A 57,671-nucleotide genomic window follows, 5' to 3' on the forward strand; every position below is an offset into this window, starting at 1 on the left:
ATCACCTAATGAGTATGAAAAGAAATATTGGATAAAATTAAGACACTTGGAAATAAATGCGGCATAAGACAGAATATTGAGGTGAAAAGTTCACGTTTAACTTGTACTTTTTCTTGACATAGGACCACATACTCGGTATCTGTGATCCGCCCACTTTTATCGCGTCTCTGATGGCGCACGATATATCCGGCTCCTTCCAGTTCACGCAGGGCAGCACCTATGGCATCCACGCCCTCCTTACAGATCTTTGCAAGGCCACGGGTGGTGTAATTCCAATCCTCCGGCAGCGACAGCATCATGGAAAGCAGCCCCTTGGCTTTTAACGACAGGTTTGCATTTCGTAAATGATGATTGCTCATCACGGTATAATCACGGGTCCGTTCAATGCGAAAAACGGCCATCGACCTCACTCCTTCCGAATTTTGGGTACAAAAAACCGCAATCCTCATTTCAAAGAATTGCGGTGTTCAACGCTTTTCAAATTTTCTTGCATAGAACCAAAACAGCGGCTTTTGGGGACGCGCCTCTGTAAATGGCTCCTCCTGGGCGAAAGGAAGTGTTTGCATCACGCGGTCAATATCCGTTGAATCCATGTCATGCTGAGATTTGCAATCTTCCCGGATTGCTTCTTGAATTTCCTTTACCGTACACATAGTCATTCCTTTCCTTTCGTTGTATGGGTTTATGAGCGGCGGCGTTTTCCCGGTTTGAAATCGAGGATATGTCCCTCAATCACACGAGCGTAACGCTTGATCTTGATCTCCCGGCGCTGCTGGCTTTGCAGGGCGGCCTGATACCCGTCCTCAGTCAAAAACAACCGCATTTCATCTCCGGGGCTGCCGTAAGCAGTGCTGGGACGCAGGACGGAAAACTCGATCATCCAGCGGGTATTATCCCAAAACCTCCCTACGGCGAGAATGTTGTGTCCTTTCAGCTCACGGGCTGAAATATCCCTCATAGGCGGCTCCTTTCATCGTTCCTGGTCTCTCTGACGCTTTTTCTGCCATGCCTCCAGTAGCTTGATGATGGTTTCCTGCATCCGCTGGGGCGTATAGCTTTTGGGGAAATACTTCCGCAAGGTGTCAGAGGTAAATGTCACTCGATCCAGATCGCTTTTCTTTTCCTCACCCATGATGACGCGCATCATATCGAGGGTCAGATGCCCCTCCTGACTGTATTTCTTGAGCCGCTGGGCTTGGGAAAGGGAAGGGGTAGCCTGTTCGCTGTCCATCGCGTCCAGCAGGTCTACCTGTTCCTCTTTTTTAAGAAAGGACAGCTCATAGGCAGGGTTCAGGGCGATCTTCTTTTCATCCACCATATCCATCAATTCAGGAATCAGCTCTGTCAGACGGATAAATCTCTTAATCTGTGATTTGCTATCTGGACTGTTCTCCGCGATTTTTTCTGCCGCAGTCAACTTCGGCCCAACTTGGGCCGAAGTTAAATCCGTCCTGGCTCCTTGGTGCTTAATGGCATCTAGCTTCATTTTATAAGCAAATGCTCTTTCGCTTGGAAGAAGGCTTTCTCGCTGCAAGTTGCTGTCAACCATAATAATCGTGGCGGCATCATCATCCAAATCCCGAACAATGACCGGCATAGTCTCCTTTTCTGCCAGCTCACTGGCTCTGTGCCGCCTGTGTCCGGCTACCAGCTCATAGCCACCCTCCGGGTCCGGTCGGGCAATGGCCGGAACCAGAACGCCATACTGCTTGATACTGTCAGCGGTCTCCATCATTGCTTCGTCATCCTTGACTTTGAATGGGTGGTTCTTGAACGGATGCAGTTCAGACAACGGAATTTCCTGAATCTTTTCCAGCTTTGCATCCTGGCGGTCTTCTTCGGTGGAGAACAGATCATCTACCGAGGCCAGCTCTATTTTTTTCGCGCTGCTTTTCAAGTTTCAACACCTCCTTCGTCAGATTTTTGTAGCCCTCTGCCACCTTGCCGCCGGGGTCATGGGCAAAAATGCTTTTTCCCTCTGCGCTGATTTCCTTTGCCCGGACAGAATGGGGAATCTCTGTGCCGAATACTTTGATCTTGCTGCCATAGGTCTCTCGCAAAAGTGCGGAGATCTCTTTGGCAAAGTTGGTTCGGCTGTCAACCATCGTCAGCAGGATACCGTCTATCTGGAGCTTGGGGTTGATCTGCCGCTTTACCTTGTTTACCGTGGAGAGCAGCTGTTCCAGCCCTTTGGCGGACAGATACTCCGCCTGAACGGGAATTATGATCCTGTTCGCAGCGGCCAGCGCATTGACTGTGAGCATCCCCAGGGAGGGCTGGCAGTCGATGAGAATATGGGAGTATTGCCCCTTCAGCGTGTCCAGATATTGCCGCAAGATAGTCTCACGGCTCATGGCATTTACCAGGGATACCTCCATACCGGATAACTGGATGTCCGCAGGCATCAGGTCTACACCCTCTGGGTGGTGCAGGATACCCTCGCCGGGACGAAGCGGCTCATCCATCAAGATACGCCCCATAGCGTCCGACAGCGTAAAGGGCAGCTTGTCCGGCTGAGGATTGCCCAGGCTGATCGTCAGGCTACCTTGCGGGTCTCCGTCGATCAGCAGGACTTTCTTTCCAGCCTGCGCCAAACCGATTCCAAGATTGGCACAGGTAGTGGTTTTGCCAACGCCGCCCTTCTGGTTGGCAATGGCAATGATTTGCGTGTTCATTGACTTCACCTCATTTCTAATTGTTGCTGTTGCTTCTGGAAATAGAAAAAGCCGCCACTCCAAAATAAAAAGTGAAGTGACGGCTCTTTCTATCGCCGGAATACGAGTTCCTGAAATGAAAAAAGCACCCAGTCATTTTATACTGAGTGCTATATCAAATTCATATTCAATTATTCAAATTAGGTCAAACTATGTCAAACTGCCACAGCCCAAAACGAGGGAAAGGAGGGACGAAAAACACCCCCAAAATCGGCTCTCGGTTGTCCTATAATTTAACCACTAACCCCTTTTTTTACCCCCATTTTTGCCGGTTGTCCTATATTTAACCACTAAAAATTGGGTGAAAACGGCTCTTGATTTGCCAAATTTGGTCAAACCATATCAGCCCGTTTAGATACAGTAAAACCCCGGAAAACCTTGATTTTCCGGGGTTTTTGAACCATTTTGATACGGTTTGAACAGCAGATTATCTCTTGCTGAACTGAGGTGCACGACGTGCTGCCTTGAGACCGTACTTCTTACGCTCTTTCATACGAGGATCTCTTGTTAAGAAACCTGCTTTTTTAAGCGCTGGACGGTAATCAGCATCAGCTTGTAATAAAGCTCTGGAGATACCGTGTCTGATAGCACCTGCCTGACCTGTGAATCCACCACCGTGTACATTTACTAAAACATCAAATTTATCTGTTGTTTCTGTTAATTCAAGTGGTTGACGAACGATTAATTTTAATGTATCAAGACCAAAATATTCGTCCATATCTCTTTTATTGATTACAATTTTACCTGTACCAGGTACTAAATATACTCTGGCAATACTGCTTTTTCTTCTTCCTGTTCCGTAATACTTTGCGTTAGCCATTTCTTTTTCCTCCTTTCAGCACCTTTAATTAATATCTTTCTTTGATTTCTAATACTTCTGGTTTCTGTGCTTCATGATTATGCTCTGCACCAGCGTATACATGTAATTTTTTGATCATAGATCTTCCTAAAGGTCCCTTTGGAAGCATGCCTTTTACTGCAAGTGTAATAACATTTTCAGGTTTTTTATTCATCATTTCTTTTAATGTAGTTTCTTTCATACCACCTACATAATCAGAGTGACGATAATAAATCTTCTGATCCATTTTCTTACCTGTAACTTTAATCTTATCAGCATTGATAACGATTACATAATCACCTGTATCAATGTGTGGTGTATAAGTAGGTTTATTTTTACCTCTTAAGATTGATGCGATTTCTGAACAAAGACGTCCTAATGTATGTCCTGTAGCGTCAACTACATACCATTTTCTCTCAATTGTTGCTGGACTAGCCATATAACTTTTCATTGGTTTACCTCCTTGAAAACTTTCGAATAAATAGATAAATCTGATTTCAATATTAATATGTTAAAAAATACTCTTACCGGGGCTTTGGCTTAGTATTTTTCGCACTCAAATATCAAACGTGCATAGCACGTCACATTTAGATATTATACAATAGCTCTTTTAGACTGTCAAGCACTTTTCTTCTCTTACACCGCTAAAATCCTTTCTATATTGTATCAGACGGTACATCATAGGAAAGTCGTTTTTTTGCAATTTCCAAAAATTCCAGCGGTGACTGATTTCCGTTTTCGTAAACCGCAGTTCCAAACCGCATATCAATTTGAATATTATCACCACTTTTATTTTTTTGTTCTTCTTCCAAATTCTTTTTCAATCGGTCAATTACAATTGCTTCGCCACCTGGATTAGTAAACATAATTGTTCCCCAAAGATAAGGTGTGTCTCTTAATAAAAACAAGGAATCTTCTTTTCGCAAACTTTTTTGTGCAACACCGGATATGTCTTTAATCTGCTCTGCAAATTTTTGTTTTCCCATTAATCTGCTAATCTCGTTTTCATAGCGAAGCTCCCAGACTAACAGTATTAATGACATTTTATATCGTTCAGCAATCCTCATATAAATTACACATTCATTTTCAAAACTGTAAAGATTTTCAAGTCCGGTAGCCTCATCATATAAAGCAAGTTCTTCCACACGTTGTTTCAGTTCACGATTCTCTTCCTGAAGCTGATTCATATTTTTTGTAAAGAAATGAAATGCAATTGTAGTAAGCGGAATCCATATCATCCAAAAATATAACTGCATATCTATTGGGTCACCTGTATGAATTACCCCATATAATATATAGCTGACATATACAAACAATATTAAAAGGTCAACAATTAAACCTGCTGTTATTGAAATGAAATATGTAACAAGAAATGCCATACTTGCCACACAAAACATCGCAATATTAATTGCCCATTGCTCTGCACTATTTCCAGTAAAAACCAGACAGACCAATATTAAAAGCAAAATCGCTAAAAAGGAAAAATCCCCTTCGATTCTATACCTGCTTTTTTTCATTCTGGTTTCCCTCCTTTTTTACCGAAGTTTTTTCTTGTATTTTTCCCTCCCCTGACATACTTTACAATGATCAATACAAGACCTACAACCAATACGCCGGCAATGGAAATACTAACAATTAAAAATCTAAGCACATCTTCTCTTTTTAACAATTCTTTTGTTGTTGTAATCTGGCTCTTTCTATTATCCTTAAACTGATAAGCATATATTTTTCCTTCCTCTACAACACAGCCATCCCCGGTTACTTTCCATAACTTTTCTGTATCGGACAGATATTTCGCTGCGGATAACATTCCCTGTTCTGTAGCACCGGTAATAAACATCATTCCCCGATTTTCTTCTCCAAATGGTGAATCAACTAACTGTATTGTTCCCATTGTTGATCCGGCTTCCTTTGTAATCTGTTTCTTCTCATTTGTTAAAAGACTCGTTCCAGCTTCATTAAATTTAAAATATAAGTTTTTATTGCTTTCACGAACTATTAAGTTATTTGCAAAACTTCCAATAACAATCGTATTTTTTCCACGACAGTCCTGCATCTTAGCACCCTGTGTTACCATAATACTTCCTGTATTATCTTCCACAAATCTTCCCAATGTAAGACAGACTCCCCGTAATACTGTTAAATCTGCAAATGACGGATTCTCTGGCAATGCAACAAAAACATCGTTTAGACTTTTATTTTTTATAAATGGTGCCGGATAATGTTCAAATAGAAGAGGAACATCCTCTGCCAAAACAATTTTAATCATGCTCTCAGGACTTACATATGCCCATGGTGTCTCTCCCTGTCTAAGGGTACACCATACATCCTCTAATTCTAAATCAAATGCCATTTTAACTGTAAAATTACCACTTACTTTTAAATCGCTTGGAATATACAATTCAATCTCATCACCATTTGCCTTTTCTTTTGAAAGCTTATGGCTTCCAATTGGTACATCATTGATATAAACAGTCAAAAGAGAACGCTCAAAATCAAGATTTTGCGAATACCGCACTTTTAAATAAATTGCACTTGATGGTGACAATGTCTTATTTCCATAAGAAGCTTCTTGAAAAGAAACTGTCTGTCGAAATGCCCCCTTTACATAGGCACCCTCTTCTGTCAAATTAGAATATTCCAACTGCTCCCTTTTCTCCATTTGCGGATTTTCATCCTCGGTCACTACATGGATTCGTCCGGTCATCTGTTTCATATAGTCGTCATTCCCAAACATCGTTCCGCCCTTCAAAAGAAGCTCCTGATTCGTTCCTGTCAATACAAGCAAATTCATATGTTCAAGGGAAACAATTGATAACACAGCTCCATTTTTTGCCTCTTTTTTTGCTTCTTCTGAAAGTCCGTCAAAGACTACTGCCGGAAGTGATGCCAGTTCCCCGACATATATGCCATAATCAAAATCCGATAAATTGTTTCCCTTAAACACGTCACTTTCTCTCAATAACATAAGATTTTGATAATCCACACTGGAATTCTTAGATATTCCCGTAAGTATATTCGCTGCGATTGTCATGTCTGTGTCTGAGACATTGTCCGGCACAATCAATGCGGACTTTCCGTTTTCCATTCCATAAATCGACGTTATATGATGATAGAGATCGGCGACGCTCTTTATATTCACATCAGGAGTATACAAGATACTTATAGCTGAATCTTTACTTATGTTCATCCAGTTCGCTTTCGATACATCATCCACGCACGGAAGTGACTCACTTGTACGAATATAACTCTCTATTTTCAACTCATTAATTCCCTTTTTTATTAACCTTACCGGAAGCTTAATTTTTAATGTTTTTGTTTCTCCTGCTTTGTCTGTTAAACGTCTTGAATAAAATGGTTCTCCATTTAAAGAAATGGTAAAATCTGAAATCTTTTCATCTCTTAACTGCGTTACATTATAGACCATATTAAATTCTGCTTTGTTTATATTCCATGTACCAACAGAAAAATATTCCGTACATTGAGAAAATAAACCCGTCATAGAATGATCTTCAATAAATGATTCCGTATGCACATATTGCCTGTTCCCTTTGCTCGCAGATGCGGCTAATCCCAACTTCGGGCACATAACAACTCCAATCACAACTGCTAAAATCAGAATTTTAATTCTTTTGCTCCACAAAGCTCATTACTCCTTTCGTTTTTTATTGAAAACGTTCTGTTTTATACCATTTTGTTTCTTTATGTCCTATTACGTCTAAAACATACATAATCAAACCATAGATTGCAACAATCATCCACAGCTTTGTATAAGTAAAATACATCAAAATGATAAGAATTATATTTTTAAAATTCATTTCTCCTTTTTCCGTCGATATCGTAACAAATGTTCCCAGCACAAACATCAGAATAGCCAGAGCCCAAAGAATGTTACTTAGTCCTGCCAGGGACAAATGAATCACGCCCGCCATTCCAAAAAGAAACATGCAGTCTGAAATAAGCAGTGAAAATAGTAAAAAGAAATACGTTGAAAAAAAATAGAGTAAGTCAAACCGAATCTGACGTGCTTCTTTTTTCCAAAGTAGCGGAAAGTTTTTCATCAAAACATAAATATTTCCTTTTACCCACCGGGTTCTCTGACGGAACCATACCGGAAGTGTCTGTGGCTCCTGCTCCCATGTTACCGCTTCCGGTGCAAATTTAATTTTCTTTTTCATCATATAGATTCTAAAACTAATCTCAGTATCTTCTGCAATCGCTTTCTCATCCCATCCGCCAATTGCATCAATAATTGACCTTCGAATTATAAAATTCGTTCCCGGAATTGTACAAAGCTTTAATAAATTCCATCTCCCAGCCTGTGCCATCCACTGAAAACATAATGTTTCTATGTTGATAAACCGGGTTAGTAACGATGCGTCTTTATTTCTCGTCCGAAACTTACCGATAACTGCACCAAGGGAATCATCATTTTCAATCTCCCATACTAACGTTTTTAATGCCTTTGGTTCCGGCGTATTATCTGCATCATAAATTACAATGTATTCGCCTTTTGCAATTTTATATCCATTATTCAATGCACCTGATTTTCCTCTTCCACCTGTTTTTGCATCGGTATTAATTACATGTAGCTGTCTTCCTCTATACTCCATTTGAAGTGCCTCTAAAATCTCGGCACTGTTATCCGACGAATTATCGTTAATTACAATAATTTCATATCGGTCACTCGGATAATCAAATGCTAACAATGACCTTACAGTATCTCCAATTACAATCCCTTCATTATGAGCCGGAACCATAACCGATACCATCGGATACCGTTTAAAACTTTTCGGAACCGCCGCCCAGCGTTCGGATTTGACATAATAAAAATACCCGCTAATAATTAATACAATATTTAAAAGTAAAAGTGACCAAATACATATGACTGCTACTAATGTAATGTCATCTAATATTGTCATTTTCTATACTCACCTTCTGCATAATAGTTAAGCTGACTGCTTTTGTTATCTGCTGCCATTTCATTTTAACGCTTTCGGAACTTATTTTTATAAATTCTTCTGCTATTAATTAAAATTATTATAAATATTGCAACGGCAATGCCTACAAGGAATAGAAGTATTTTATTGCTCCTGTCAAAGAAACCTTTCATACTTACTTCTGCTTTTTCCCTGTATACATATTCCTTTTGTTTCTCTTCTTGATAAACCGGAGCTTCCTTTTTATAATTGTAACGATAATCTGCTACTGTAAGCCATTTATCTCTTAAAAACTCCAGACTTTTTTCCCATTCTTCCGCATTATCATATACAGGAAGGACAAGAACCGTATCTACTGGAAAAGATTCAAAATTTCTCGTTTTTCCTTTTACCCGCTTTAGAAAATCCAAATCAATACGAAGCGGAGTCGTTTCCATCGGGTATAATAAAACACCTCCATTTTTTAATGAATTTTCCGCACGCATAAGCTTTGATTCCAAACTTATCTCTTCCAAATCCGTTTCTTTTGTATCAACCGGTTCATGGAGAACAATGGTACCATTCTTTGTCTGAAGATAAGACAGTCTTTTTGTCCATTCTTTAAATTCCGGATATCCCAGATTGTCATACACCGGCATTACTCTAAGAATATAAGGAATTCCATTTTCATACAATTCTTCGCCCATTTTGACGAGCATCTTTGCATTGTTAAACGGATATACTTCATCAATCATGACGTAAAATTTACCTTCTATTTCCGGTATTTCAAGGAAATCACGCAAAGCACAACATAGTGCAATTGTGCTTAAATCCTTATCTTTCACATAAGACGCATACCCGAAATTGCCACTTACAATACTATAAGGAACTCCTTTGTCTGTCATCAATTCCATTGTTCCATAACAATGACCTTTTACTGAATGGTCTACATAAAAAAGCTGTTCCCGTTTTTCTTCTGTCTGTGTAAAATCATGAAACGCAAACGACACATATGCCATCTTATGGTAATTGAGTTGATCTGCAATCCCAATCGCTTTCGAGGTTCCAATACAAAATAATTTGTTCCCGGAAGGAACCTTTTCACCTACCGTTTCAGATGTTGTAATAACATACTTATAACTTGAAACCATTTCTCTCGTTATCTCATTTTCACTTCTATAATCCGACCTTTTCCCGCAATTTTTTATAAGTGGCTCCAATAAGTTGCGTTCTTTTTTACTACAGATTAAAATTGTATCTGCCATTTTACTTTCCTTTGTCATCTGTTCCTTTTCAACTGCTGTCGTCCGAAGTGCAAGCAGTGCCATTAAATTGTCAAATGAATGTACACTTAATGTCGCAGAATCTGCAAATGCTCCGTAGACCTCACTCTCTTTTTCCATTACCTGGAAGGATTTAAGTCTTTCACTTGCATTCTGTACGATTTCTTTATTTCCCGTCTGCTGACCAATTAAAACACAAATTGCATAAATTGCCGTAGACTCTACCTTATCAACCGGCTCTCCGGTTATTGTATACTTTCCATATACTTCGCCATTATTTAATGTCTGCTCTAACCAATCAATTGTTGCCTGCGGACACTTTCCTGCTTCCGCAAGATGATAAGCAGTCAAAAGCGCTTCCACCATAAAAATAGTATCACTTTTATATTCTTTTTTCTTTACTTGATACCGTGTCTGAAAAAACGGAAAAGAATCACCTAAATAACCGCCTAACATAACTTCTTCTGTTTTTTTCTGAATTTCTTTCCATTCCTCGTTTTGTCCGGCCAGATAATCCATTGCAATTAAATCGCCATAACATAATGTCATTTCATCACTGCTTTTTTTATTATCAGCAGTATAATAGTCAACTAAAAGACCCTTTTTCAGATTTGTGCTTTTAAGCTGTTTTGCATACTGAAGTGCCAGTTCCTGGTCACCGCCCTCGAACAGACCACGGATAATTCTTAAATCATCGACACAGGCATTAACTGCCATTGGCGTTCCCTCTTGGTCTACGCGGTAAGACAGATAGTTTTCCTGCTGCAACGTGCTTGCAATGTACTCTTTTATTTCTCTGTAAAGCTCTTTATCATCTGCCTGTACTGCATAACGGAGCATTAACCCTTCCGATTCTCCCAGCACTTCATGCCCGCCTGCCAGTTCCCTACTACCATCCGTTTTTAAATATCCTGTATAAATCCCTCCATTCTTCATCATCTGATTTCGAATAAACTGATAACAAATTGTTTCTCTCTCGTCTTTCTCTCCATTTACTGAGTATTCCTTTACAGGTGCATATTTCACAATCTTTTGCACCCTAATATCCTGCTTACAACCTGTCATTAATATGCTGAAACCCAACAGCTCAATGATCTGTTTTTTATGGTTTTTCCTTTTCCATCGCTCACAAAGCCATTCTAAAAGTTGTGAAAACAGAAAGAATATCAATAAGTCAAAAATAATATTATAAAAAAATAAATGTCTTGCTGCCCCGGCTACTCCTGTTCTCACTATAACATCCAGCATAACACAAAGCCCCGCAATCACCAGATATAAAAAAACAACTCTGCTCCACCAGTCTTTTCGATTGCTAATCCAAAATAGAACAATTAAAATAAGTAAAAACCCTAGTGCCCTAGGTGTATATTTTTCCTTTAAGTTACTATAAACTTTAAAAAAATCTGTTTTTGTTCCAGGTTCTTTTCCTGCTTCCCTATCATAATTTCCACCAGTATCTGAATGAATGGTATATGCCTGATTAACAATCAGCTGTATCATCTTACTAAATGCATCCGGATGACTGAAATAATAAAATAGTATCTTGCCGGTTCCATATTTTGAGTAAAAATCTTTTTCTAAAATTTTATCTTGAATATCAATTGCCGGATATCTCTCATACGCACTACTTCCGTCAAGCAGACTATAGGAACGGTTAATACCAAAAAAATCCATTGTTTCTTCCGGATTCTGAGATGCCATCATCATCCCTTTTGTCATGGAATGGTATTGTTCCGTTCTTTCAATCTGACCATTTAATACTTGAAATATTAAACCTGTACCAATCGACAAAACTGCCAAAACCGCCAGAATTATCCCACAAGATTTCTCTTTTTCCTTTGAAAACAGCTTCAGATACTTCTTCTTTTTCCATCCATACAAAAGCAATAAAAAAAATCCTCCAACTACGCTTCCCCATAACATAGTTTTCGGACTTATTATTACCAGAATACCCCCACTCATTATCAAAAGAACAAATAAAATACTATGTCTATGATAATCCGTTGACAATTGTAAAATACATGCAATTGTCATTAAAAGAGAGGGATATATAACACCTTCCGGATAAAAAGATAAAAACCATGTCAGATAAGCGGTATCACAAAAAATCAAAATAGAACTTACTGCAATCAGATACTTCCCTTTCGGAAATTTCCCCGCCATATATTCCACTATTAAATATAATGCCCCTAACAGATACAAGCCCAACAGGCATCCATAAAATCGTATATCAAACGTAGTTTTATCTTTTGCAAATATCCAATTGAGTCCTTTTGCAACTTGGATAAAAAGATTTTGCGATGAAAAGTTTGTTTTTTGTTCTGTATAATATTGATTTACACCATACTTTACAGACGCATAACTAAAATATTCGTCTTTCTTCCCTCTGTCTAATTTATATAATCCATTTCCTTCTATAATCGAAGCATACTCTCCATTATCTGCACTTCCCAAAACAGGTGGCACAAACAATGTAATTCCCATAATTAAAATTCCAATCAGCACAGCAAATAGTGCTGCCCTTTGACTTGGTTTCTTTGTCTTACACACCGAACTTCCTCCTGGCTATATCTCATTACACAAAATATCTGCAATTCTTTGGCAGGCATATCCATCTCCATAAGGATTAACTGCACGTGCCATCCTTTGATATGCTTTTGTATCTTTTAAAAGCTCACAAGCTGAATTATAAATTGCTGTTTCTTCCGTCCCTGTAAGCTTTAATGTTCCCGCTTTCACTCCCTCCGGACGCTCTGTTGTATCTCTCATGACAAGGACGGGTTTTCCAAGAGATGGTGCTTCCTCCTGAATTCCTCCACTGTCCGTCAATATTAGATAGGATCTCGCCATTATATTTTGAAAATCGTATGGATTCATCGGTTCCATTAATTTTATCTGGCTTGATTCACCTAAAATTTCTATTGCCAGTTTCCTTATCTTTGGATTCCTATGCATCGGATAAATGATTTTAACATCAGGAAATGTCTGTGTTAAATGAAGTACTGCCTGAAAAATTCTTTTAAAAGGTTCCCCGCTATTTTCTCTTCGATGTGCTGTCAGAAGAATCAACCTGCTATTTCCTACCCACGTTAAAACAGGGTGGCAATAATCATCCGACACAGTTAATCTTAATGCATCTAACCCCGTATTTCCTGTAACATAAATCCTATCCGGCTTCTTACCCTCAGCGACTAGTTGATGTTTTGCCTGTTCAGTTGGTGCAAAATGAATATCCGCAAGCAACCCAACCGCCTGTCGGTTAAATTCTTCCGGATACGGTGATTTCATATTATAAGTACGAAGTCCTGCCTCTACGTGTCCAATTGGTATCTGCAAATAAAAACAGGCTAGTGCTGCACAAAATGCCGTACTCGTATCCCCATGAACCAATACCAGATCAGGCTGTTCCTCTTCCAACACAGGACGCAATCGTTCGAGAATACGGGTTGTTATATCAAATAACGTTTGATTCGGTATCATAATATCAATATCATAATCCGGAACTACCCCAAAGCGTTCTAACACTTCATAAAGCATTTCTTTATGTTGCCCGGTAACACAAACTGTCAGTTGAATTTCTTTTCTCTTTTTTAATTCTAATACTAAAGGACACATTTTAATTGCTTCTGGTCTTGTACCAAAGACCACCATTATCTTTTTATTCATAACTATCATTTTCTATTCCATTTTTGTTTGATAAACATCCTCTTTATTATACGCAATCTGAACTAACCGAAGACCTCTGGCCGGTGCTTTGGGTCCAGATGCCATTCGATCTCTTGCATCAAGAATCTCTTTTACGTGTTCCGGAGGATATACCCCAAGACCTACTTTTACCAACGTTCCTACAATAATTCGAACCATATTATAAAGGAACCCATTTCCTTCTATATGAATCTTTATCATATCATTTTCTTTTGTCAAATCCAAAACATAAATTGTCCGAACGGTATCTGTAACCTGGCTACCGGCAGAACAAAAGCTCATAAAATCATGTTCTCCAACAAGATACACCGCTGCCTCTTTCATTTTCTCAAAATCCAGAGGCATATATACAAAGTAACTATATAATCGTTCTAATGGTATATCCATTCTCCGGTTTAATATATAATATTCATACGTTTTTCTACTATTACAGCGTCTTGGATGAAACTGCGGCGATACTTCTTTTGATGTCTGAATTCGAATATCATTCGGAAGCCGTTGATTTAAAGCAAACTTAATCTTATCTCCCGGTATCTTCGTATTTGTATCAAACACTGCAACATTTGCTAACGCATGAACTCCGGAATCCGTTCTGCTTGCTCCAATTACTGCAATCTCTTCTTTAAGCAATTCAGAAAGTTTCTTATTTAGAACCTCCTCTACTGTTATTCCATTTGGCTGTATCTGCCATCCACAATAGTTCGTTCCATCATAAGCAATTTCTAGCATAATTCTCTTCATATCCACATTAAACTCCAAAATCTAATATTCTATCCACATCTTATTCTATAATTACACACTTTTAGTTTATTTTCGCTGCCAATATCAATAATGTCCAATATACAATAAAACAAAGATAAGCAATCCAATCTCTTTTTTTATAAGCAAGAGGCTTCATCTTTGTTCTTCCCTCCCCACCACGGTAGCATCTGGCTTCCATTGCCATTGCAAGGTCATTTGCACGACGAAATGCGGATACAAACAACGGTACTAAAAGAGGTATTAAGCTTTTCGCTTTTTTAATTAACCCGCCCGTTTCAAAATCGGCGCCACGGGCAGATTGTGCCTTCATAATCTTATCCGTTTCTTCCAATAAAATCGGAATAAACCGAAGTGCTATTGACATCATCATAGCAATCTCATGAACCGGAACATGAATCTTTCTTAATGGTCCCATTCCTTTCTCTAAACCATCTGTTAAATGATTTGGAGTTGTTGTAAATGTCATCAGAGATGAACCAATAATTAAAAAAATCAACCGCACTGCCATAAATCCGGCTGTCTTAATTCCCTCTAATGTAATTTTAATAAATCCCACTCTTACGAATTCCTGCCCTGGTGTTAGAAACAAATTAAACATAACCGTAAATAACAATAAAAACAGAATCGGCTTTAGCCCTTTTACAATATAAGAAAAAGGTACTTTCGATAAGTGTATAATAACTGCCAAAAATAATCCCGCAATTAAATATGAAGCTATATTGTGAAATGCAAAAAGAGAAATAATATAAATTAATGTCCCCAATAATTTTACCCTGGGATCTAAACGGTGTATCACCGAATCAGCCGGATAATACTGTCCGATTGTTATATCTCGAATCATATCTGCCTCCTATGTTAGTAAGATTCCTTTTTTCTTTGCCCATCGAATAATCTCTTCGCATGCTTCATCCACAGTAGTTGGTTCTGTATTGACACTTTGTCCACATTCCTTCAGCCGATTCATTACATAGGTAACCTGTGGTGCTGCAAGACCTATCTGTTCTAACGCCTTATAGTGGGTAAATACTTTTTTCGGCTCATTGTCAAACATTATTTTTCCATGATCCATCACAATTAACCGTTCTACATAATTTGCCACATCTTCCATACTGTGAGATACTAAAATAACCGTAATCTTATTTTCTTTATGAAGGGACGAAACTAAATTAAGAATTTCATCTCTTCCTTTTGGATCTAATCCGGCCGTTGGTTCATCCAATATCAATACTTCCGGCTTCATTGCTAATACGCCGGCAATTGCTACTCTCCGTTTTTGTCCTCCGGACAATTCAAATGGAGATAAATCAATCATATCCTCTCCAATGCCAACCTGTTTTAATGCCTCATAGGCTCTCAAATCAACTTCTAAAGCCGGAAGTCCTAAATTAGATGGTCCAAACTTCACATCTTTAATTATAGATGTTTCAAACAATTGATGTTCAGGATATTGAAATACTAATCCAACTTTACTTCTCAATTCTTTCAAGTTATAATCAGAATCATAAATGTCCTGCCCGTTGTAATAAATACAGCCTTCCGTAGCTTTCATAAGCCCATTCAGATGCTGAATCAACGTTGATTTTCCTGATCCGGTATGACCAATTAAACCAATAAATTCTCCATCTTCTATTTTAAGATTAATATCTTGCAAGGCATGCTTTTCGTATGCAGTCCCCTGGGAATAAATATAATTTACATGATCTAATATAATTGACATTCTTATCCTTGCTTCCTTTCCCTGCTTTTTACAGCTCATTTAATTTAGTTACTAATTCATCTACTGATAAAATTCCCGGCGGAATTGGAAGCCCTTTTTTTCTCAACTCATAGGCAAGCAAAGTAACTTGTGGAACGTCCAAACGATATTTTTTCAGTTCATCAACTTGAGAAAATATTTCCCTTGGTGCCCCCTGCATAACTATCTTTCCCTTATCCATAACAATTACTTTATCCGCATCTATAACTTCTTCCATATAATGGGTAATCAATAAAACCGTTACTTTTTCTGTCTGATTTAATTCCCGGATTGTCTTTATAACCTCTTTTCTTCCATTCGGGTCAAGCATTGCCGTCGGTTCATCTAATACAATACATTCCGGTTTCATTGCCATAATCCCGGCAATTGCTACTCTTTGCTTTTGTCCGCCTGATAACTTGTTCGGAGAATGTGTGCGATACTCATACATACCAACTGCTTTTAAACTATTTTCTACACGTTCCCAAATTTCCTCTGTTGGTACGCCCAAATTTTCGGGACCAAATCCCACATCTTCTTCAACTACATTTGCAATAATCTGATTATCCGGATTTTGAAATACCATCCCCGCTGTCTGTCGAATATTCCAAAGATTTTCTTCCTTCCCTGTATCCATTCCATCTACCCAAAGTGTACCTTCCGTTGGGCTAAGTATTGCATTGATATGTTTTGCGAGGGTTGATTTACCAGAACCATTATGTCCTAAAATTGCAACAAACTGACCTTTTTCTATATCCAAATTAACATTATTTACTGCCCGGTTAATACCCTCTACATTTCCCTCTTCGTCACGTCTGATATACTCGAATATCAGGTCCTTTGCCTTTATTATTCCCATCTTTTCCGAACCTTTCTGTTATCTCTTACAATATTCTTTCTTATTCTAGCCTATTTCAATCAAAATGTAAAGAACCCTTCACTCGTAGAAATACTTGACCCAAAACGCAGAAAAAAAGAACGCATCTCTTTTATAATTGCGTTCTCTTTTAGGAAAAATACCCTACATAATATTCAATTTCCTGACTTCTTTCATTTATAATTGGCACCATCGTTATTGTCAATTTTAACATGCCCTGCATCGTTTTTATATTAAAAAAAAATGTAGATACATCAATTTTTTTTTCTTTTAACGTTTCTTTCCAACTGCAAAACCTCACTCTTTCTTGTGGTTCCAAAACTTCTTCTAAAAAACTAAACATATCGGTCTTTTCTTTGTTCTCACAGTCCAAGTGATATTTTTCAATAAAACACTCTGTATCAAATCCAGACTTTTTATTTTCATAATATTCAAAATATAGTAAATTGTTCATTGCCGTCTTTTCCAATTAACTCCTCACTGCCTTTTGCTTTTCCATATATAGTTTATTATAACATTTTCCTTTTTTACTTTCAACAGCTATAACTAAATATATAGCTATCACTTTCTGTATAATATTCACTATTCACGATATACTATTAAATAATATTCAGTAATTATGAAATAATAAATAGGAGTAATTTATGGCAATAGACTATCATATTATTGGTCAACGAATTAAAGAAAAACGTCATGGTCTAAAAAAAACACAAGAAGACCTCGCAGAATTTCTTTCCGTTTCTGTTGGTTATGTAAGCCAGATTGAAAGAGGTATTACCAAAGTTAATCTTGACACTCTATCTAAAATCTCTATTTTTTTAGAATGCGACATCGCAGATTTACTTCATAGCACTTCTTATCAAAGTAATGATTATCTAAATCAGGAATTCTCAGAACTAATTTTGAAATTAAATGATTCAAACCGCAAGCTCGCATATGAGATACTATATATACTGTTAAAGAGTCAATAATATTAACTTATGTATAAGCAAATAGGGAAAAAAATAAGACATAGTTTGATTAACTACGTCTTATCTTTTTAATATTTTAACTTTGAATTAAACTAATTCAATTAAAACTTCCATAGCAGCGTCACCTTTACGTTGACCAATTTTAACGATTCTTGTGTAACCACCGTTGCGGTCAGCATATTTTGGTGCAATTTCATTGAATAACTTATCTGTAAGATCTACAGTTTTTGTATTCTTTTTCTTTCCAGCATTTTCTGTTGGAACTTCTGTTACAGAGTAAAGAACTTTGTTCATTTGTTTTCTTGCGTGAAGACGGCTTGGGCTGTCTTTCTTAATTTCTTTTTGAACTTCGTCGTATACAGTTACTTTCTTTCCGTCTACAACTTCTTTTACTCTTTTTCCATCTTTATCTTTACGAGCAACTTTTGCTGTAACTGTAACTGTTTCAAAATTATCTTTTTCTTTTACAGCTAAGGCAATTAAATGCTCTGTCATTTTACGGATTTCTTTCGCTTTTGCTTCTGTTGTAACAATTTTACCATTGTAAAGTAAGTTTGTTACTTGGTTACGAAGTAAAGCTTTTCTTTGGCTTGATGTTCTACCAAGTTTTCTATATCCTGCCATTACATTTTCCTCCTATAATGTTAATAATCAACGCTTCCGGCTGTTCCCTAACGCGTGATGATTATTCATCTCCTAAGTTAAGGGATAAACCAAGCTCTTTCAGTTTTGAAAGTACTTCCTCTAATGATTTACGTCCAAGGTTTCTAACCTTCATCATGTCCTCAGAAGTTCTATTGGTTAATTCTTCAACTGTATTGATACCAGCTCTCTTTAAACAATTGTATGAACGAACGGATAATTCCAATTCATCAATATTCATCTCAAGAACTTTTTCCTTTTCATTGTCTTCTTTTTCTACCATAACTTCTGCAGTCTTGGCATTTTCAGATAAGTCAATGAAAGAATTAAGATGTTCGCTAAGTACTTTAGCTGCTAAGCTTACTGCTTCATCTGGTTCTAATGTTCCATTTGTATATACATCTAAAGTAAGTTTATCATAATCTGTAATTTGACCAACACGAGTATTTTGAACTGTTAAGTTAACGCGTTCAACTGGTGTATAGATGGAATCGATTGGGATAACGCCGATTGGTAATTCTTCGTTCTTGTTCTTATCAGCACTGATATATCCTCTGCCTTTTGTAATAGTCAATTCCATATATAACTTGCAATCGGAACCGCCGCTTAATGTAGCGATTACCTGTTCCGGATTCAAAATTTCAATATCCGGGTCAACTTGAATGTCTCCTGCAGTTACAACACCTTCACCTTCGAACTCAATATATGCAGTCTTAGGTTCGTTTGTCTCACATGTATTCTTAATTGCCAGACTCTTAATGTTCATAATGATTTCTGTAACATCTTCCTTAACACCAGGAATTGCACTGAATTCATGTACGACACCTTCAATTTTAACTTGACTAACAGCTGCGCCAGGCAATGATGACAGCATAATTCTTCTTAAAGAATTACCCAAAGTTGTACCGTAACCTCTTTCGAGGGGTTCTACTACAAAACGTCCGTATTTTTTATCTTCAGAAATTTCTGCAATCTCTATTTTTGGTTTTTCAAAATCAAACACTACTGGACCCTCCTTTTGGGATTATGCTATTGGCTTAGTCGTCGAATAACTATGATAGCCTTAAATTATTTACTATATAACTCGACGATAAGCACTTCGTTTACAGGAACATCGATTTGCTCTCTTGTTGGGATTTCTAATACTTTACCAGAAAGATTTTCATGGTCAGCTTCAAGCCAAGCAGGAACTAATCTACCGTCTGTTACTTCTAAGATATCTTTGTATCTCTGAGCTGATTTATATTTTTCATCGATTTCGATAACATCACCAACTTTAACTTGGTAAGAAGGAATGTTTACTGTTTTACCATTTACTTTTACATGTTTATGGTCAACAATTTGTCTGGCTTCTTTTCTTGTTCTTCCATAGCCTAAACGGAACATAACGTTGTCTAGTCTTAACTCAAGAAGAATCATTAAGTTTTCACCAGTAGTACCATATTTTAATTTCTGTGCTTTAGCAAAATTGTTTCTAAAAGGTTTTTCTAAAACACCATATATAAATTTAGCTTTTTGTTTTTCTCTTAACTGTAAGCCATATTCGCTCATTTTCTTATTTGCTCTCGCAGTTGAACGATTTGATTTCTTGTCGATTCCCATGTATACAGGATCAATTCCAAGAGCTCTACATCTTTTAAGGACTGGAGTTCTATCTACTGCCATATTATCTTACCTCCTATAATCAATATTACACACGTCTACGTTTTGGTGGTCTACATCCGTTATGTGGAACTGGTGTTACGTCTCTGATACTTGTAACTTCGATTCCGCAAGCTTGAAGAGCACGAATTGCTGCTTCACGTCCTGAACCAGGACCTTTAACCATAACTTCTACTGATTTTAAACCGTGTGGTAAAGCTGCTTTTGCTGCTGTTTCAGCTGCCATCTGTGCAGCGTAAGGAGTTGATTTTCTGGAACCTCTGAAACCTAAACCACCTGCACTAGCCCAAGAAAGGGCATTACCTTCTGTATCTGTCAGCGTAACGATTGTATTATTAAAAGATGACTGAATATGTGCTTGTCCACGATCGACATTTTTCTTAACACGTCTTTTTGTCACTTTTTTTGCTACTTTTTTAGCCATTGACAAACCCTCCTATTGGATTTTAATAATTCTTTTTTTATTTTTTAGCTTTTATCTATTATTTCTTCTTGTTAGCTACTGTACGCTTAGGACCTTTTCTTGTTCTAGCGTTTGTTTTTGTCTTCTGTCCACGAACTGGAAGACCTTTTCTATGACGGATTCCTCTATAGCATCCGATTTCTTGTAATCTCTTAATATTAAGTGCGATTTCTCTACGTAAATCACCTTCTACTGTCTGTGTTTCGTCAATTACGTCACGAATTCTTCCTACTTCTTCGTCTGTTAAATCTTTACAACGAGTGTTAGGATCAACATTTGCTGCCGCAAGAATACGATTGGAACTTACTCTACCAATACCGTAAATATAAGTTAAACCAATTTCAACACGCTTTTCTCTTGGTAAATCTACACCACTAATACGAGCCATGCGTTTGCACCTCCGATATTTTTTTAAATTCAACAAGTTCTGTTTCCAGAACTACTCTCAATAAGTCTTTCACTGTTTATAATTTCTACGTTCCTATAAATCATAAAGCAGTATACGATAAAAATGATTATGCAACAGTCATTGTCCGTAAGAACAAAACTGGTGCATCAGCCGCTTTAAACCATGATGCTAAGGACATCCAATTCCCTAGCACTAGAGATAGCGATAATGACACTTTTCTCTAAAACGGGTAATCACTCCGTCCACAGTATCACGCTGTCCTCTCTGAATAGAAATAATGACATAACTATTCGACAGCCGTAACACAAAAAGCAAGTACTATTCTTATATTAAACATGAGAAAAGCCAAAGCAGGTAACTTACCTTCCTTGGTTCTCTTTATGTGATATATTTATTAGCCTTGTCTTTGTTTGTGTCTTGGGTTTTCGCAGATTACTCTGACGCTTCCTTTTCTTTTAATGACTTTGCATTTTTCGCAAATCGGTTTTACTGATGATCTTACCTTCATTACAATCTCTCCTTTCGCAAAAGTCCACTTGCTATTTTAACATAAGATTTTACAAATTGCAAGCACTTTTTTTATTCTTTTTTTCATTTTCCACACTATAATTAATTTACAGATTTTTGTATCTTCTGTTAAATATTATTGAATTTATATCTGCTGCCTACCATATATTGTCGTCCGATAAAAACCGGGTTATCAGCTTCATCTCCAAAATAAACATTCATATAAAAAAGCGGTTCTCCGATAACAACATCTAAATCCCTTGCATGATGCGATTCCGCTTTAACAATCTCAAGTGTACTTTTTACAGACTTGCAGGCATGTAAGCCATGCTTTTCAAGTACTTCAAATAAAGAAGTGTTTTCTAATGTTTCATCTTGCAGAAATTTGAATTTTTCAAACACATAAAAATTATTTTCCAACATGATTGGCGTATCATCTGCCGTAAGAACCCGTTTGATATATAATATTTTTGTTTTTTCATCGACATGAAAAAAGTTCTGCTCATCCAATCTTGCAAAACTAATTTGATAGTCTAACACTCTCGCTCCAGGCTTCATACCATTTTGTCTGCATGCTTTTGAAAAACTTAGCACTTCATTCGAACGTTCTATTTTTCGAAGTAATTTCGGTTTACAGACAAACGTTCCTTTACCTTGCTTTTTAATTAAATACCCTTCATTACACAATTCGTCCACTGCCCGTCTGACCGTAATCCGACTCACGCCATAATCGGCACTTAACTCTGGTTCGGTCGGTATTTTGTCATCATAATTATACTTCCCATTCTCAATTGAATATTTAATATCTTCCATTAATTGTTGATATAATGGCGTCAAAGACGTTTCATTTAATTTCATAATCCACCTCATATCCCTCGTACTTTCTATCATAATCTCATATAGACATAATATCCCTACACTGCTTTTTTGTACTATATCGTCAGTTTTAACATTGAAGCTAGTATAAATCGCCCTCCTAAAACTTCAACTAAAATTCCTTTTTCTAACAAAATCTGAACTTATTATGATATTTCTTCCATCTGTATTTTTTCTTTTTTAATCATTTTCCTACTCCTTTTCCTATTATTTTAATTTACTACAATAAGATACCATTCAAACCTAAAAGTTACAACCATTTCCGACAATTCCAACATAAATGGAAAACAAAAAACAAGCGTTGCAATATCAACCGTTTCCTTTGTATTGCCGAAATGACTGCATGCAATTAACAGACTTTGCTTTCCCAATTACCAAATCAAACACCTAACAAACTATTTCAAGACATAAAAGACAAGCAAATTGTCGTAAGGGTCCAATTTACTCAAATCACAGGAATACACAATATTACTGCTGCCTTCTATTCGCCAAACGGAAAATTATATGAATACAGCGAAAATATACTATTTCAACCTGAGGAACAGGAAAATGTATTTTTATGGTTTTGGGTTGATATGCAGGAGATAAAAGCAAATGTTTCTTATGAAGGTACCTGGTTTATTCGGTTATTTATAAATGGGGAACATATATTGGAAGATACTTTTTCTATAAAAAAAGAAATTGAAATCACACCAATCCAAAGTTTTATTTAAATCGATTGGAATTTATTTTTACAAAACAAAAAAGCGTAGAAAGGTAAAAAAATACTATGAGTAACAAAATCTCTGGCAAAAGCCATTCGCATTCAAGCTATCATGCAGCAACACCAAGCAGAAATACTGCTAAATCCTCTCCTTCGAAAACCTCAAGCTCTTCAAGTAAAAACAGCACTAGCACTTCATCAAAAGCAACAACTAGACCAGCAGCTAAAACGGTAACTAAGCCTGCCACTAAACCAGTAACTAAAACGACAACTAAATCAAATACTTCAACTTCGTCCTCAAAAAAAACGGATAAGAAAATTAGTTCTAATGAAGTTAAAAAAAACTCCACAGACTCTTCAAAAAAGGATGTAAAATCGAAAGAAAAAAATATAGCGAAAAATTTCATTAGTTTAAACTCTAAACAATCAGCAAAACCCAAAAAGCCACATAAACCTGTACCCACTTCAAATCAAAAAATAGAAACAGGTCTTCCATTTCCTACAATACCAATTGCTCAATGTGATTTTTACATAAAGGCCATAAAGGAATGGTATAAAACTCATGCTGAAGCTCCTGCAAATGGAAATTATACAGGTTTTACTTCGGAAAATTTAAACTCTTATGACAGCTTTATTCCAATTAATAATCCAATACAAAAGGAGCCCCCGAACCAATTAAATTCCAGCCCAGTCAATTTCCATCCGATAAACCCTGGCATGACCAAACCAAATCTCTCCAACAATACTTCATCAAAAAAAAATGAACCTTCCAAAAATATTATTATTTCAAGCAAAGATGTTGTAGTATTAAAGACAAACACGGGTAATAAAACTCCTGTCTCAAAAAAACAGGAGAAAAAGAAAGTATTTTTTAATTCAAAAAAAGAGGAAGTACAGTGGACACCAAAAAAAGAGAAGGTAAATAAAAGTGTCCTAACAACAAAAGCAACCATCAAACAAGTTATTTCAAAAACAAATGTTAAAAACAAGCACGCTTCTATCTCCCAGCTTCCTATTGAAAAGAATAAGCAAACAAATTCCTTAAGTTCTTGGAATAAAAATAACCTTTTTAATCATATTCGTTCAGAAAAGAAAAAAGCACTTAATCCTCTTTCTTCTCTTATCCCTGAAAAACAGACGATAACAGAAATTATAAATAAGCAAGAGGCAAAGCGAACCTTGTCTTTCGCAAAGACTTTAATCGCTTCCTTAAATCAGGCAACAAAACGTAAATCACACACAACAGGCTACTACGCTTCTTTAGAAAAGGAAAAGCAACTCCAAGAACAGGAAAAGCAAAAGAGAAAAAAGGCAGAACTAGCAGAAAAAACAAAAAAAGAAACCAATAAGAAACTCGAAACAAAGCAAAATTATGATAAAAAACACCACATTGATTTTGGAAAAATAAACGCTACGATTCATTATCGTGGCACAGGAAGTTCTAATAAGTCCAGAAATCAAACTATTAGGAAACCATCTTTAACATATTCCGGATTAATACACCCTTTGGAGTATCATAAGCCAAACCTAACAAAACTATCACAGCCTTCTAAAGCAAAACGTTCCTCTTCTAGTAAGCATAAAGGAAAGAAAAAGACAAAGAATACGAAAAGTTCAGAACAAAAAAACGATGGATTTATAGGAAAATTCTGTAGCAATATAAAGAGTGGACTACACACACTAAAGAACAAGGTAAATCATGCTTATCATGATACAAAATCCAAAGTAACAAATTGGTTTATGAGCAGGAAAGTAAAACAAAAAACAAAAACAAAAAAATCCAAGACTCATAAAAAAAATAACACTTCCAAAAACCATTCACATCCACATGCGATAAAAGTAAAAGTTAAAAACTCGCAAAAAAAAGCACACTCCGCAAAACCTGGCAAGCATCATACTATTGCAAAAAAACCGACAGTCCATTCAACTCACTCCTCGCAGTCAAAAGCAAATGCAAAAAAAGCAACAAAAAACGGTCATGTCATAGATAACGTCCAAACTGCTTTAGACTTCGCCGGTATAGTGTTTGATGGAGCAGATTTAGTAAATGCCGGAATTTATTATGTAAGAGGAAAGAAACTGGATGCAACCATATCCGCATTAGGTTCGCTCCCATTTGTAGGAGAAACTGCAAAAGCTGGAAAATATGCCATAAAACTTTCCAAAGGTGCAAAACTGGCGAAAGGTACAAAGTATGTTGCAAAAGTTTCAAAAACAGAGAAAGACGTCGTACATATTTACAAAATAGGAAAAGACGGAAAAAAACTCCTCAAATATAAAGGAACCATCCAAGCAATTGGAAAAGGTAGCAACCGGCTAAAAAATAGTGAAAAGGTCTTGAAAAAGGCAACGGAAAAGGGGTATCATGTTGTAAGAAATGCCCCAAAGGTAAAAAAAGCAACAAAAGGAACAAAGAAAGCAACTTCCTTGGAAAAGGGACTAAAGGGTGTTCGTGGTTCGAAAGTAAAAAATAGTAAGAAGGTAGCAAAAAAGCATAAGAGTGGTAGTGGCTCTGTAATAAAAAATATACAATCAAAATCTCCACAGCAATTAATTGAAGATGGATGGGAAGACATTACAAATCCTAAAATGGCAGCAAACACAAACTCAAGAGAATTTTATGACCCAAAGTCAGGTTTAAAAATAAGATTTGATAAAGGGGTTGATGGTGCAAATGGATTTGAAGCAGTAGACCATTATCATGTAATGAATCCAAATTATACAAACAAAAAAGTTGATTATTATTTGGATATAGATGGAAAACCTGTCGGAAAAGGGTCAAAGGCATCTCATATCGTAATTAAAGGAGAAGAATAATATGTTAGTAACAGAATTAGTAAAGAAAATAAATTTTAATGATAGCTGTGTAAATGAGTTGGTTTATGCAAATGGAACAGTGATACTGAATATTGATTTATGCATGTGGAAGCAAAATGAATATCAAGATGGTGACCCCGAATTAAAGGAAGTTATTTTAAAATTTTTGAATTCAACAAATTATAATTGGGATTCAGAAAAAAGAGAAGATGAGATTGATTATGATTCAATTGTTGATGTTACATGTGAAGAAAGTACTGTAAAAATAGTATTAGAAGATGAAGTCGTTTCTATATTGACATTTGAGTGTAGTGAGGTTCAAATTGATTAAATTATATCATCCATGAACAAATAATGCTTTGGTGTTAATTGTAGCTATACAATAATTTATGTTGAACATAACTCCTTTAAAATAACTGTATCACCTATCTGTCCATGAAATGAATGATATGTAGGTGATACAGTTTTTAGTCTATTAGCAATTAGAGAAAACAGTGTTGAAAATTATACGATTACTTGCTCAAATATTATCCAGCAGAATTGTGTCTTGGTATCATATTGTCGATTACTGATTATAAGTTCCGTATCCTCTTTTAGGAGAACTTTTTGAAAGTAATGCCCTTTATCCATGAAATAACATGCCAGTTTCATTTTCATGATATGTTCGGCATCTTCTCTATTGAAAGTGCTATCTGATTTCGGTGGTGTGCTTCGGCAATAGCATATTCAATTATTTGACTGTGTGTATTCGAAGAATGTTGTTCCTGTAACATATCCAGTAGTCCGTCATAAACAGCAATTGTCATGGATTTATATGCAGATGGAACAAACTGGTCTGGATGTTGGAGTGCCAGATACAAATTTTCTGCCTTGCGTAATTTGTTCTTCTTTTTATACAGAGCCAGTAACATAATAATCAATATGCAGTCTGTTTTACAATATTTCTTTCCAAATTCATTTTCTATCTTTTTCAGAGCCATCTCCCAAAGAATTTCGTTGATTTGAATTTTAATATCCTTTTTTCTCATATTGTTCTGTCTCCTTGAAGGTTTATTTGACCTCTGAGGAGCAGAAGATATATGAGTATGTGAAAAAGGTAGATTGAATAGTTAGCACAAATATCAATTTCCGTTTATATTCTGCCCCATGAAAGACCACAGAATATAAGCCGAGATGAGTATTCTAAAATGAAAGTATATTTTTTATTATGAGCGGTAGAATTATATAAAATTTCCGTTTGAAAAGCGGTAATTTCGACTCTAATATTGCTTCAAAAGGTGGTAAATCAAATACAGATTTTTGCCAGAAAAACGGTATCGGATTCTTTTGATTTTGCTATCAAAGATATTTCAGGATCCCTTTTTCCTTTAGAAATCTAGCCATTTTACAAGATTCTTTCACAATTAAGTTTTACTTCAAGATGAATTATGACATTCACAGACAGGTTACTGACAATTCGCAGGGGTCTCATGAATACAGACAACTTAGACAATGATGGATAATCCCCAGTAATCTTAAACTATCATCCGTTGATACCATCGAAATTCTCCAATCTTAATCCGCACATCCTAACATCACACCTCTGTTTTGATTCATTCTGATTTGTAACTACACAGAACCAAGTAAATATGATGGAAAAGTTTCCTATAAAGCAAAAAAAAGCCCCTGCCATTCCAGCAAGAGCCATTCTAAATCTCTATTCTTATTTATCTCTCCAAATAATTCTACCTTTTGTAAGATCATAAGGAGAAAGTTCTAATGTAACCTTATCTCCTGGTAAAATACGAATAAAGTTCATTCTTAATTTACCACTGATGTGAGCCAATACTATATGTCCATTCTCCAATTCCACACGAAACATTGCGTTTGGCAATTTTTCAACAACAGTTCCTTCGATTTCAACTACATCTGCTTTTGACATTTCGATTCTAACCTCCTATCATATCTCACGATTACTGATTATTTCTATTTCACCAAAGATAATATCTCAGGCTCACCTTCTGTTATTAAAACAGTATTCTCATAATGGGCAGATAGAGAGTTATCCTGTGTTACCACAGTCCAATCATCTTCTAACCACCATACATCATAAGCACCTGCATTTACCATTGGTTCAATTGCTAAAGTCATTCCCGGCTGTAAACGAAGACCACGTCCGATTTGCTTAAAGTTAGGTATCTGAGGTTCTTCATGTAACTGACTACCAATTCCATGTCCGACTAAATCCCGCACAACAGAAAATCCGTTTTCTTCTACGTATTTTTGTACCGCTTTTGATATATCGTAAAGATGGCAGCCGGCTTTGGCGTATTTAATTCCCTCAAAAAAACTTTGTCTTGTAACATCAATCAGTCTTTGTGCTTCACTGCTTATCTCTCCTACTGCATGTGTTCTGGCAGCATCAGAATGATAACCTTTATAGATTACACCTGCATCAAGACTTACAATGTCACCTTCTTTAAGAATTCTTTTCTTACTTGGAATTCCATGTACTACTTCATCATTTACAGATACACAGATAGAAGCCGGATATCCATTATAATTTAAGAAAGAAGGAATGCAGTCATAACTTCTTATAATTTCTTCGCCTAATCTGTCAATATCTTTTGTTGATATACCAGGTCGAATGGCCTTCTCAAGTTCATCGTGAACAGTAGATAGAATCTTCCCTGCCTCACGCATTAATTCGATTTCTCTGTTCGATTTTATTGTCACAGACATATTTATCACCCTAAGATTCTAATTATGGCATCAAATACTTGTGCCATTTCCAATGTACCATCTACAACTACAACTTTGTCTTGTTTTGTATAATAATCAATTAAAGGCTGTGTCTGCTCATGATATACATCTAACCGTTTTTTTACAGTTTCCGGCTTGTCATCATCTCTTAATACAAGCTGACCACCACAGGAATCACAGATTCCTTCTACCTTTGTTGGATTAAATACAACATGGTAAGTACCACCGCAATTTAAGCATGCTCGACGTCCTGACATACGTTCTACAATTACTTCATCCGGTACTTCCACATTTATTGCAAAATCAATGTCTTCATTGCGTTCCTTCAAAGCATTTGTAAGTGCTTCCGCCTGTGGAATTGTTCTTGGGAAACCATCCAGGATATAACCCTCTTTTGTATCCTCTTCTGTCAGACGGTCTACAACCAAATCTACAACCAGCTCATCTGGAACTAATAAACCTTGATCCATATATTTTTTTGCTTTTTTTCCAAGTTCCGTCTCATTTTTTATATTTGCTCTAAAAATATCGCCTGTTGAAATATGAGGTATTCCATATTTCTCTGAAATCATCTTTGCCTGTGTTCCTTTACCCGCACCCGGTGCACCTAACATAATTATCTTCATCTTGCTTCTCCTCTTTTTTACACTTATGGGGACCACGAAGAAGCTTCGTCGTCCCCCATATGATATTACTCTATTATCGATTCTTAATCATTTAAGAAACCTTTGTAGTGACGAACTAACATCATAGATTCAATTTTCTTCATTGTTTCAAGAACAACACCAACGATAATGATTAAAGATGTACCACTGAAAGATACACTTGCATCAAAAGCGCCGGAGAAGAAAATTGGAACGACTGCTACAATTGTAAGGCCTACAGCACCAATAAAAATTATATTGTTAAGAACTTTTGTAAGGTAATCTGTAGTTGGTTTACCAGGACGAATACCTGGAATAAAACCACCCTGTTTCTTCATGTTATTTGATACTTCAATTGGATTAAATGTAACTGAAGTATAGAAATATGCAAAGAAAATTACCAATACAATGTATGCAACAAGACCTAAAGTATACTTAAATTCATGAATATTTGAGAAATTGCACCATGAACTCTGGTTGAATATCTTTAAAATCTTTTGTCCAAGAGAAGCACCTGCTCCTGAAGCCGGGCTTACTCCCATAAACTGTGCAATTACGATTGGGAAAGACATAAGGGAACTAGCAAAAATTACAGGAATAACACCTGCAGTATTTACTTTTAATGGGATATTAGAGGATTGTCCTCCTACCATTTTCCTTCCTTGAACTTTCTTAGCGTATTGTACTGGAATTCTTCTCTCTCCATCCTGTAATACAATAATAAATACTACCATACCAAGAATTACTGCTAAAATAACAACAGCTGCAATGATTTTGTTTACTACAGTTGCACTTGCGATGAACTGATTGTAAAGAGAAGTTAAATCATTTGGTATTCTGGATACGATGTTAATTAATAAGATGATAGAAATACCATTACCAACGCCTTTTTCGGTAATACGTTCGCCTAACCACATTAAGAATGCACTACCGGCTGTCATAGACACAACGATTACCGTTACATTAGTGAAAGTGATTCCACCTTCAAGTAATCCCTGATTACCAAAACCAACTGACATTGCAATACTTTCGATTAAAGCTAAACCGATTGTTAAGTAACGAGTATATTCTGCAATCTTCTTTCTTCCATCTTCACCTTCTTTTTGCATTTCCTCTAACTTAGGAATTGCAATTGTTAAAAGCTGAATAATAATGGAAGCTGTAATGTATGGAGTAATATTTAATGCAAATATAGACATTTGTGTAAAGGAGCCACCTGTCATCGCATCAAAAAAGTTAAGTGCGGTTTGTTGTTCAAACCAGCTTGCAAAGTAATTTCTGTCTACCCCCGGAACAGGAAGCTGACATCCGATTCTGACAATTATTAATGCCATAAAAGTATATAGTAACTTAGTTCTAATATCTTTTATTTTTAGAGCATCACGGAGTGTCTTTATCATCCCCTAGATCACCTCAGCATTTCCACCAAGAGCTTCAATTTTCTGCTTTGCACCCTCGCTATAAGCGTTAACTTTAACTGTAAGCTTCTTAGTTAATTCTCCATTTCCAAGAATTTTAACACCATCTCTTGGGTTTTTAACGATTCCTGCTCCAACTAATGTTGCTACAGTTACTTCTGCACCATCATCAAAACGATTGAGCATATCTACATTAATACCAACGATTTGTTTGCTGTTTCTACATGTGAAACCTCTCTTTGGCAATCTTCTGTATAATGGCATCTGACCACCTTCGAAACCTGGTCTTGGAGCACCTGAACGTGCTTTTTGTCCTTTATGACCTTTACCAGCAGTTTTACCATTTCCTGAACCATGTCCACGGCCTCTTCTAAAATTATCATTGTGCTTTGAGCCGTCAGCAGGTCTTAATTCTGATAAGTTCATCCTGCGCACCTCCTTATAATATTTCCTGAATCCACAGAACTTCCTTATCCAAAATGGATAAGGATTACCGTGCATCAATTAATCTACAATAGTTTCTTTATCAATCATTCATAAAAAATATATTGATAACCTATAAAAACTTATAATCTATTAATTAGATTTCTTCGACTTTTACTAAATGTCTTACCTGCCAAACCATACCTCTTACAGCATCGTTGTCTGGCATTTCAACTGTCTTATTTAATTTTTTAAGACCTAAAGCTTCAACTGTTTTTCTGTGCTTTGGAATTGCACCGATTGTTGACTTTACTAAAGTAATTTTTAATTTACCAGCCACTTGATTACACCTCCTGATATTGTGCTACAGCTTAAAAGTTATTAACCTAACATTTCTTCTACTGAAATACCACGAAGCTTAGCAACTTCTTCTGGAGTCTTTAATTGGCTTAAACCTTGAATTGTAGCAAGTACAACGTTTTGTTTATTATTAGAGCCTAAAGACTTTGTACGAATGTTTTTGAATCCTGCAAGCTCAAGTACAGAACGAGCTGGACCACCAGCGATAATTCCAGTACCTTCTGGGGAACGTTTCAGCATTACAGAAGCACTGCCGAATTTTCCAACATAGTCATGTGGTACACTACCATTTTCATCTAAAGGTAAGGTAATTAACTTTTTAATTGCGTCTTCTTTTCCTTTACGGATTGCTTCTGGAATTTCTGCTGCTTTTCCTAAACCAGCACCAACGTGTCCGTTCTTGTCACCAACAACTACTAATGCAGTAAAACGGAAGTTACGACCACCTTTTACTACTTTAGTAACACGTTTGATTGATACTACTTTATCTTCTAATTCTAATTGACTAGCATCAATTATCTCACGTTTCATGTATAAATTTCCTCCTTACCTAGAATTGTAAACCAGCTTCTCTGGCTGCATCTGCTAATGCTTTAATTTTTCCTTGATATATGAATCCGCCTCTATCAAAGACAACGTTTGTAATACCTTTATCTAATGCTTTTTTTGCAATTACTTCGCCTAATTTGGCTGCTGCATCAACATTATTTGTTTTTTCTAATTCTGCCTTTACATCTTTTTGAAGAGTAGAAGCTGATACTAAAGTATTACCAACTGTGTCGTCAATAATTTGAGCGTACATATGATTATTACTTCTAAACACAGCTAAACGTGGTCTTTCTGCAGTTCCTGCAAAACGATTACGAATTCTTCTATGCTTATTTTCACGAATTTTACTTCTTGATTCTTTTTTAACCATCGTTTTTTCACTCCTTCAATTATTTTTTACCAGTCTTACCAACTTTACGTCTGATAACTTCATCAGCATATTTGATACCTTTACCCTTATATGGTTCTGGAGCTCTCTTCTCTCTGATTTCAGCAGCGTATTGGCCAACTTTTTCTTTATCAATACCTCTAACAATAATCTTATTCTGTCCATCAACTGTAATTTCAAGACCTTCTGGATCTTCCATTACAACTGGGTGAGAATATCCTAAAGATAATGTTAATGTCTTACCTTGTTTTGCAGCTCTGTAACCAACACCGTTGATTTCAAGAACTTTTTCGTAACCATCTGTTACACCGATAATCATGTTATTAATTAATGTTCTTGTTAAACCATGTAATGATTTCATTTTCTTTAAATCATTTGGTCTAGAAACAGTAATTTCAGATCCTTCTAATTTGATTTGCATCTCTGCAGGTAATACTCTTTCAAGTGTACCTTTTGGACCTTTTACAGTCACTTTATTATTTTCTGCAATATCAACAGTTACTCCTGCTGGTACCGCGATAGGCATTCTTCCTATACGTGACATGCCCGCACCTCCTGTATTAATATAGTGAAGAGTTAAGCTTTTAATAAGATTAACTCTTACGCTTCATTGTTACCTTTTGTCTGACTTCGTCTGACATTTTTGCATCTATCTAAATGACCAATATGCTTTTTTATTACCAGATGAATGCTAATACTTCTCCACCAACGTTAGCTTTTCTAGCTTCTTTGTCAGTGATAACACCTTTGTTTGTAGAAATAATAGCGATACCTAAGCCACCAAGTACCTTTGGAAGTTCTTCAGCGTTTGCGTATACACGAAGACCCGGTTTGGAAATTCTCTTAAGACCTGTAATAATTTTAACGTTTTTATCTTTACCATATTTCAATGTGATATGAATTGACTTAAATCCGCCAACTTCTTCAATGGAATAATCTTTAATGTAACCTTCTTTTAAAAGGATATCAGCGATAGCTATCTTCATTTTAGAAGCAGGTACATCTACTGTATCGTGTTTTGCAGTATTTGCATTACGAATTCTTGTAAGCATATCTGCAATTGGATCGCTCATTGTCATTTGGTTGTTCCTCCTTATTTAAATGATATGCGAATCTATCTAATTACCAGCTTGCTTTCTTAACACCTGGGATTTGTCCCTTGTAAGCTAATTCACGGAAGCAAATTCTGCAAATTCCGTATTTTCTTAAATAAGCATGTGGACGTCCACAGATTCTACAACGATTGTACTCTCTTGTAGAGAACTTTGCAGGGCGTTGTTGTTTTACCTTCATAGACTTTTTAGCCATGAAATTTACCTCCTAACTATTTTTTAAATGGCATACCAAATTGTGTCAATAATTCACGAGCTTCTTCATCTGTGTTCGCTGTTGTTACGAAAATGATATCCATACCTCTTACTTTATCAACCTTATCATATTCGATTTCTGGGAAGATTAACTGCTCTTTAATTCCTAAAGCATAGTTTCCTCTACCGTCAAATGCGTTAGGGTTAACACCTCTAAAGTCACGTACACGAGGCAATGCTAAGTTGATAAGACGATCAGCGAATTCATACATTCTTTCGCCTCTCAATGTTACTTTACATCCGATTGCCATACCTTCTCTGATTTTGAAGTTAGCTACAGATTTTTTTGCTCTAGTAAGAACTGCTTTCTGACCAGCGATTGTTTCAAGGTCTTTTACAGCTGCTTCTAAAAGCTTCGCGTTGTCTTTTGCTTCACCAACGCCCATGTTAATTACGATTTTTTCAAGTTTTGGAACTTGCATTACGTTTTTATATCCGAACTTTTTTTCCATGTTAGCAACGATTTCATTGCTGTATTTATCTTTTAAACGAGCCAAAGTCTACGTCCTCCTCTCTTCAATTAGTCGATTACTTCGCCAGTTGCTTTTGCGTAACGAACTTTCTTATCTCCGTCAAGCTTGAAACCAACTCTTGTAACTTTACCTTTATTTACATACATAACGTTTGAAATATCAATAGCTGCCTCTTGGTGAATGATTCCACCTTGTGGGTTAGCCTGGCTTGGTTTTGTGTGTTTTGTTACTGTGTTAACGCCTTCCACTACAACTTTGCCATTTTTTACGGAAAGAACTTTTCCTTCTTTTCCTTTATCTTTTCCAGTGATTACTTTTACAGTATCACCTTTCTTAATCTTGCTAGTTGCCACTTTACGACACCTCCTTATAATACTTCTGGTGCTAATGAAACGATTTTCATGAATTGTTTTTCTCTTAACTCTCTTGCAACTGGTCCAAAAATACGAGTTCCTTTTGGATTTTTGTCATCTTTAATGATAACAGCTGCATTTTCATCAAATCTGATGTAAGAACCATCTTTACGACGTGTTCCATTTACTGTACGAACAACTACCGCTTTAACTACATCACCTTTTTTAACAACACCACCAGGTGTTGCATCTTTGACCGTAGCAACAATTACGTCTCCGATAGCCGCATATCTTCTAGTTGAACCGCCTAATACACGAATGCAAAGTAATTCTTTTGCTCCTGTATTATCAGCAACTCTAAGTCTTGATTCCTGTTGGATCATAGCTTAATTTCTCCTTTCAAAGTCCTGTCAGATTCTTTTCATTACAATCATCTTACAAAGGGAAATGAATCTGCTGAAGCAAAATGACTTATTTTGCTTTTTCGATAATCTCTACAAGTCTCCATCTCTTATCTTTAGATAAAGGTCTTGTTTCCATAACTTTTACTCTATCACCGATCTTGCATTCATTGTTCTCGTCATGAGCTTTTAACTTATAAGTTCTTTTAACGATTTTGTTGTAAAGAGGATGCTTTACGTTATCAACAACTGCAACAACGATTGTTTTATCCATTTTATCACTTACTACTTTACCAGTACGTGTTTTTCTTAAATTTCTTTCCACAACAAATTCTCCTTTCTATCAATCAAGATCTATTTGCTTTGAGCAGAAATAACTGTCTGAATTCTTGCGATATTCTTTCTTACTTCTTTGATTCTGCTTGTATTATCTAATTGATTTGTTGCGTTTTGGAATCTTAAATTGAAAAGTTCCTTCTTAGCAGCTACTAAATCTTCATTTAGTTCAGCAATTGATTTTGTTCTTAATTCTTCTAAATATGTCTTAGTTTTCACTGCCCGCACCTCCTTCTAAGTCTGCGCGAGAAACTACTTTACATTTTACTGGTAATTTATGAGTTGCAAGACGTAACGCTTCTCTAGCTGTTTCTTCTGCTACACCAGAGATTTCAAACATAACGCGTCCTGGCTTAACAACTGCTACCCAGTATTCAAGTGTTCCTTTACCGGAACCCATACGAGTTTCAGCTGGTTTTGTTGTTACAGGTTTATCTGGGAATATTTTAATCCAAACTTTACCACCACGTTTGATATGACGAGTCATAGCAATACGGGCAGCTTCGATCTGGTTAGATTTAATCCATGCTGGCTCTAAAGCCACGATACCATATTCACCGTTCGTAATCTTATTTCCTCTAAGTGCTTTTCCTTTCATGGAACCACGGAATTGTTTACGACGTTTTACTCTTTTTGGCATTAACATTATTTATCGCTCCCTTCCTTTTTTGTTCCTTTTGTTGGAAGTACTTCACCTTGGTAGATCCAAACTTTTACACCAATTTTACCATAAGTTGTATCTGCTTCTGCAAAACCATAATCAATGTTTGCACGTAATGTCTGAAGTGGAATAGTACCATCACTATAGAACTCTGTACGAGCCATATCAGCACCACCAAGACGTCCGGATACTGCAGCTTTGATACCAAGTGCTCCAGATTTCATTGTTCTGGACATACAAGATTTCATAGCTCTTCTGAAAGAGATACGGTTCTCAAGCTGTGTAGCAATATTTTCTGCTACTAACTGAGCATTGCTGTCTGGTCTTTTTACTTCTTTGATATCTACTAAGATTTTCTTATCTGTATATTTCTTTAATTCAACTTTTAATTTTTCAATTTCAGAGCCACCTTTACCAATTACTACACCAGGTTTAGCTGTGAAAATAATAATTTTTACTCTATCGGCAGATCTTTCGATCTCAATTTTAGCGATTCCAGCGCTGTATAATTTCTTTTTCAAGAATGTTCTGATGTTGTAGTCTTCAACTAAATAATCAGCGAAATCAGCATCTGCATACCATCTGGAGTCCCAATCATTAATAACTCCGACTCTTAAGCCATGAGGATTAACTTTCTGTCCCATGTTTGCCCTCCTTATCTTTCATCAAGCACAATTGTAATGTGACTCATTCTTTTTTCGATTCTATAAGCTCTACCTTGTGCTCTTGGTCTAATTCTCTTCATTGTTGGTCCTTTATTTGCATAACACTCTGCAATATAAAGATTTTCTGGGTTCATTCCGTTATTGTTTTCAGCATTTGCAATTGCTGATTTTAACAATTTTTCTATTAATGATGAAGCATATCTTGGATTATATGCTAAAATACCAAGTGCTGTCTGTACATCCTTGCCTCTGATGGCGTCCAATACGAAACAAGCTTTCTGAACAGAAACTCTTGCGTAAGATAACTTAGCAGATGGTCTTGTTTCTCTCTGGTTCGCATTTCTTTCTCTTTTTATTTGAGATCTATGTCCTTTAGCCATGGATGAAGCCTCCTTTCAAATATCTATCTGTTCTATGGGTATCAATGATTATTTTCTACCCTTTTTCTCGTCTTTACCATGTCCTCTGTAAGTTCTTGTTGCTACGAACTCACCAAGTTTGTGTCCAACCATATCTTCTGTTACATATACAGGTACATGTCTTCTACCATCATGTACAGCAAAAGTATGACCTACAAATGTAGGGAAGATAGTGGAACGACGTGACCAAGTTTTGATAACTTGTTTATCGCCTGCCTGATTCATTGCATCTACTTTTTTAAGTAAATGTGCATCAGCGAATGGTCCCTTCTTTAATGAACGTGCCATGTATATACCTCCTTAATAACGAAACGATTATTTGGATAAAGCTTTTCCGTCTCTTCTTCTTACGATCATCTTGTTTGACTGTTTGTTTTTCTTTCTTGTCTTTAAGCCAAGTGCTGGTTTACCCCAAGGTGTACATGGACCTGGACGACCAATACCTGTCTTACCTTCACCACCACCGTGTGGATGGTCATTAGGGTTCATTACAGAACCACGAACTGTTGGGCGGATACCCATGTGACGTTTACGTCCTGCTTTACCAATGTTGATTAACTCGTGATCAATGTTTCCAACCTGTCCAATTGTTGCTCTACAGATAATTGGAACCATTCTCATTTCGCCAGATGGAAGTCTAAGTGTTGCATACTTTCCTTCTTTTGCCATTAACTGTGCGCTGTTACCAGCGGAACGAACTAACTGTGCGCCTCTTCCTGGATATAATTCAATATTGTGTACCTGAGTACCTACTGGAATTTCAGAAAGTGGTAAGCAGTTACCTACTCTGATTTCTGCTTCTGCACCATTCATTACTTTTTGTCCAACTTTTAATCCGTTAGGAGCAATGATATATGCTTTCTCACCGTCTGCGTAGCAGATTAATGCGATATTAGCAGATCTATTTGGATCGTATTCGATTGTTTTAACTGTTGCTGGAATACCATCTTTATTTCTTTTAAAATCAATAACTCTATATTTCTTTCTTGAACCACCACCACGGTGTCTTACTGTAATCTTTCCTTGATTATTACGACCAGAATTTTTGTTTAAGGAAACAAGTAAAGATTTTTCTGGAGTACTTGTTGTGATTTCAGAAAAATCAGAACTGGTCATATGTCTTCTGGAAGGTGTATATGGGTTAAACTTTTTAATTCCCATGCCAATTCTCCTTTCAATAAGTAAGTTTCTTATCACACTGCTTCTGTGTATACATTGCGTCGCGTTGCGTCGCGTTGGAAGTTTGCAAGCAAACTTCACTCAAATTCTCATATATCTATTTCTTATAGTCCTTCGAAGATTTCGATATCTGCACTATCTTCTGTTAACTGAACGATTGCTTTTTTGGATTTAGCAGTTCTTCCAACTACTGCTCCACGTCTGCGTTTTTTACCATCAAGGTTCATTGTGTTAACGCTTTTTACTTTTGCACCGTCGAATAATTTTTCAACAGCTTCTTTAATCTGATTTTTAGTAGCTTCTGTATGAACATAGAAAGTATATTTCTTTTCGCTCATAGCGTTCATACTTTTTTCTGTAATAACTGGTTTAAGGATTACATCATAATATTTTAAATCTGCCATTATGCGTACACCTCCTCAAGTTTTGCTACTGCGTCCTTAGTGATAACGACTGTATCATATTTTAAGATATCATATACATTGATTGTATTTGTGAATGCAGCTCTTACTGTTGGAATGTTTCTTGCAGAAAGTACTACGTTCTCATTCTTATCTGCTGTTACAACTAATGCTTTGTTTACATTTAAGTTGTTTAATACAGATACCATTTTCTTTGTCTTGATTTCATCAAAGTTTAATTCATCAAGTACAACGAATTTGTTTTCATTTACTCTTGAAGATAAAGCAGAACGAATAGCTGCTGCTTTTTCTTTTTTGTTCATTTTGAAAGAGTAATCTCTTGGCTTTGGAGCGAATACAACTCCACCGCCTGCCCATTGAGGAGATCTTGTTGAACCTTGTCTTGCATGACCTGTTCCTTTTTGTCTCCAAGGTTTTCTTCCGCCACCGCTAACTTCTGAACGTGTCTTAGCGCTTTGTGTTCCCTGGCGTTTATTTGCAAGCTGTAATACTACAGCCATGTGAACTAAATGTTCATTTATAGGAGCAGCAAATACTTTATCGTTAAGTTCCATAGAACCAACTTCTTTGCCTTCCATATTATAAACAGATACGTTTGCCATCTGTGTGTTCCTCCTTCCTTAAAGCTTAGTTTGCCTTTACTGATTCTTTTAACATTACCATGGATTTCTTAGGTCCTGGAACTGCACCTTTTACTAAGATAACATTGTTTTCAGCATCAACTCTAACAATTTCAAGATTTTGGATTGTAACTTTTACTGCACCCATTTGACCTGGCATCTTTTTGCCCTTAAATACTTTACTTGGGTCAGATGCTGCACCGTTAGATCCTGCATGTCTGTGGAACTTAGAACCGTGAGTCATAGGTCCTCTGGACTGTCCGTGACGCTTAATAGCACCCTGGAATCCTTTACCTTTTGACTTAGCAGTTGCATCAATCTTATCTCCTGCTGCGAAGATATCCACTTTGATTTCCTGTCCTACCTGGTAATCTTCAGCATTGTCAAATCTAAATTCTTTAAGATATCTCTTATTGTCAACACCTGCTTTAGCGAAGTGTCCTTTTTTTGGCTTATTCACTAATTTTTCTCTGATGTCACCAAAACCAACCTGTACTGCGCTGTATCCATCATTTTCTTTTGTCTTAACCTGTGTTACTACACAAGGACCAGCCTGTAATACAGTTACTGGAGTTAATACTCCGTCTTCATTGAAGATTTGAGTCATTCCGACTTTAGTAGCTAAAATAGCTTTTTGCATATTGCGCACCTCCTGTTTAATCTACAGCGGAGCGTTGTCGACCTGATTAATTCCTTGCCATTGTAAGCAATCTCTAAGTCCTAACGCTCATCCTAGACGGTCATATAACCGAGTGCTTGGTATCCACAGCAATTAAATATGCTCTTCGTTGCTTGGACTCTATATATAAACCCTAAGGATTGTTTCCTAACTTTAGTTTCGAAAATTAAGAATTATTTGTTTTTCATTTTAATATCAATATTTACACCTGCTGGCATTTCTAATCTTGATAATGCATCCACAGTTTTTTGAGATGGGGACATAATGTCGATTAATCTCTTATGTGTTCTCTGTTCAAATTGTTCTCTGGAATCTTTATATTTGTGAACCGCTCTTAAGATTGTTACAACTTCCTTCTTTGTTGGAAGAGGTACTGGTCCGCTCACCTTAGATCCTGTCTTTTTTACAGTTTCGATAATTTTTCCGGCTGATTGATCGATTAATTGATGATCGTATGCCTTCAATGTAATTCTCATTACTTGACTTGCCATAAAAAAAGCCGCCTCCTTTTCGCACTTAATATCAGTACGACAAGTGGTGACTGTACACTCATCCGTGTGTATCGCGAATAATTCATTCCGATTTCCTTCACACGCTCTGCCCTAGGCAGAAAATATCCGTTTGTACAGTGACTTGTCGCCAGTTTCCTAACTTGACATTCGCTCCACGGAAAACCTGTCATATTCAAGACAGCAACCTCACGCTTCTTAGCTATCATGCCACAGCAATTGTCATTATACTATAACTTTTTTATTTATGCAAGAGTTTTTTTGAATTTTTTTGAATTTGCAAATTCAAATTATTCTTCCCGTAGCAAAAGCTCACTGTGTAAATCGTGGAAATACGTAATAAGTCCATCTATTTTTCTTCGAATATTGTCCCATTTATACATTTTTTCTTTTCCCAATTATTATATTTGATACAAAAAAAGCTTCAGATTATAATAAAAACAATTATAATCTGAAGCTTTTTTACAATCCCTTTTTATAAATCATATCATTACCTGGGCAATCAACATCACTGCACTAAATGCTGTTATAATTCCCATTAATGGCATAATGAACTTTAACCATTTATCATAAGATACATCTACCATTGCTAAGGTTGCTAAAATCAAACCGGTTGGTGTGATAAAAGAAATTAATCCCAAACCATACACATATGCAGATATAATAACATCTCTTGATAAGCCTACTGCATCCGCTAATGGTGCCATAATTGGAATTGACAGTGTTGCCAAACCGGAAGATGATGAGATAAAGAATCCCAAAACAATAAATATGATTAACATCAATAGAATAAATACAATTGGATTCATTCCGGAAATTCCGCTAGAGAAAAATTCCAAAATTGTATCGGAAACTAAACCATTTTCTAATATGATATTTGTTCCTCTGGCTACACCTACTACTAATGCAACACTCATCAAATCGGCTGCACCGATGATAAACTGATCAATATATTCGCTTTCCTTAATTCCTGATACAAATGCAAGAATAATTGCACAGGCAAGGAACAATGCTGTCATATTATCAAACCACCAGCCTTTGGCAACTAAGCCCCATACAAGAACTAAAAATGTTGCTCCAAAGATTCCTAATGATAATTTCATTCTAGTTGTAAATTCCGGCACTTCCCCTTCAAAGCCAAATTTTTTCTCTAAATGTTCCTTTTGGTCATAACAAAGTGATTTAGATGGATCGTCCTTTACTTTTTTCGCATAGCGTAATATGTAAACAAGTGTAATTAGTGTACCTAATATTAAGGCTACAAAACGAAATCCCATTCCATCAGCCAGGCTGATTCCGGCTGCATTGGAAGCTGTTCCAACAGAAAACGGATTAATTGTAGAATACATTGTACCAATTGAAGACCCCATATAAATTGCTGCAATACAAACCAAAACATCATAGCCTGCTGCCAAAAAGACCGGCACCATAATTGGATATAAGGCAATTGTTTCTTCTGCAAGCCCAAATGTTGTTCCTCCCGCCGCAATTATAAATGTGATAAACACAATTAAAATGTACTCTCTTCCCTTCGTTAATTTAGAGAGTGCTGCAATACCTGCACTAAATGCCCCCATGTAGTTCAAAACACCAATAATACCACCCAGTATAAATACGAATAAAATAATATCAATGGTATCGTACACCCCTAGAATCGATGCAAGTAAGAACTCGATAGGTCCTTGAGGCTGTTGTTCAACCTTTTCATAGGTACCTGGAATTGCAACTGGTTTACTAAGACTGCCGTCTAAAAATTTGTTTAAATTTCCTGTCACTTTAAGTTTATCAAGTGACTCTTGAGTAGGCTCCATTTCTATTACTTTGCCACTCGGTTCCGTTACCTCAAACATGTTACTGTCTGCATTGTAGGTCAGCTTAGAATATAAACCTGCCGGCACAATGTACGTTAGGACACACGCAAAAACAAGTACAATAAATAATACTGTTATCGCAGATGGAAAAGACAGTTTTTTTTTCTTTTTACTCATTCTTCTTTCTCCTTTGAACATTTCTTTTTATCAATATTGTACACTCAAACTTTCTCCCCTCGTTTTTTTTGTGCAATATTAACATTTCCATTTTATCACAAAAAGTGAAATCATTCAATGAGCATTTGCTTTTTATTATATTATTTACTCCATCTGCCAGATGCTCCACAAGGAAGCACTAACCCATTCGAACTAACTGGAAGACCAATTTCCTCTGATTCTACCTTGCCTCCAAAACGGGATACAATTTCTGTTCCTATTAAATAGGAAAGAACTGCCGGTTGTAATCCCGTTGTATAAGAATTTATTAAGAAGAATAATGGGTCATCGGATAAAATTTTGGCACATGATTGTACAAATGGATAAATGCTCTCTTCTATTTTCCAGATTTCCCCTTTTGGTCCTCTTCCATAAGATGGCGGATCCATAATAATTCCATCATATTTGTTTCCCCTGCGTATTTCACGTTCTACAAATTTTACGCAGTCATCTACAATCCATCGAATTGGTGCATCTTCAAGCCCCGAGGACACTGCATTTTCCCTCGCCCACGTTACCATTCCTTTTGATGCCTCTATATGAGTCACACTTGCTCCCGCTTTTGCTGCCGCTAAGGTAGCTCCTCCTGTATATGCAAATAAATTTAATACTTTAACCGGTCTGTTTGCTTTTCTTATTTTTTCTCCAAACCAGTCCCAGTTGACCGCCTGCTCTGGAAATAATCCCGTATGTTTAAAACTAAACGGCTGAAGGTTAAATGTCAACTCTTTATAATGAATCTGCCATTGCTTTGGCAAATCAAAAAATTCCCATTCACCGCCACCTTTTTTACTTCTATGATAATGTGCATTTGGCTTTTTCCAGCCTGCGTGTTTCTTTTTCGTATTCCATATGACCTGTGGGTCGGGACGCACTAAAAGATAATCACCCCATCTCTCTAATTTCTCTCCTTGGGAGGAATCAATCACTTCATATTCTTTCCAACCATCTGCAATCCACATGTTTATCTCTCTCTTTCTTTTCTACAAATCTTTTTTCTTATTATAAACGCTTACCTTTTACTTTATCATAAATCACCCTATCTTCCAAGTTTTTTCCATTGATTCATTATAAAAAATAAATTTCTTGCTTTTCTTTTTGAGAACCGCTACACTTAACTTATATAAAATTTTCTGAAAAGAAGGAGGAAGATGAATGAATATTTTGACAAGATTTAAAGATATTATGAGCGCTAATGTAAATGCATTATTAGATAAGGCAGAAGACCCAGAAAAAATGGTGGATCAATGTCTTCGAAATTTGAATAATGACCTGGGAAAGGTAAAATCTGAAACTGCTGCAATTATGGCAGAAGAACAGCGGGCAAAACGAGAGCTTGATGAGTGTAAGGAAGATATCGAAAAAATGCAACGCTTTGCAATAAAGGCAGTAGAAGCCGGAAACGATAACGATGCCAAGAAGTTTTTAGAAAAAAAAGCACTTCTTACTTCAAACCAAATCAGTCTTGAAGCAAGCTATCAGACAGCTTCCGAAAACGCAATGAACATGAAAGCAATGCATGATAAGCTTGTAGCGGATATTGAGCAACTGGAATCTCGAAAAAAACTAATTAAGGGAAAAATGGCTGTTGCAAAAACACAGGAGCGAATGAATAAAATGACTTCTTCTGTTAATGGTGCAAATAATTCAATCAAAGCATTTGAGCGAATGGAACAAAAGGCAAATGAAGCATTAGACCACGCAAATGCGATGGCTGAACTTAATAAGTCATCTGATGACGACCTTAAAGATTTAGAGGCGAAATATTCCGATTCTCCTTCAAGTGCCGTCGATGATGAATTAGCTGCTTTGAAACAAAGTCTTGGAAAATAAGGAGTGAGTAATACTTTGGTAATCCAATACAAATGCCCTTCATGTGGCGCAGATATGACCTTTGATGCCAAAAGCGGAACTCTGTTATGTGAAAGCTGTGGCAATACACTTCCCGTAGAAAACTATCCAGTTCCGGATTTCGAAGAATTTACCGAAGAAACAACTACTTCTACTTTTGAATCCGAATCCGCAAAACAATACTATTGTAATAACTGTGGTGCTGTTTTAATAACCGATGGAGATACCTCAGCGACAACTTGTAGTTTTTGCGGTGCACCTATGATTCTGGCTGACCGCCTTACGGGAGAATTGGCTCCGGCTAAAATTATTCCATTTGAAATAACAAAAGAGCAGGCACAAGAAGCCTTTCAAAAATGGTGTAAAAAAGGACGCCTTACACCAAAAGGTTTTATGAATGCAGAACGGATTAAAAACATCACCGGCATTTATGTTCCATTCTGGCTCTATGACTTAAATGGACAGGGAGAAGTTAAAGCAAACTGTACGAAAGTTTACAGAAGAGAAGACAGCAACTATATTTATACAGACACGCACCATTATGAAGTATATCGAAAAGTTGACTTAAATTATTTAAAAATTCCGGCAGATGCCTCTGCTAAAATGAATGATGAAATGATGGATAAGTTAGAACCTTTTCATTATGATAACCTAAAAGAGTTTAAAGTTCCTTATTTAGCTGGTTACATTGCTGAAAAATATAATTACACCGATAAAGATTTGCTACCAAGGGTAAAACAACGAGTGGAAGAATATGTGAATGATTATATTAAATCTCTTATAAATGGCTATGACACGATAACCTACCGCCACAACTGGATTGACGTAAAGCAAAGAAACGCTTACTATACATTAATTCCTGTCTGGATGATTTGTTATGATTATAAAGATTCAGAGCATACGTTTGCAATGAATGGACAGACAGGAAAAGTTGTTGGAAAACCTCCTATCAGTAAGAAAAAAGTTTGTGGCTGGTTTTTCGGAGTCAGCAGTATTGTTTTTCTTATTTTAGAATTACTTTTAATTATTGGAGGTGCTTTATGAAGTGTTTTATAAGAAAAAAACCTGTATATTCACTTTTTTTAGTTGTACTTTTGTTCTGTCTTTGTTTTTGTCATTCATTCACAATATATGCAAAGAAAACTTCTGAAGCCTCCGCTTCCAAAAAGAATACTGTAAAATTTATTTATGACAATGATAACCTATTTACAGATGAACAGGCAGATAAATTAAAGAAAAAATGTAAAAAACTAAAAAAACTTTATGATTTTAACTCCGTTATTTTGACAGATGGCGAAACATCTGACGATCCGCAAATACGTGTGGAAGATTTTTATGATGAAAACGCTGACATATTAAATGATGCAGTAATTTTATATATTAATATGACAGATCGTAATGTCCGCATTGATGGATTTGGGGCATGCCAATACATCTTTGATAACAAAACAATTGATTCTATCTTAGATGAATTAATCCCTTATCTTGCAGATGAAAATTGTTATAAGGCTTCCGTTCATTTTTTAAATCGTGCAAATGATTTTGCTGTTACAGATACATCTTCAACCGCCTACTCAGAAGATACTAAAAATAATAATTCTTCAAGCACGGATGAGGAGATTTCTTTCGGTGGGAAAACATTAATTGTATTTGGCATTTCTATTTTAATCGGTGCAGTTACCGTTGGTATTATGCTCTATAATTCCAGTGCCAGAATAACCACAACAGGAAATACATACCTGGATCCAAGAAATGCCAGAATTTTAGCCCACTGGGATCGTTATGTCAGAACTACTACTACCCGGACTCCAAAACCAAAAGATGATTCCAATCACAACAATAGTTCTACGAACTTCGGTGGCGGTAGTGGCGGTGGAGGTGTTTCTTCCGGCGGACATTCCCATTCCGGAGGCGGCCGGTCATTTTAATCAAAATTTTTAGGATAAAGGAGAGAACTATACAATGGGTCTATTTTCGGGACAATTTGCAAATGTAGTAGAGTGGGAAGAATGGAATGACCAAATGATTTTTTATAAATGGTCAAACAAAGAAATCAAAAAAGGCAGTCGCCTAATACTCCGCCCAGGACAAGATGCCATATTTTTATACAATGGAAAAATTGAGGGTATTTTTAAAGATGATGGTGAATATGATATTGAATCTCAGATTATTCCTTTTCTTTCTACATTAAAGGGCTTTAAATTTGGCTTTAACAGTGGAATAAGAGCAGAAGTTCTATTCGTAAATACAAAAGAATTTCTTGTTAAATGGGGTACTAAAAATCCAATTAACATTCCGACTCCGGCACTACCTGGCGGAATGCCAATTCGTGCCAATGGAAGTTTTACATTTAAAGTAAAAGATTATGTTTCCTTAATTGATAATATTGCAGGCACAAAAAAACAATATCTGGTAGACGATGTCAAACAACGAATTCTTGCAATATTAGACCAATTACTTATGTGTTGGATTTCAAAAGAGGGAAAAGATATGTTTAATCTTCAGGCAAACGCCTTTGAAATTGCCAGAGGAATCCGTGATGACCTGGATATGGAAATTATGCGTGACGGCTTAACAATTACTAATTTTACAATTATGAGTTTTAATTACCCGGCTGAAATCCAATCTATGATAAACAAAACTGCTTCTCACAGTATGATTGGAAATATGAACACCTATACACAAGCATCTATGGTAGAAGGAATGACATCCGGTAAAATGCAAGGCGGTGGTGCTGCCTCTGATATGGCAGGAATGATAATGGGAATGAACATGGCAAATCAAATGATGCAAAATATAAGTCCATTGAATTCCGCAGCATCCAATCAGGCTCCTGCAACAGAATCTAAACCAAATTTCTGTCCAAATTGTGGACAAAAAACAGGAGATGGTAATTTCTGCTCAAACTGCGGACAGAAATTAATTCCATAATATTTTTATACAATAATTTTTCATACAAAGACAATTACTCGAAGAAACAAAGTGGAGCAAGTCCCTCACTCATGAGGGACTTGCTCCACTTTGCGTGCCAGATGCGCGTTGCATGCTTTTTGCAACAATACTCCTTTCGCATCTGTGCACATCCTCGCGGAGCGTTTTTGCTACTTACTTATCCCCATTCAATTCATATGATGACGCGATATACCAAATATATCCTTTTTTCTCACAATATGTTTCAGTCTTCTTTTGCAATTTCAAATTGTTGCCATACTCTGTCAAAAATACTTGAAGCTCTTTTTTACTGCAGGCATTTAAATATTCCTTGAAATATTTTGTAACTTTTTTATCCTGTGCCTTATATGTTTTTTTCTTAAAATCAATTACAGTAAATACCGTTTCTTGATTTATTGCAGTTATCAACCCGGAATACCAATCCTTAGAAGAAATTAACTTTGATACAAAAGTATCGCCACCATTGATTATAATATCTTTATCATATCTCTTTAATCCTTTTAAAATCTTTATTAACCCATTATAGATTTTTTTTCTTGGATATTGATAAAATACATCGGTATTATCTACAAAAAAGCCATCAACACCTTTATAGACCAGACTTTTTCCCAATACAGATATTACATACTCCTGCCATTTTACCTGGGAAACATCTATCCATTTTTCATCTTCCCAATTTTCATATTTCCCCAACGTAATATCCTGAAACTTTTTATAATAATTACGGAACTTTTCAAGCGAGCCAATATTCAAATAGCTATATACAATATGCCCTTCTTTCTTTAGACTCTGAATTTCCTTTTTAGAAAAATAAGATGCATCAATAACAATGATATGATAATTCTTTAAAATCTTTTCATTTAAATTATCAATCCCGATAAAAACTCCATATTCATTCGGAAATTCTATCTTTTCCTTTCCTTTGCACATCTGGTTCTGCATTAAAATAAGTGCAACAACCACTAGAATAATCACATACTTTTCTAGATTAATGTTATTAGTGATATACTTCTCCATTAATACGTGCCTTTCCGGTTTTAGCAATTAAATCCATATCAATAATGGCATGAAAACCATTGTATCTTCCTGACAAATTCACAATTTGAGCTGTTTCATAATCTTCAATATCATCAGGAATCGTTTCTTTCTTAAACGTAGAATATGTTATAAATAATGTTTTTCCTGCCTTCAAAGAAATACTGTCAGTTCCACTTAATTCCGTCCAATCTTTCTGATTCCAGCTATATTTTATCGGAATCACCTCAACCGAACTTACTTCATCCTGTTTTGATTTTTGATACTCATAGTCAGCCACATAATACAAGTCTTCCAACTTCGTAACTCCATTATCTTTATCACTTGTAATGGATATCGTAATTGATGTCGGATCATTTTTTTCTCCTGAAACACTTTTTACGATATACTTTCCTTCAGAATTCACAGCTGATAAACTTTCCGCATTTGTATAACTACTATAAACCTTTTGTCCATAAATTTTTTTATAAGAACGGACACGATAAGTATAGGTCTGTCTTGCCTTTACTGTTTTGTCTATGAATTTTATATAACTTTCCTTTTTTGTATTTTTCAATGTTTTAATCTTCTTATATTTAGTTTTTGCTGTTTTTCGATACACTTCAAAACCATCCGGACAAATCCCCTCGCTTACATTGAACATTAACGTAATTGCTGAAGTTGAAATCTGTGCATCTACCGGAAAATACTCATCCCAAACTACACTACCCACTCCTATATAAGCCGCTGCTTCCCCTTCATACTTATAAACTTTTTTCCCATTCTTCTTTTGATAACCTTTTATCAAATAAGAATACCTTTGTTTATAAGCTACTTTCGTACTGTAAGAAGTTTTACTACCAGATACAGAAGCAATATATGTATATTTTCCTACCGCTTCATTTTTACCTACTTTTGCACGATAAATATCATATCCGGCAACAGACTGTTTCTTCCAATGAAGTGTTACCTTACTTGGAGATTTTACATCTGCCCATGCTATCATATACCATGTCATATTTTCACGTTCTGCCGAAATTGTTGCAGGCATTGCTGCAACAATACAGATTACTGTCATAAAAAAGCATATTATACTTCTTAATTTTTTTATCATTTTCTATTCCTTCAAACTCCCCTGCCGTTCTAAATCAATTTTCAATGTTTTCCCATTACTAGAAATAACATCTTTATACCAATAAAATGATTTCTTGCGATATCGTTCTAAAGTTCCGCTTCCATCGTCATTTCGATCTACATAAATAAATCCATATCTCTTTTTTAATTCCGCTGTAGAGGCACTTACTAAGTCAATGCAGCCCCATGTAGTATAACCCATTATTTCCACACCATCCAGTAATGCTTCTCCTACCTGAACTAAATGATCATTAAGATACTGAATTCGGTAATCATCTTCTACCGTCTTATTTCCATTTTCATCAACAATTAAAGTATCAACTGCACCTAAACCATTTTCTACAATAAATAATGGTTTTTGGTAACGGTCATAAAACATATTGAGAACATAGCGAAGTCCTTTTGGGTCAATCTGCCAGCCCCATGCCGACTCTTTTAATGTTGGGTTTTTCACCCCGCCGAGCAGATTACCATTTCCTTTCTTTTGCTTTTCTTTATCCGCTGTTGCACAACAGCTCATATAGTAACTGAATGAAACAAAATCGACTGTATTTTTTAAAATTTCTTCATCTTCCGGTTCAAAATGAATTTTAATATTATGCTCTTTGAAATATCGTTTCATATATCCCGGATAGCGACCTCTGACATGAACATCTCCAAAGAAATAATTCATATGTTCTTCCTTCATAACCTCTATCATATCATCCGGAGAAGGGGTCAATGGATACGTAGGCATGCTTAAAATCATGCAGCCGATCTTCGCTTCCGGATTTATTTCATGCCCTATTTTGGTTGCCAGTGCACTTGCCACCAGTTCATGATGAACCGCCTGATATAAATCCTGTTCTGATAAATTTTCTTTTGGCGTATTAATCCCACCACTCATAAATGGTGCATGTAAAACGGAATTAATTTCATTAAATGTAAGCCAGTATTTAACCTTATTCTTATAGCGTGTAAAGATAGTTCTGACATATCGCTCATAAAATCCTATCATTTCCCGATTAACCCAGCCGTTATAATGCTCTGCCAAATATAACGGAGTTTCGTAATGAGAAATTGTAACAAGAGGTTCCATTCCATATTTATGACACTCATCAAACAAATCGTCATAAAAAGCTAACCCCTTTTCATTCGGTTCTTTTTCATCTCCGTTTGGGAAAATACGACTCCATGCAATTGAGGTACGAAAAACCTTAAACCCCATCTCAGCAAATAATTTAATATCCTCTTTATAACGATGATAAAAGTCAATACCAACCAATTTCATATTATCTTCCGTTGGCGATTCTGTCCGTTTTCCGCGAATTCCTTTTGGCATAACATCTTGAATACTAAGTCCTTTTCCATCTTCTCTATATGCCCCTTCACACTGGTTGGCTGCAACTGCGCCTCCCCAGAGAAAACCTTCTGGAAACTTATACATCTTTTTTCCTCCATTCTTTTTCCTATTTACTCTTCTCTCTTTATATCGGTCATTTTTTTCTTCATTATATAAACAATATCATGGGAAATTGGTAGCATTTTTAAAAATGTTTTATTTTCCCTGTAATCTGGCGTAACATACACAATTTGTCTGGTTTGCAAATCAATTGCTTTTATTTCATATCCTTTCAGACTTTCTCTTATGACAACTTGTGTACTATAAGGAACATAGATAAAATAATTTCCTTCTTTCGTTTTTGCAATCCTAATTTCTTCTGAAGCATTTTCAAGCAGTTCCTGACAAGGAATCAGCTCTTCTACTCTGTTTTCTTCTAACAAATATTTTAAAAAGCCGTAATCCCATGCTCCCTCAAACTGAAGGGCTTCCTGCCATGGGTTAGGAGAATCAAAGCCTTCTCCTAAAACAGAATTTTTAGGACTATTTATTCGATGCCAGTTCCATATTCCATGTGCTCCATAGGTAACACCGGCACAAGCTCCGGAAAGAATACTGCTCCATGCTGCCTGCCGAATCTCTTTTACTCCAAATCTTCCATATTGCATACGGCTGTACCCCATCTGTTCATAGCATGGTTCTGCATTCACAATCGGTTTCTTTGGATACTTCTCACTAATCTGTTGCGGTAACATATATGCCATTCTTTGCTCCATTGCATTATGTCCCGACTGATACATATAAAAATCAATTTTATCCAAAAATTCTTCCGGTATTATATCATAACCACGTTTTATATGAAGTGTTTTCAAGGTAGAAGGACTTTTCTTACAGAGTTCATCTAATGCAATCTGATAATATTCTATCGCATCGTCCGTATCAAAATCAGTATCTCCACTCACAACATAAATTGGTTCAAACTGATCAAACTCACTGATTACTTTGTCTGTATATTTCTTTACATATTCTTTTGGCATAATATTCATATCAAGCATTCGACTACCCCAGGTTCCCGGTACATAATTTAACCAAAGTACAACCAACGCCAGTTCAAAACCTTTGTCAACTGCCATCTGACACATTTTCTTAGCACGTTCATAATAATCCTGGTTATATTTAGAAAAATCAAATTTCTGTCCATCCTCTGAAGCAAAAGGATAAATCCCTGTGTCGGCCACACAACGGTCCCATTGTGGTAATGTATTAATCTGAAGTACATTGTATCCCTGCATTTTTCGCTTTTCTAAATAAAACTCCCACTCTTCTATTGTCACATTGGTAAATGCACTCCAGATTGTATCAGCCAAGTAAAAGAAAGGTTTTCCATCTCGTATAAAATTACTTTTATTTTCATGAATTTTTAATCTGCTCAATACAAAACCCTCCATAATTCCACTTATTCATTTATGCAATATAAAATTGCATCTCCTGCCGTAACTTGTTTTGTTTCTGCTAATTTTACATCATTAAACTGATCTGGATTTGTGACTACAACCGGTGTCGTAATTTCTAATCCATGGGAACGGATTCCATCTAAATCCGCTTCAATCAAAAGTTGACCTGTCTTAACATCTTGTCCCTCCTTGACATGAATATGAAAACATTCTCCATTTAACGTCACTGTGTCCATGCCAATGTGGATTAAAATTTCTGCACCCTGTACGGATGTAATTCCAATTGCATGACCGGTAGGATACAAGGCTGTCACAACTCCATCACAAGGTGCATAGATTTTTCCTTCTTTCGGGATAACCGCAATTCCTTTTCCTAACGTGCCACTTGAAAATGCTTCATCTTTCACTTCAGATAATGAAAGAATCTCTCCAGTAACAGGTGCTTTGATTTCAACATCTTTTTCCTCTTTTAATTGTTCCAATTCATTTTCTTTTTTGGGATTCAGTATCATATTATCGTTAAATCCAAAAAGATAAGTCACAATTGCAGAGCCAAAATATGCAACCACACAGGCGATACAAAATCCTGCAAATCCCTGTCCGATATATCCTGGCAATGTTAAAATACTTGTACTTAAAAGAGTTGGTGCTCCTGCTCCGCATGCAGCAACAATTCCTCCTGCTATACCGGAAAATACCATACCAATGTAAAATGGTTTTTTGTATTTTAATGTAATACCATAAATCGCAGGCTCTGTGATTCCTGCTAATACCGCTGATAATGCTGCTGAACCGGAAAGTGATTTTAACTCTTTGTTCTTTGTCTTTAAAAATACACCTAATGTTGCACCTGCCTGTGCCATATTATTTGGACCTGTAATGGTAAATAATGTATCACGTCCATATTTTGCAATGTTATTCATAACAATCGGAGCAAATCCCCAATGAAGTCCAAACATAACAACTGCCGGCCAAATTAAGCCTAATATAAATCCTGCAACAACCGGACTTAAATTTACCATTCCGGTATAACCGGATGCCAGCAGATTTCCTGCTGTATCTGCAACTGGTCCAATAACAAGATAAGTTGCCGGAACCATAATTGCCAGACTCAATAACGGAGTTAAGAAGTTTTTGCAAATATCCGGAAGAACTTTCTTTAAAAGCTTCTCTAATTTAGACAATACATAAATCGAAATAATAATCGGAATAACCGATGAAGTATAGCTTACCAAAACAACCGGTATATTTAAAAAGGTTAATGACACCCCTTCTGAATATGCTGCCGTCATGCTAGGATATACTAAAGCTGCCGCAATCCCAACTGACACAAAGCGATCTGCATTAAATTTCTTAGCAGCCGTAAATGCTAAAAAAATCGGAAGAAATGTAAATACACCATCTGCCGCTGCATAAAGAATCATATAAGTACCAGATTCAGCAGTCAGCCAGCCCATTGTCGTGCAAAGAATCAAAATACCTTTTAACATACCGGCTCCACACATTGCCCCAAGAATTGGTGCAAAAATTCCGGACACGGTATCCATAAATGTATTAATTAAATTTTGCTTTTCGGCTTTCCCGCCCATAGCTTCCTCTGTTTTTTCTGCTTTAATATCTGTATTTTTTATAATAGCATCATAGACATCTCCAACTGCATTTCCAATTACAACCTGAACCTGTCCGCCACTATAAATTACAGTGATAACTCCTTCCAACTGACTCAAACGTTCTTTTTCTACTTTGCTTTCATCATTCAATTTAAAACGTAATCGGGTTGCACAATGAAATAACGACTTTACATTACCAGCCCCACCAACACAAGCAACGATATCTTTTGACAGATTATCATAATTTTTTTTCGCCATACCTGCTCCTCCTGACTTTTCATTAATCACATAACTCATTCAACAAGTAACCACCCTTTTTATAACTGTCGTTTTTCAAGATAAGCGCTTATCCTTTTCTATCTATACCATATCATCTCTCAATTTTACTGACAATCCCCTTCTATTTTTTCTATCAATACGTTAAATTTAACTAAAAATTTATTCTCTTTTTTCTCAAAAGTTATAAAAAATAAACATACTTTTAAAATTTTTTTAAAAGTATGTTAGTGATAAATATATTTTGTTTTATCAAATACACTATTTCCTTCTAACAATCTAGTCTTATAGTATACTCTGACAATCTCATCTTCCTGCTCATCATCAATATGACGAAGTAAATGCTTCACTGCTGCCAAATGCCGTTTTGTATGTGTTCCTTTCACTAACGTCAAATCAATTCCCAATAAACTAACCGGAGGCAATGCATCAAATCCAATTAAAGAAATATCTCTTGGAATACGAATCTGCCGCTCCAGTAATGCTTTACTCACTCCCAATGAAATAACCGAGCTTTCCAAAAGAAATGCTGTGGTTCCTTTCACTCCTTCGTCTAAATATTGTTTCATCGATTGATATACTTCTTCCACTGTATTTCCTAAATGATGAATACGATTTCCCGCATCCCCACATTCTCTTCTTGCCATTTCCAGTACGAAAGCTTTTCTCCGTTCAACGAAATTAAATATATCTATATTTTCTGCCAAATAAACAATATTACTATGTCCCTTATCAACTAAATAATCAACTCCTGCACAAATACCCTCTTTATTATCAATCAAAAAACTGTCAATGCCTTGCTCATAAAACAAATTATCTCCAACGACAATTGGTATTTTTAATTGTAAAAACGGATAGATGTCGCCCTCTGTCATCTCAGCTGCAAGAATATAAATTCCCTTTATCATTTCGTTTTTACAACGTTTTAGCAGTTCTTCCAGATTATCTCTCGTTTCATAAAATTCTACTGATTGGAAATCAAATCCTGCCTGATTTACTGTTTGCTCCATTTTTTTCAGAACCGTTGAACTTCCCTTTGCCCGCTCCAATATAACTCCATTTTTTATATATTGAAGCATCATAACCGTTCCTTTATTCTGTCCTGCTCTACTATGCTGGTATTCCATTTCCATTTTATCAATATAATCTAAAATTTTCTTTCTGGTTTCCCCCTTCACCCCTGGTTGATTATTCACAGCCAGCGAAACCGTCGCTGGTGAAACATTTAACTCTTTCGCAATATCTTTAAATTTTATCCGCATAATTACCATTTCCTCCTAGTTTACTACCACATGATTTCATGTAACAGTTCAGCCATACTCATTCATAAATTATTAGAGTATACATTGTCAACATAATATTTATTATTTCGTCTAAAAATTCTCCCCATAGCACTTTTTTACCGAAAAATAAAAAAATAGATTTAGATACAGTGCGAAAACCGGTAAAAAAATGAAATTTATTATGCAATTAATCAAATAATTATTGCAATAGTGATGTATTTCAGATATAATATAAGCAACTTAGTTTATATTATATTAAGAATAGGAGAAAAAACTATGGCAGTTGGAAATGATAAAACAAGAATCTTAGTAAATATTCCAATTGAGTTAAAAAAACAATTGGAAGACAAAGCAAAACAAGAAAATCGTTCATTAAGTAATTACATCGTTACAGTTTTAATTAAGGAATTAGAAAAAGACCAGTAAAGTTTGATATGCCCCTTGTCAAATAGACAGGGGGCATATCAGGTAAAAGAGCCCTAATTGCTAAGTTTAACACAACACTAAGGACATCTTCTTGTTCTTTTTCTCTCTTATCTTCTATCAAATTTTACACAAATCACGCTTTTCCAACAGAACCAAATAATTCCATTTTTTCTTTTACTGTCGCTTTAATTGCTTCTGTACCAGGTGCTAACAACTTACGTGGGTCGAAACCTTTTCCTTCTTTATCTTTTCCTGCTTCAATGTATTCACGTGTTGCTGCTGCGAAAGATAACTGACATTCTGTATTAACATTAATTTTAGCAACTCCAAGAGAAATCGCTTTTTTAATCATGTCTTCCGGAATGCCTGTACCACCATGAAGTACTAATGGCATACTACCTGTTTTCTGCTGAACGGCATCTAGCGTTTCAAAGCTGAGTCCTGCCCAGTTTTCAGGGTATTTTCCATGAATGTTACCAATTCCTGCTGCAAGCATTGTTACACCAAGATCAGCGATTGCTTTACATTCTTCTGGATCTGCACACTCACCGGCACCAATTACTCCGTCTTCCTCACCACCTATGGAACCAACTTCTGCTTCGATAGAAAGACCTTTTTCATTACAAATTGCTACTAATTCTTTTGTTTTTTCAACATTCTCTTCAATTGGATAATGAGAGCCATCAAACATAACAGAAGAGAAACCAGCTTCGATACAAGCTTTTGCTCCTTCATAAGAACCATGGTCTAAATGAAGTGCAACCGGAACAGTAATGTTTAATTCTTCTAACATCCCATTCACCATACCTACAACTGTCTTATAACCACACATATATTTTCCTGCACCTTCTGAAACGCCAAGAATAACCGGTGATCTTAATTCTTCTGCAGTCAATAAAATAGCCTTTGTCCATTCAAGATTATTGATGTTAAACTGACCAACTGCATATTTTCCTTCTTTTGCTTTGGTAAGCATTTCCTTTGCTGATACTAATGCCATTTGTAATTCCTCCATATGTCTTTTTTTAACAATCTATGTTTTACATATTTTGTGTTCCGAGTTTATTATAATCGTTATAGTCAAATTTGTCAAAGTTTTAGCAATGTATCCCGCCCCATTTTTTTATTACATTAGTGGCAAATAACTAGGTACTCCACCTTTATACTCTAACATAACTTCACCCTGAATTAATGGAGTCAAATAATTAATCATCGTTCCATTTACATGATTTCCTTCTTTATTAATCCACTCTCTTGGTACTAAACGTTCTTTATTTGCAGATTCATGCACGTCAACTGTACCAATTCTAACCTGATAAGAATTACCCGGAACCCGCTCATAAGTTAACATAATACCATTATTGCCTTCCAAAGCTTTTCCTACTGCACTTCTTCCTATTAAAAATGCTTCTTTTAAATCCGTTTCGGACGCACAATGCATACAACTTCTTTGAAGTACATTAATTTCAACACTCCGAACCTTGCACTGAAAATGATTTGCTGCGATTTTTTCTAACGCCTTTCCAGCACCACTTCTGGAAATATGTCCAAACGCGTCTACCTGTCCTGATATTTCTCCATCTTGAATGTAATTACCTTTTTTATCTTTGATTCCTTCTGATACAGCAACCAACACCTGCTTTTTCTTTGTCTGCAAAATATAATCGACATCATTTAAAAACTGATCAACATCAAATGCCAGCTCTGGAAGATAAATCAAATCAACCCCTTCCATTGCCTCTGTTTTTGCAAGAGCTGCTGCCGCCGTCAGCCAGCCGGCATTTCTTCCCATTATTTCTACAATTGTAATGCTAGGTTTATTATAAATAGCA

69 protein-coding genes and 1 pseudogene (1 of these 70 running past the window's edge) are annotated in these 57,671 nt (G+C 36.1%); 8 read left to right on the forward strand and 62 right to left on the reverse strand.

The genetic code is table 11. The features are described 5' to 3' along the window. Positions 1–122: 122 nt before the first annotated feature. The 17 genes and pseudogenes from FYJ58_RS09260 to FYJ58_RS09345 form a co-directional block, all read right to left on the reverse strand. Positions 123–401: pseudogene (locus FYJ58_RS09260) on the reverse strand (helix-turn-helix domain-containing protein); the annotation flags it as partial. A 66-nt stretch (positions 402–467) separates the two neighbouring features. Next, positions 468–659: a hypothetical protein gene (locus FYJ58_RS09265; protein WP_006775626.1), complete on the reverse strand. Its 192-nt coding sequence runs from the start codon at positions 657–659 to the stop codon at positions 468–470. A gap of 23 nt (positions 660–682) precedes the next feature. Next, on the reverse strand, positions 683–958 hold the full coding sequence (locus tag FYJ58_RS09270) for a DUF5720 family protein (protein WP_068759160.1): 276 nt from the start codon (positions 956–958) through the stop codon (positions 683–685). Between the two features lie 12 nt (positions 959–970). Next, on the reverse strand, positions 971–1,897 hold the full coding sequence (locus tag FYJ58_RS09275; RefSeq protein ID WP_154519459.1) for a ParB/RepB/Spo0J family partition protein: 927 nt from the start codon (positions 1,895–1,897) through the stop codon (positions 971–973). Next, positions 1,854–2,675: a ParA family protein gene (locus FYJ58_RS09280; protein WP_062807365.1), complete on the reverse strand. Its 822-nt coding sequence runs from the start codon at positions 2,673–2,675 to the stop codon at positions 1,854–1,856. The genes FYJ58_RS09275 and FYJ58_RS09280 overlap by 44 nt, the downstream gene beginning before the upstream one ends. 466 nt (positions 2,676–3,141) lie before the next feature. Further along, complete coding sequence (rpsI, locus tag FYJ58_RS09290; protein ID WP_154519460.1) at positions 3,142–3,534, reverse strand: 30S ribosomal protein S9; 393 nt, start codon at positions 3,532–3,534, stop codon at positions 3,142–3,144. Between the two features lie 28 nt (positions 3,535–3,562). Further along, positions 3,563–4,003, reverse strand: a complete 441-nt coding sequence (gene rplM, locus FYJ58_RS09295) for a 50S ribosomal protein L13 (protein ID WP_154519461.1) — start codon at positions 4,001–4,003, stop codon at positions 3,563–3,565. Positions 4,004–4,208: 205 nt separating this feature from the next. Further along, entirely contained in the window at positions 4,209–5,069 is an 861-nt protein-coding gene (locus FYJ58_RS09300) for a GGDEF domain-containing protein (RefSeq protein WP_154519462.1), read from the reverse strand. Further along, entirely contained in the window at positions 5,066–7,195 is a 2,130-nt protein-coding gene (locus tag FYJ58_RS09305) for a cellulose biosynthesis cyclic di-GMP-binding regulatory protein BcsB (RefSeq protein WP_154519463.1), read from the reverse strand. Before FYJ58_RS09305 ends, FYJ58_RS09300 begins: the two co-directional genes overlap by 4 nt. A 22-nt stretch (positions 7,196–7,217) precedes the next feature. Next, complete coding sequence (locus FYJ58_RS09310) at positions 7,218–8,474, reverse strand: glycosyltransferase family 2 protein (protein ID WP_154519464.1); 1,257 nt, start codon at positions 8,472–8,474, stop codon at positions 7,218–7,220. A 65-nt stretch (positions 8,475–8,539) separates the two neighbouring features. After that, positions 8,540–12,304 (reverse strand): glycan biosynthesis hexose transferase WsfD, encoded by a 3,765-nt coding sequence (wsfD, locus tag FYJ58_RS15160; protein ID WP_154519465.1) that lies wholly within the window; start codon positions 12,302–12,304, stop codon positions 8,540–8,542. Positions 12,305–12,319: 15 nt separating this feature from the next. Continuing rightward, on the reverse strand, positions 12,320–13,420 hold the full coding sequence (wecB, locus tag FYJ58_RS09320) for a non-hydrolyzing UDP-N-acetylglucosamine 2-epimerase (protein WP_154519466.1): 1,101 nt from the start codon (positions 13,418–13,420) through the stop codon (positions 12,320–12,322). Positions 13,421–13,432: 12 nt separating this feature from the next. Continuing rightward, on the reverse strand, positions 13,433–14,200 hold the full coding sequence (gene truA, locus FYJ58_RS09325) for a tRNA pseudouridine(38-40) synthase TruA (protein ID WP_154519467.1): 768 nt from the start codon (positions 14,198–14,200) through the stop codon (positions 13,433–13,435). A gap of 61 nt (positions 14,201–14,261) precedes the next feature. Next, positions 14,262–15,062 carry an energy-coupling factor transporter transmembrane component T family protein gene (locus FYJ58_RS09330; RefSeq protein WP_154519468.1) on the reverse strand — a complete coding sequence of 267 codons (801 nt, stop codon included), beginning with the start codon at positions 15,060–15,062 and terminating at the stop codon, positions 14,262–14,264. Between the two features lie 9 nt (positions 15,063–15,071). After that, entirely contained in the window at positions 15,072–15,938 is an 867-nt protein-coding gene (locus FYJ58_RS09335) for an energy-coupling factor transporter ATPase (RefSeq protein WP_154519469.1), read from the reverse strand. A 28-nt stretch (positions 15,939–15,966) separates the two neighbouring features. Then, positions 15,967–16,815, reverse strand: coding sequence for an energy-coupling factor transporter ATPase (locus FYJ58_RS09340; protein ID WP_154519470.1), 849 nt, complete (start codon positions 16,813–16,815; stop codon positions 15,967–15,969). 148 nt (positions 16,816–16,963) lie between these two features. Beyond that, positions 16,964–17,302, reverse strand: a complete 339-nt coding sequence (locus FYJ58_RS09345; protein ID WP_154519471.1) for a hypothetical protein — start codon at positions 17,300–17,302, stop codon at positions 16,964–16,966. A gap of 175 nt (positions 17,303–17,477) precedes the next feature. Between FYJ58_RS09345 and FYJ58_RS09350 the strand changes: the two genes are divergently transcribed. Beyond that, positions 17,478–17,804: a helix-turn-helix domain-containing protein gene (locus FYJ58_RS09350; RefSeq protein WP_154519472.1), complete on the forward strand. Its 327-nt coding sequence runs from the start codon at positions 17,478–17,480 to the stop codon at positions 17,802–17,804. A gap of 87 nt (positions 17,805–17,891) precedes the next feature. Here FYJ58_RS09350 and rplQ read toward each other — a convergent pair whose 3' ends face one another. The 9 genes from rplQ to FYJ58_RS09395 form a co-directional block, all read right to left on the reverse strand. Continuing rightward, positions 17,892–18,428, reverse strand: a complete 537-nt coding sequence (gene rplQ, locus FYJ58_RS09355; protein WP_154519473.1) for a 50S ribosomal protein L17 — start codon at positions 18,426–18,428, stop codon at positions 17,892–17,894. A 61-nt stretch (positions 18,429–18,489) separates the two neighbouring features. Next, entirely contained in the window at positions 18,490–19,449 is a 960-nt protein-coding gene (locus FYJ58_RS09360; protein ID WP_328597829.1) for a DNA-directed RNA polymerase subunit alpha, read from the reverse strand. A 65-nt stretch (positions 19,450–19,514) separates the two neighbouring features. Then, positions 19,515–20,111, reverse strand: coding sequence for a 30S ribosomal protein S4 (gene rpsD / locus FYJ58_RS09365; protein WP_154519474.1), 597 nt, complete (start codon positions 20,109–20,111; stop codon positions 19,515–19,517). 25 nt (positions 20,112–20,136) lie between these two features. Further along, complete coding sequence (gene rpsK, locus FYJ58_RS09370; protein ID WP_154519540.1) at positions 20,137–20,532, reverse strand: 30S ribosomal protein S11; 396 nt, start codon at positions 20,530–20,532, stop codon at positions 20,137–20,139. 58 nt (positions 20,533–20,590) lie between these two features. Next, positions 20,591–20,959, reverse strand: a complete 369-nt coding sequence (gene rpsM, locus FYJ58_RS09375; RefSeq protein WP_154519475.1) for a 30S ribosomal protein S13 — start codon at positions 20,957–20,959, stop codon at positions 20,591–20,593. Positions 20,960–21,374: 415 nt separating this feature from the next. Continuing rightward, positions 21,375–21,488, reverse strand: a complete 114-nt coding sequence (gene rpmJ / locus FYJ58_RS09380) for a 50S ribosomal protein L36 (protein WP_154519476.1) — start codon at positions 21,486–21,488, stop codon at positions 21,375–21,377. A gap of 128 nt (positions 21,489–21,616) precedes the next feature. Then, the gene (locus tag FYJ58_RS09385; RefSeq protein WP_154519477.1) at positions 21,617–22,345 is read right to left on the reverse strand and encodes a GntR family transcriptional regulator; all 729 of its coding nucleotides are present in this window, start codon (positions 22,343–22,345) and stop codon (positions 21,617–21,619) included. 230 nt (positions 22,346–22,575) lie between these two features. Continuing rightward, on the reverse strand, positions 22,576–22,734 hold the full coding sequence (locus FYJ58_RS09390) for a hypothetical protein (protein WP_154519478.1): 159 nt from the start codon (positions 22,732–22,734) through the stop codon (positions 22,576–22,578). A 442-nt stretch (positions 22,735–23,176) separates the two neighbouring features. After that, complete coding sequence (locus FYJ58_RS09395; protein WP_154519479.1) at positions 23,177–23,506, reverse strand: hypothetical protein; 330 nt, start codon at positions 23,504–23,506, stop codon at positions 23,177–23,179. A 277-nt stretch (positions 23,507–23,783) separates the two neighbouring features. Between FYJ58_RS09395 and FYJ58_RS09400 the strand changes: the two genes are divergently transcribed. Together FYJ58_RS09400 and FYJ58_RS09405 are read left to right on the forward strand one after the other, a co-directional pair. Continuing rightward, complete coding sequence (locus FYJ58_RS09400; RefSeq protein WP_154519480.1) at positions 23,784–25,883, forward strand: hypothetical protein; 2,100 nt, start codon at positions 23,784–23,786, stop codon at positions 25,881–25,883. 1 nt (position 25,884) lies between these two features. Then, positions 25,885–26,214, forward strand: a complete 330-nt coding sequence (locus tag FYJ58_RS09405) for a hypothetical protein (RefSeq protein WP_154519481.1) — start codon at positions 25,885–25,887, stop codon at positions 26,212–26,214. Between the two features lie 322 nt (positions 26,215–26,536). On the opposite strand, the gene FYJ58_RS09410 is transcribed toward FYJ58_RS09405, so the two are convergent. The 28 genes from FYJ58_RS09410 to FYJ58_RS09545 all read right to left on the reverse strand — a co-directional run bounded on the left by FYJ58_RS09410 (position 26,537) and on the right by FYJ58_RS09545 (position 43,480). Beyond that, complete coding sequence (locus tag FYJ58_RS09410) at positions 26,537–26,911, reverse strand: hypothetical protein (protein WP_154519482.1); 375 nt, start codon at positions 26,909–26,911, stop codon at positions 26,537–26,539. Positions 26,912–27,585: 674 nt separating this feature from the next. Next, positions 27,586–27,804 carry a translation initiation factor IF-1 gene (gene infA, locus FYJ58_RS09415; protein WP_058352145.1) on the reverse strand — a complete coding sequence of 73 codons (219 nt, stop codon included), beginning with the start codon at positions 27,802–27,804 and terminating at the stop codon, positions 27,586–27,588. 44 nt (positions 27,805–27,848) lie between these two features. After that, positions 27,849–28,604 carry a type I methionyl aminopeptidase gene (map, locus tag FYJ58_RS09420; RefSeq protein ID WP_154519483.1) on the reverse strand — a complete coding sequence of 252 codons (756 nt, stop codon included), beginning with the start codon at positions 28,602–28,604 and terminating at the stop codon, positions 27,849–27,851. A 5-nt stretch (positions 28,605–28,609) separates the two neighbouring features. Then, on the reverse strand, positions 28,610–29,251 hold the full coding sequence (locus FYJ58_RS09425) for an adenylate kinase (RefSeq protein WP_154519484.1): 642 nt from the start codon (positions 29,249–29,251) through the stop codon (positions 28,610–28,612). An 83-nt stretch (positions 29,252–29,334) separates the two neighbouring features. Next, a complete protein-coding gene (secY, locus tag FYJ58_RS09430; protein ID WP_154519485.1) occupies positions 29,335–30,669 on the reverse strand; it encodes a preprotein translocase subunit SecY in 1,335 nt (444 codons plus the stop codon). 3 nt (positions 30,670–30,672) lie between these two features. Further along, on the reverse strand, positions 30,673–31,113 hold the full coding sequence (gene rplO, locus FYJ58_RS09435; protein ID WP_154519486.1) for a 50S ribosomal protein L15: 441 nt from the start codon (positions 31,111–31,113) through the stop codon (positions 30,673–30,675). Positions 31,114–31,267: 154 nt separating this feature from the next. Continuing rightward, the gene (rpmD, locus tag FYJ58_RS09440) at positions 31,268–31,450 is read right to left on the reverse strand and encodes a 50S ribosomal protein L30 (RefSeq protein ID WP_328597830.1); all 183 of its coding nucleotides are present in this window, start codon (positions 31,448–31,450) and stop codon (positions 31,268–31,270) included. 41 nt (positions 31,451–31,491) lie between these two features. Beyond that, the gene (gene rpsE, locus FYJ58_RS09445; RefSeq protein WP_154519487.1) at positions 31,492–32,001 is read right to left on the reverse strand and encodes a 30S ribosomal protein S5; all 510 of its coding nucleotides are present in this window, start codon (positions 31,999–32,001) and stop codon (positions 31,492–31,494) included. 19 nt (positions 32,002–32,020) lie between these two features. Then, positions 32,021–32,389: a 50S ribosomal protein L18 gene (gene rplR / locus FYJ58_RS09450; protein WP_154519488.1), complete on the reverse strand. Its 369-nt coding sequence runs from the start codon at positions 32,387–32,389 to the stop codon at positions 32,021–32,023. 19 nt (positions 32,390–32,408) lie between these two features. Continuing rightward, positions 32,409–32,951: a 50S ribosomal protein L6 gene (gene rplF, locus FYJ58_RS09455; RefSeq protein WP_154519489.1), complete on the reverse strand. Its 543-nt coding sequence runs from the start codon at positions 32,949–32,951 to the stop codon at positions 32,409–32,411. Between the two features lie 133 nt (positions 32,952–33,084). Continuing rightward, on the reverse strand, positions 33,085–33,486 hold the full coding sequence (gene rpsH, locus FYJ58_RS09460) for a 30S ribosomal protein S8 (protein WP_154519490.1): 402 nt from the start codon (positions 33,484–33,486) through the stop codon (positions 33,085–33,087). A 43-nt stretch (positions 33,487–33,529) separates the two neighbouring features. Further along, positions 33,530–33,715, reverse strand: a complete 186-nt coding sequence (locus tag FYJ58_RS09465; RefSeq protein ID WP_154519491.1) for a type Z 30S ribosomal protein S14 — start codon at positions 33,713–33,715, stop codon at positions 33,530–33,532. Between the two features lie 16 nt (positions 33,716–33,731). Further along, the gene (gene rplE, locus FYJ58_RS09470; RefSeq protein ID WP_154519492.1) at positions 33,732–34,271 is read right to left on the reverse strand and encodes a 50S ribosomal protein L5; all 540 of its coding nucleotides are present in this window, start codon (positions 34,269–34,271) and stop codon (positions 33,732–33,734) included. Between the two features lie 23 nt (positions 34,272–34,294). Continuing rightward, the gene (gene rplX / locus FYJ58_RS09475) at positions 34,295–34,600 is read right to left on the reverse strand and encodes a 50S ribosomal protein L24 (protein ID WP_328597831.1); all 306 of its coding nucleotides are present in this window, start codon (positions 34,598–34,600) and stop codon (positions 34,295–34,297) included. Between the two features lie 14 nt (positions 34,601–34,614). Further along, complete coding sequence (gene rplN / locus FYJ58_RS09480; protein WP_154519493.1) at positions 34,615–34,983, reverse strand: 50S ribosomal protein L14; 369 nt, start codon at positions 34,981–34,983, stop codon at positions 34,615–34,617. A gap of 88 nt (positions 34,984–35,071) precedes the next feature. Continuing rightward, positions 35,072–35,326, reverse strand: a complete 255-nt coding sequence (gene rpsQ / locus FYJ58_RS09485) for a 30S ribosomal protein S17 (RefSeq protein WP_331464183.1) — start codon at positions 35,324–35,326, stop codon at positions 35,072–35,074. Between the two features lie 29 nt (positions 35,327–35,355). Further along, on the reverse strand, positions 35,356–35,556 hold the full coding sequence (rpmC, locus tag FYJ58_RS09490) for a 50S ribosomal protein L29 (RefSeq protein ID WP_328597832.1): 201 nt from the start codon (positions 35,554–35,556) through the stop codon (positions 35,356–35,358). Then, entirely contained in the window at positions 35,546–35,983 is a 438-nt protein-coding gene (rplP, locus tag FYJ58_RS09495) for a 50S ribosomal protein L16 (RefSeq protein ID WP_154519494.1), read from the reverse strand. The genes rpmC and rplP overlap by 11 nt, the downstream gene beginning before the upstream one ends. Further along, a complete protein-coding gene (rpsC, locus tag FYJ58_RS09500; RefSeq protein ID WP_154519495.1) occupies positions 35,983–36,642 on the reverse strand; it encodes a 30S ribosomal protein S3 in 660 nt (219 codons plus the stop codon). The genes rplP and rpsC overlap by 1 nt, the downstream gene beginning before the upstream one ends. A gap of 11 nt (positions 36,643–36,653) precedes the next feature. Next, positions 36,654–37,043: a 50S ribosomal protein L22 gene (gene rplV / locus FYJ58_RS09505; RefSeq protein WP_154519496.1), complete on the reverse strand. Its 390-nt coding sequence runs from the start codon at positions 37,041–37,043 to the stop codon at positions 36,654–36,656. A gap of 48 nt (positions 37,044–37,091) precedes the next feature. Next, the gene (gene rpsS, locus FYJ58_RS09510; protein ID WP_154519497.1) at positions 37,092–37,370 is read right to left on the reverse strand and encodes a 30S ribosomal protein S19; all 279 of its coding nucleotides are present in this window, start codon (positions 37,368–37,370) and stop codon (positions 37,092–37,094) included. 27 nt (positions 37,371–37,397) lie between these two features. Next, entirely contained in the window at positions 37,398–38,243 is an 846-nt protein-coding gene (rplB, locus tag FYJ58_RS09515) for a 50S ribosomal protein L2 (protein WP_154519498.1), read from the reverse strand. A 122-nt stretch (positions 38,244–38,365) separates the two neighbouring features. Further along, complete coding sequence (gene rplW / locus FYJ58_RS09520; protein WP_154519499.1) at positions 38,366–38,665, reverse strand: 50S ribosomal protein L23; 300 nt, start codon at positions 38,663–38,665, stop codon at positions 38,366–38,368. Beyond that, entirely contained in the window at positions 38,665–39,285 is a 621-nt protein-coding gene (rplD, locus tag FYJ58_RS09525) for a 50S ribosomal protein L4 (protein WP_154519500.1), read from the reverse strand. Before rplD ends, rplW begins: the two co-directional genes overlap by 1 nt. 25 nt (positions 39,286–39,310) lie before the next feature. Beyond that, complete coding sequence (gene rplC / locus FYJ58_RS09530; RefSeq protein WP_154519501.1) at positions 39,311–39,943, reverse strand: 50S ribosomal protein L3; 633 nt, start codon at positions 39,941–39,943, stop codon at positions 39,311–39,313. Positions 39,944–40,155: 212 nt separating this feature from the next. Next, positions 40,156–40,473, reverse strand: coding sequence for a 30S ribosomal protein S10 (gene rpsJ, locus FYJ58_RS09535; protein WP_154519502.1), 318 nt, complete (start codon positions 40,471–40,473; stop codon positions 40,156–40,158). A gap of 500 nt (positions 40,474–40,973) precedes the next feature. Continuing rightward, complete coding sequence (locus FYJ58_RS09540; RefSeq protein WP_154519503.1) at positions 40,974–42,479, reverse strand: YfcC family protein; 1,506 nt, start codon at positions 42,477–42,479, stop codon at positions 40,974–40,976. 140 nt (positions 42,480–42,619) lie between these two features. Further along, positions 42,620–43,480 (reverse strand): class I SAM-dependent methyltransferase, encoded by an 861-nt coding sequence (locus FYJ58_RS09545; protein WP_154519504.1) that lies wholly within the window; start codon positions 43,478–43,480, stop codon positions 42,620–42,622. 193 nt (positions 43,481–43,673) lie between these two features. Between FYJ58_RS09545 and FYJ58_RS09550 the strand changes: the two genes are divergently transcribed. From FYJ58_RS09550 to FYJ58_RS09565, 4 genes are read left to right on the forward strand one after another with little or no spacing between them, the layout of a single operon-like run. Continuing rightward, positions 43,674–44,351 (forward strand): PspA/IM30 family protein, encoded by a 678-nt coding sequence (locus FYJ58_RS09550; protein WP_154519505.1) that lies wholly within the window; start codon positions 43,674–43,676, stop codon positions 44,349–44,351. Positions 44,352–44,354: 3 nt separating this feature from the next. Further along, positions 44,355–45,413 (forward strand): TFIIB-type zinc ribbon-containing protein, encoded by a 1,059-nt coding sequence (locus tag FYJ58_RS09555; RefSeq protein ID WP_328597833.1) that lies wholly within the window; start codon positions 44,355–44,357, stop codon positions 45,411–45,413. After that, positions 45,410–46,297, forward strand: coding sequence for a TPM domain-containing protein (locus FYJ58_RS09560; RefSeq protein WP_154519506.1), 888 nt, complete (start codon positions 45,410–45,412; stop codon positions 46,295–46,297). The genes FYJ58_RS09555 and FYJ58_RS09560 overlap by 4 nt, the downstream gene beginning before the upstream one ends. Before the next feature lie 34 nt (positions 46,298–46,331). Continuing rightward, positions 46,332–47,300: an SPFH domain-containing protein gene (locus tag FYJ58_RS09565; protein ID WP_154519507.1), complete on the forward strand. Its 969-nt coding sequence runs from the start codon at positions 46,332–46,334 to the stop codon at positions 47,298–47,300. A gap of 174 nt (positions 47,301–47,474) precedes the next feature. Here the strand turns inward: FYJ58_RS09565 and FYJ58_RS09570 are convergent, their stop codons facing one another. From FYJ58_RS09570 to FYJ58_RS09595, 6 genes are all read right to left on the reverse strand, one after another. Then, complete coding sequence (locus FYJ58_RS09570) at positions 47,475–48,338, reverse strand: endo alpha-1,4 polygalactosaminidase (RefSeq protein ID WP_154519508.1); 864 nt, start codon at positions 48,336–48,338, stop codon at positions 47,475–47,477. Then, positions 48,319–49,449, reverse strand: coding sequence for a fibronectin type III domain-containing protein (locus tag FYJ58_RS09575; RefSeq protein ID WP_154519509.1), 1,131 nt, complete (start codon positions 49,447–49,449; stop codon positions 48,319–48,321). Before FYJ58_RS09575 ends, FYJ58_RS09570 begins: the two co-directional genes overlap by 20 nt. Positions 49,450–49,452: 3 nt before the next feature. Continuing rightward, entirely contained in the window at positions 49,453–50,895 is a 1,443-nt protein-coding gene (locus tag FYJ58_RS09580; RefSeq protein WP_154519510.1) for a glycoside hydrolase family 1 protein, read from the reverse strand. 26 nt (positions 50,896–50,921) lie between these two features. Then, positions 50,922–52,223 (reverse strand): apiosidase-like domain-containing protein, encoded by a 1,302-nt coding sequence (locus FYJ58_RS09585; RefSeq protein ID WP_154519511.1) that lies wholly within the window; start codon positions 52,221–52,223, stop codon positions 50,922–50,924. Between the two features lie 23 nt (positions 52,224–52,246). Then, entirely contained in the window at positions 52,247–54,112 is a 1,866-nt protein-coding gene (locus tag FYJ58_RS09590; protein WP_154519512.1) for a beta-glucoside-specific PTS transporter subunit IIABC, read from the reverse strand. A 245-nt stretch (positions 54,113–54,357) separates the two neighbouring features. After that, positions 54,358–55,392 carry a LacI family DNA-binding transcriptional regulator gene (locus FYJ58_RS09595; protein WP_205839218.1) on the reverse strand — a complete coding sequence of 345 codons (1,035 nt, stop codon included), beginning with the start codon at positions 55,390–55,392 and terminating at the stop codon, positions 54,358–54,360. A 297-nt stretch (positions 55,393–55,689) separates the two neighbouring features. On the opposite strand from FYJ58_RS09595, the gene FYJ58_RS09600 reads away from it, so the two are divergent. Continuing rightward, the gene (locus tag FYJ58_RS09600) at positions 55,690–55,839 is read left to right on the forward strand and encodes a DNA-binding protein (protein ID WP_154519514.1); all 150 of its coding nucleotides are present in this window, start codon (positions 55,690–55,692) and stop codon (positions 55,837–55,839) included. A 133-nt stretch (positions 55,840–55,972) separates the two neighbouring features. On the opposite strand, the gene fba is transcribed toward FYJ58_RS09600, so the two are convergent. Continuing rightward, the gene (fba, locus tag FYJ58_RS09605; RefSeq protein ID WP_154519515.1) at positions 55,973–56,839 is read right to left on the reverse strand and encodes a class II fructose-1,6-bisphosphate aldolase; all 867 of its coding nucleotides are present in this window, start codon (positions 56,837–56,839) and stop codon (positions 55,973–55,975) included. A 126-nt stretch (positions 56,840–56,965) separates the two neighbouring features. Then, on the reverse strand, positions 56,966–57,671 hold the 3' portion of the coding sequence (locus FYJ58_RS09610; RefSeq protein WP_154519516.1) for a 6-phosphofructokinase. The gene runs 518 nt beyond the window's last position; only the last 706 of its 1,224 coding nucleotides appear in the window; its start codon lies off the right edge, out of view — the gene reads right to left on this strand; the stop codon is at positions 56,966–56,968.

Source organism: Velocimicrobium porci, from assembly GCF_009696045.1.
In the GTDB taxonomy this organism is placed as follows: domain Bacteria; phylum Bacillota; class Clostridia; order Lachnospirales; family Lachnospiraceae; genus Velocimicrobium; species Velocimicrobium porci.

Bases quoted from the DNA above. Each gene is read 5' to 3' on its own strand.
- secY (WP_154519485.1), bottom strand. From the start codon at position 30,669: ATGATAAAGACACTCCGTGATGCTCTAAAAATAAAAGATATTAGAACT.
- rpsM (WP_154519475.1), bottom strand. From the start codon at position 20,959: ATGGCTCGTATTAGTGGTGTAGATTTACCAAGAGAAAAGCGTGTTGAA.
- FYJ58_RS09580 (WP_154519510.1), bottom strand. From the start codon at position 50,895: ATGTATAAGTTTCCAGAAGGTTTTCTCTGGGGAGGCGCAGTTGCAGCC.
- FYJ58_RS09425 (WP_154519484.1), bottom strand. From the start codon at position 29,251: ATGAAGATAATTATGTTAGGTGCACCGGGTGCGGGTAAAGGAACACAG.
- FYJ58_RS09280 (WP_062807365.1), bottom strand. From the start codon at position 2,675: ATGAACACGCAAATCATTGCCATTGCCAACCAGAAGGGCGGCGTTGGC.
- rpsS (WP_154519497.1), bottom strand. From the start codon at position 37,370: ATGGCACGTTCATTAAAGAAGGGACCATTCGCTGATGCACATTTACTT.
- map (WP_154519483.1), bottom strand. From the start codon at position 28,604: ATGTCTGTGACAATAAAATCGAACAGAGAAATCGAATTAATGCGTGAG.
- rpsE (WP_154519487.1), bottom strand. From the start codon at position 32,001: ATGAAACGTGAGATAATTGATGCTAGTCAATTAGAATTAGAAGATAAA.
- FYJ58_RS09300 (WP_154519462.1), bottom strand. From the start codon at position 5,069: ATGAAAAAAAGCAGGTATAGAATCGAAGGGGATTTTTCCTTTTTAGCG.
- rplR (WP_154519488.1), bottom strand. From the start codon at position 32,389: ATGGTTAAAAAAGAATCAAGAAGTAAAATTCGTGAAAATAAGCATAGA.
- FYJ58_RS09310 (WP_154519464.1), bottom strand. From the start codon at position 8,474: ATGACAATATTAGATGACATTACATTAGTAGCAGTCATATGTATTTGG.
- FYJ58_RS09595 (WP_205839218.1), bottom strand. From the start codon at position 55,392: ATGCGGATAAAATTTAAAGATATTGCGAAAGAGTTAAATGTTTCACCA.
- FYJ58_RS09590 (WP_154519512.1), bottom strand. From the start codon at position 54,112: ATGGCGAAAAAAAATTATGATAATCTGTCAAAAGATATCGTTGCTTGT.
- rplP (WP_154519494.1), bottom strand. From the start codon at position 35,983: ATGTTAATGCCAAAAAGAGTAAAACGTCGTAAACAATTCCGTGGTTCC.
- rpsC (WP_154519495.1), bottom strand. From the start codon at position 36,642: ATGGGACAGAAAGTTAATCCTCATGGCTTAAGAGTCGGAGTTATTAAT.
- rpsI (WP_154519460.1), bottom strand. From the start codon at position 3,534: ATGGCTAACGCAAAGTATTACGGAACAGGAAGAAGAAAAAGCAGTATT.
- FYJ58_RS09550 (WP_154519505.1), top strand. From the start codon at position 43,674: ATGAATATTTTGACAAGATTTAAAGATATTATGAGCGCTAATGTAAAT.
- rplV (WP_154519496.1), bottom strand. From the start codon at position 37,043: ATGGCTAAAGGACATAGATCTCAAATAAAAAGAGAAAGAAATGCGAAC.
- FYJ58_RS09540 (WP_154519503.1), bottom strand. From the start codon at position 42,479: ATGAGTAAAAAGAAAAAAAAACTGTCTTTTCCATCTGCGATAACAGTA.
- rplC (WP_154519501.1), bottom strand. From the start codon at position 39,943: ATGCAAAAAGCTATTTTAGCTACTAAAGTCGGAATGACTCAAATCTTC.
- FYJ58_RS09270 (WP_068759160.1), bottom strand. From the start codon at position 958: ATGAGGGATATTTCAGCCCGTGAGCTGAAAGGACACAACATTCTCGCC.
- rpsD (WP_154519474.1), bottom strand. From the start codon at position 20,111: ATGGCAGTAGATAGAACTCCAGTCCTTAAAAGATGTAGAGCTCTTGGA.
- rplF (WP_154519489.1), bottom strand. From the start codon at position 32,951: ATGTCACGTATAGGAAGAATGCCTATCGCGGTACCAGCAGGAGTAACT.
- FYJ58_RS09330 (WP_154519468.1), bottom strand. From the start codon at position 15,062: ATGATTCGAGATATAACAATCGGACAGTATTATCCGGCTGATTCGGTG.
- FYJ58_RS09265 (WP_006775626.1), bottom strand. From the start codon at position 659: ATGACTATGTGTACGGTAAAGGAAATTCAAGAAGCAATCCGGGAAGAT.
- FYJ58_RS09545 (WP_154519504.1), bottom strand. From the start codon at position 43,480: ATGTGGATTGCAGATGGTTGGAAAGAATATGAAGTGATTGATTCCTCC.
- rplM (WP_154519461.1), bottom strand. From the start codon at position 4,003: ATGAAAAGTTATATGGCTAGTCCAGCAACAATTGAGAGAAAATGGTAT.
- rplO (WP_154519486.1), bottom strand. From the start codon at position 31,113: ATGAACTTATCAGAATTAAGACCTGCTGACGGCTCAAAGCACAATGAT.
- truA (WP_154519467.1), bottom strand. From the start codon at position 14,200: ATGAAGAGAATTATGCTAGAAATTGCTTATGATGGAACGAACTATTGT.
- FYJ58_RS09400 (WP_154519480.1), top strand. From the start codon at position 23,784: ATGACCAAACCAAATCTCTCCAACAATACTTCATCAAAAAAAAATGAA.
- FYJ58_RS09350 (WP_154519472.1), top strand. From the start codon at position 17,478: ATGGCAATAGACTATCATATTATTGGTCAACGAATTAAAGAAAAACGT.
- rplW (WP_154519499.1), bottom strand. From the start codon at position 38,665: ATGGCAGATTTAAAATATTATGATGTAATCCTTAAACCAGTTATTACA.
- FYJ58_RS09565 (WP_154519507.1), top strand. From the start codon at position 46,332: ATGGGTCTATTTTCGGGACAATTTGCAAATGTAGTAGAGTGGGAAGAA.
- FYJ58_RS09465 (WP_154519491.1), bottom strand. From the start codon at position 33,715: ATGGCTAAAAAGTCTATGAAGGTAAAACAACAACGCCCTGCAAAGTTC.
- FYJ58_RS09335 (WP_154519469.1), bottom strand. From the start codon at position 15,938: ATGTCAATTATATTAGATCATGTAAATTATATTTATTCCCAGGGGACT.
- FYJ58_RS09570 (WP_154519508.1), bottom strand. From the start codon at position 48,338: ATGGAGAAGTATATCACTAATAACATTAATCTAGAAAAGTATGTGATT.
- wecB (WP_154519466.1), bottom strand. From the start codon at position 13,420: ATGAATAAAAAGATAATGGTGGTCTTTGGTACAAGACCAGAAGCAATT.
- fba (WP_154519515.1), bottom strand. From the start codon at position 56,839: ATGGCATTAGTATCAGCAAAGGAAATGCTTACCAAAGCAAAAGAAGGA.
- FYJ58_RS09410 (WP_154519482.1), bottom strand. From the start codon at position 26,911: ATGAGAAAAAAGGATATTAAAATTCAAATCAACGAAATTCTTTGGGAG.
- FYJ58_RS09560 (WP_154519506.1), top strand. From the start codon at position 45,410: ATGAAGTGTTTTATAAGAAAAAAACCTGTATATTCACTTTTTTTAGTT.
- infA (WP_058352145.1), bottom strand. From the start codon at position 27,804: ATGTCAAAAGCAGATGTAGTTGAAATCGAAGGAACTGTTGTTGAAAAA.
- rpmJ (WP_154519476.1), bottom strand. From the start codon at position 21,488: ATGAAGGTAAGATCATCAGTAAAACCGATTTGCGAAAAATGCAAAGTC.
- rpsH (WP_154519490.1), bottom strand. From the start codon at position 33,486: ATGACAATGAGCGATCCAATTGCAGATATGCTTACAAGAATTCGTAAT.
- FYJ58_RS09405 (WP_154519481.1), top strand. From the start codon at position 25,885: ATGTTAGTAACAGAATTAGTAAAGAAAATAAATTTTAATGATAGCTGT.
- FYJ58_RS09575 (WP_154519509.1), bottom strand. From the start codon at position 49,449: ATGATAAAAAAATTAAGAAGTATAATATGCTTTTTTATGACAGTAATC.
- rplQ (WP_154519473.1), bottom strand. From the start codon at position 18,428: ATGGCAGGATATAGAAAACTTGGTAGAACATCAAGCCAAAGAAAAGCT.
- rpsJ (WP_154519502.1), bottom strand. From the start codon at position 40,473: ATGGCAAGTCAAGTAATGAGAATTACATTGAAGGCATACGATCATCAA.
- rplD (WP_154519500.1), bottom strand. From the start codon at position 39,285: ATGGCAAACGTATCTGTTTATAATATGGAAGGCAAAGAAGTTGGTTCT.
- FYJ58_RS09385 (WP_154519477.1), bottom strand. From the start codon at position 22,345: ATGAAATTAAATGAAACGTCTTTGACGCCATTATATCAACAATTAATG.
- rplN (WP_154519493.1), bottom strand. From the start codon at position 34,983: ATGATCCAACAGGAATCAAGACTTAGAGTTGCTGATAATACAGGAGCA.
- rpsK (WP_154519540.1), bottom strand. From the start codon at position 20,532: ATGGCTAAAAAAGTAGCAAAAAAAGTGACAAAAAGACGTGTTAAGAAA.
- rplB (WP_154519498.1), bottom strand. From the start codon at position 38,243: ATGGGAATTAAAAAGTTTAACCCATATACACCTTCCAGAAGACATATG.
- FYJ58_RS09600 (WP_154519514.1), top strand. From the start codon at position 55,690: ATGGCAGTTGGAAATGATAAAACAAGAATCTTAGTAAATATTCCAATT.
- FYJ58_RS09340 (WP_154519470.1), bottom strand. From the start codon at position 16,815: ATGGGAATAATAAAGGCAAAGGACCTGATATTCGAGTATATCAGACGT.